The 53,600-nt window shown below is 62.9% G+C and carries 71 protein-coding genes and 1 riboswitch (1 of these 72 running past the window's edge); of the genes, 14 read left to right on the top strand and 57 right to left on the bottom strand.

All coding sequences use genetic code 11. From position 1 onward, the window contains the following. Nucleotides 1-170, top strand: partial view of a Cu(I)-responsive transcriptional regulator gene (gene cueR, locus N8H22_RS13840; protein WP_264591089.1) — the end only. 235 nt of this gene lie to the left of the window's left edge; only the last 170 of its 405 coding nucleotides appear in the window; the start codon falls outside the window, past its left edge; its stop codon occupies nt 168-170. Nucleotides 171-213: 43 nt separating this feature from the next. On the opposite strand, the gene bfr is transcribed toward cueR, so the two are convergent. Beyond that, nucleotides 214-678: a bacterioferritin gene (gene bfr, locus N8H22_RS13835; RefSeq protein WP_264591088.1), complete on the bottom strand. Its 465-nt coding sequence runs from the start codon at nt 676-678 to the stop codon at nt 214-216. A gap of 166 nt (nt 679-844) precedes the next feature. Between bfr and N8H22_RS13830 the strand changes: the two genes are divergently transcribed. Further along, on the top strand, nt 845-2,077 hold the full coding sequence (locus N8H22_RS13830) for a TIGR03862 family flavoprotein (protein WP_264591087.1): 1,233 nt from the start codon (nt 845-847) through the stop codon (nt 2,075-2,077). Between the two features lie 93 nt (nt 2,078-2,170). Beyond that, nucleotides 2,171-4,072, top strand: coding sequence for an ATP-binding protein (locus N8H22_RS13825; protein WP_264591086.1), 1,902 nt, complete (start codon nt 2,171-2,173; stop codon nt 4,070-4,072). A 66-nt stretch (nt 4,073-4,138) separates the two neighbouring features. On the opposite strand, the gene N8H22_RS13820 is transcribed toward N8H22_RS13825, so the two are convergent. Further along, complete coding sequence (locus N8H22_RS13820; protein ID WP_264591085.1) at nt 4,139-5,464, bottom strand: DEAD/DEAH box helicase; 1,326 nt, start codon at nt 5,462-5,464, stop codon at nt 4,139-4,141. 163 nt (nt 5,465-5,627) lie between these two features. After that, nucleotides 5,628-5,846, top strand: a riboswitch (cobalamin riboswitch). Nucleotides 5,847-5,944: 98 nt separating this feature from the next. On the opposite strand from N8H22_RS13820, the gene N8H22_RS13815 reads away from it, so the two are divergent. Beyond that, complete coding sequence (locus N8H22_RS13815; RefSeq protein ID WP_264591084.1) at nt 5,945-7,825, top strand: TonB-dependent receptor; 1,881 nt, start codon at nt 5,945-5,947, stop codon at nt 7,823-7,825. Between the two features lie 22 nt (nt 7,826-7,847). Here N8H22_RS13815 and N8H22_RS13810 read toward each other — a convergent pair whose 3' ends face one another. From N8H22_RS13810 to nrdR, 12 genes are all read right to left on the bottom strand, one after another. Beyond that, a complete protein-coding gene (locus N8H22_RS13810; RefSeq protein WP_264591083.1) occupies nt 7,848-8,645 on the bottom strand; it encodes a cobalamin-binding protein in 798 nt (265 codons plus the stop codon). After that, nucleotides 8,645-9,052, bottom strand: coding sequence for a hypothetical protein (locus N8H22_RS13805; RefSeq protein ID WP_264591082.1), 408 nt, complete (start codon nt 9,050-9,052; stop codon nt 8,645-8,647). The genes N8H22_RS13810 and N8H22_RS13805 overlap by 1 nt, the downstream gene beginning before the upstream one ends. Continuing rightward, on the bottom strand, nt 9,049-9,666 hold the full coding sequence (gene ribA, locus N8H22_RS13800; RefSeq protein ID WP_264591081.1) for a GTP cyclohydrolase II: 618 nt from the start codon (nt 9,664-9,666) through the stop codon (nt 9,049-9,051). Before ribA ends, N8H22_RS13805 begins: the two co-directional genes overlap by 4 nt. Before the next feature lie 121 nt (nt 9,667-9,787). Then, nucleotides 9,788-10,435, bottom strand: coding sequence for a TIGR02281 family clan AA aspartic protease (locus tag N8H22_RS13795; protein WP_264591080.1), 648 nt, complete (start codon nt 10,433-10,435; stop codon nt 9,788-9,790). 89 nt (nt 10,436-10,524) lie between these two features. Continuing rightward, entirely contained in the window at nt 10,525-11,022 is a 498-nt protein-coding gene (locus N8H22_RS13790; protein ID WP_264591079.1) for a phosphatidylglycerophosphatase A, read from the bottom strand. A 50-nt stretch (nt 11,023-11,072) separates the two neighbouring features. After that, a complete protein-coding gene (gene thiL / locus N8H22_RS13785) occupies nt 11,073-12,035 on the bottom strand; it encodes a thiamine-phosphate kinase (RefSeq protein ID WP_264591078.1) in 963 nt (320 codons plus the stop codon). A 12-nt stretch (nt 12,036-12,047) separates the two neighbouring features. Beyond that, entirely contained in the window at nt 12,048-12,533 is a 486-nt protein-coding gene (nusB, locus tag N8H22_RS13780; protein ID WP_264591077.1) for a transcription antitermination factor NusB, read from the bottom strand. Beyond that, the gene (gene ribE, locus N8H22_RS13775) at nt 12,530-13,006 is read right to left on the bottom strand and encodes a 6,7-dimethyl-8-ribityllumazine synthase (RefSeq protein ID WP_003289143.1); all 477 of its coding nucleotides are present in this window, start codon (nt 13,004-13,006) and stop codon (nt 12,530-12,532) included. The genes nusB and ribE overlap by 4 nt, the downstream gene beginning before the upstream one ends. A gap of 59 nt (nt 13,007-13,065) precedes the next feature. Then, nucleotides 13,066-14,145 carry a bifunctional 3,4-dihydroxy-2-butanone-4-phosphate synthase/GTP cyclohydrolase II gene (ribBA, locus tag N8H22_RS13770; protein WP_264591076.1) on the bottom strand — a complete coding sequence of 360 codons (1,080 nt, stop codon included), beginning with the start codon at nt 14,143-14,145 and terminating at the stop codon, nt 13,066-13,068. 12 nt (nt 14,146-14,157) lie between these two features. Then, nucleotides 14,158-14,820 (bottom strand): riboflavin synthase, encoded by a 663-nt coding sequence (locus tag N8H22_RS13765; protein WP_008570568.1) that lies wholly within the window; start codon nt 14,818-14,820, stop codon nt 14,158-14,160. A gap of 521 nt (nt 14,821-15,341) precedes the next feature. After that, complete coding sequence (gene ribD / locus N8H22_RS13760; protein WP_264591075.1) at nt 15,342-16,445, bottom strand: bifunctional diaminohydroxyphosphoribosylaminopyrimidine deaminase/5-amino-6-(5-phosphoribosylamino)uracil reductase RibD; 1,104 nt, start codon at nt 16,443-16,445, stop codon at nt 15,342-15,344. Continuing rightward, on the bottom strand, nt 16,442-16,909 hold the full coding sequence (nrdR, locus tag N8H22_RS13755; RefSeq protein WP_264591449.1) for a transcriptional regulator NrdR: 468 nt from the start codon (nt 16,907-16,909) through the stop codon (nt 16,442-16,444). The genes ribD and nrdR overlap by 4 nt, the downstream gene beginning before the upstream one ends. Nucleotides 16,910-17,022: 113 nt before the next feature. Between nrdR and N8H22_RS13750 the strand changes: the two genes are divergently transcribed. Genes N8H22_RS13750 through thpR form a run of 3 tightly spaced genes read left to right on the top strand, consistent with a single transcriptional unit; the run spans nt 17,023 to nt 18,666 of the window. Further along, complete coding sequence (locus tag N8H22_RS13750; protein WP_264591074.1) at nt 17,023-17,445, top strand: YbaY family lipoprotein; 423 nt, start codon at nt 17,023-17,025, stop codon at nt 17,443-17,445. Then, nucleotides 17,442-18,095, top strand: coding sequence for a 50S ribosomal protein L11 methyltransferase (locus N8H22_RS13745; RefSeq protein WP_264591073.1), 654 nt, complete (start codon nt 17,442-17,444; stop codon nt 18,093-18,095). Before N8H22_RS13750 ends, N8H22_RS13745 begins: the two co-directional genes overlap by 4 nt. A 16-nt stretch (nt 18,096-18,111) precedes the next feature. Continuing rightward, the gene (gene thpR / locus N8H22_RS13740) at nt 18,112-18,666 is read left to right on the top strand and encodes an RNA 2',3'-cyclic phosphodiesterase (protein WP_264591072.1); all 555 of its coding nucleotides are present in this window, start codon (nt 18,112-18,114) and stop codon (nt 18,664-18,666) included. A gap of 8 nt (nt 18,667-18,674) precedes the next feature. Here the strand turns inward: thpR and yedF are convergent, their stop codons facing one another. After that, nucleotides 18,675-18,914, bottom strand: coding sequence for a sulfurtransferase-like selenium metabolism protein YedF (gene yedF, locus N8H22_RS13735; protein WP_264591071.1), 240 nt, complete (start codon nt 18,912-18,914; stop codon nt 18,675-18,677). Continuing rightward, nucleotides 18,883-20,109, bottom strand: a complete 1,227-nt coding sequence (yedE, locus tag N8H22_RS13730; protein ID WP_264591070.1) for a selenium metabolism membrane protein YedE/FdhT — start codon at nt 20,107-20,109, stop codon at nt 18,883-18,885. Before yedE ends, yedF begins: the two co-directional genes overlap by 32 nt. Before the next feature lie 206 nt (nt 20,110-20,315). Between yedE and trxA the strand changes: the two genes are divergently transcribed. Next, nucleotides 20,316-21,185 (top strand): thioredoxin, encoded by an 870-nt coding sequence (trxA, locus tag N8H22_RS13725; RefSeq protein WP_264591069.1) that lies wholly within the window; start codon nt 20,316-20,318, stop codon nt 21,183-21,185. Nucleotides 21,186-21,201: 16 nt separating this feature from the next. Here trxA and N8H22_RS13720 read toward each other — a convergent pair whose 3' ends face one another. Beyond that, nucleotides 21,202-21,555: a hypothetical protein gene (locus N8H22_RS13720; RefSeq protein WP_264591068.1), complete on the bottom strand. Its 354-nt coding sequence runs from the start codon at nt 21,553-21,555 to the stop codon at nt 21,202-21,204. Nucleotides 21,556-21,665: 110 nt separating this feature from the next. On the opposite strand from N8H22_RS13720, the gene N8H22_RS13715 reads away from it, so the two are divergent. The 4 genes from N8H22_RS13715 to N8H22_RS13700 are packed head-to-tail and all read left to right on the top strand — an operon-like array spanning nt 21,666 to nt 24,797. Beyond that, nucleotides 21,666-22,277, top strand: a complete 612-nt coding sequence (locus N8H22_RS13715) for a DUF2796 domain-containing protein (RefSeq protein ID WP_264591067.1) — start codon at nt 21,666-21,668, stop codon at nt 22,275-22,277. Nucleotides 22,278-22,302: 25 nt separating this feature from the next. Continuing rightward, complete coding sequence (locus tag N8H22_RS13710; RefSeq protein WP_264591066.1) at nt 22,303-23,010, top strand: ABC transporter ATP-binding protein; 708 nt, start codon at nt 22,303-22,305, stop codon at nt 23,008-23,010. A 3-nt stretch (nt 23,011-23,013) separates the two neighbouring features. Continuing rightward, nucleotides 23,014-24,279 (top strand): ABC transporter permease, encoded by a 1,266-nt coding sequence (locus N8H22_RS13705; protein ID WP_264591065.1) that lies wholly within the window; start codon nt 23,014-23,016, stop codon nt 24,277-24,279. Nucleotides 24,280-24,287: 8 nt separating this feature from the next. After that, a complete protein-coding gene (locus N8H22_RS13700; protein WP_264591064.1) occupies nt 24,288-24,797 on the top strand; it encodes a DUF3299 domain-containing protein in 510 nt (169 codons plus the stop codon). Nucleotides 24,798-24,832: 35 nt separating this feature from the next. Here N8H22_RS13700 and N8H22_RS13695 read toward each other — a convergent pair whose 3' ends face one another. The 6 genes from N8H22_RS13695 to N8H22_RS13670 are packed head-to-tail and all read right to left on the bottom strand — an operon-like array spanning nt 24,833 to nt 29,720. Beyond that, nucleotides 24,833-25,924, bottom strand: coding sequence for a hypothetical protein (locus N8H22_RS13695; RefSeq protein WP_264591063.1), 1,092 nt, complete (start codon nt 25,922-25,924; stop codon nt 24,833-24,835). A 1-nt stretch (nt 25,925) separates the two neighbouring features. Then, nucleotides 25,926-26,636 (bottom strand): energy transducer TonB, encoded by a 711-nt coding sequence (locus tag N8H22_RS13690; protein ID WP_264591062.1) that lies wholly within the window; start codon nt 26,634-26,636, stop codon nt 25,926-25,928. Continuing rightward, nucleotides 26,636-27,049, bottom strand: coding sequence for a biopolymer transporter ExbD (locus N8H22_RS13685; protein ID WP_264591061.1), 414 nt, complete (start codon nt 27,047-27,049; stop codon nt 26,636-26,638). Before N8H22_RS13685 ends, N8H22_RS13690 begins: the two co-directional genes overlap by 1 nt. A gap of 10 nt (nt 27,050-27,059) precedes the next feature. Then, a complete protein-coding gene (locus tag N8H22_RS13680) occupies nt 27,060-27,605 on the bottom strand; it encodes a MotA/TolQ/ExbB proton channel family protein (RefSeq protein ID WP_264591060.1) in 546 nt (181 codons plus the stop codon). Further along, on the bottom strand, nt 27,598-28,944 hold the full coding sequence (locus N8H22_RS13675; RefSeq protein ID WP_264591059.1) for a MotA/TolQ/ExbB proton channel family protein: 1,347 nt from the start codon (nt 28,942-28,944) through the stop codon (nt 27,598-27,600). The genes N8H22_RS13680 and N8H22_RS13675 overlap by 8 nt, the downstream gene beginning before the upstream one ends. Beyond that, nucleotides 28,941-29,720, bottom strand: coding sequence for a DUF3450 domain-containing protein (locus N8H22_RS13670; protein WP_264591058.1), 780 nt, complete (start codon nt 29,718-29,720; stop codon nt 28,941-28,943). The genes N8H22_RS13675 and N8H22_RS13670 overlap by 4 nt, the downstream gene beginning before the upstream one ends. A 184-nt stretch (nt 29,721-29,904) precedes the next feature. On the opposite strand from N8H22_RS13670, the gene N8H22_RS13665 reads away from it, so the two are divergent. Beyond that, nucleotides 29,905-30,588, top strand: a complete 684-nt coding sequence (locus N8H22_RS13665; RefSeq protein ID WP_264591057.1) for an OmpW family outer membrane protein — start codon at nt 29,905-29,907, stop codon at nt 30,586-30,588. A gap of 73 nt (nt 30,589-30,661) precedes the next feature. Here N8H22_RS13665 and N8H22_RS13660 read toward each other — a convergent pair whose 3' ends face one another. The 4 genes from N8H22_RS13660 to N8H22_RS13645 all read right to left on the bottom strand — a co-directional run bounded on the left by N8H22_RS13660 (nt 30,662) and on the right by N8H22_RS13645 (nt 34,506). Then, nucleotides 30,662-31,591, bottom strand: coding sequence for an NAD-dependent epimerase/dehydratase family protein (locus N8H22_RS13660; RefSeq protein ID WP_264591056.1), 930 nt, complete (start codon nt 31,589-31,591; stop codon nt 30,662-30,664). Further along, entirely contained in the window at nt 31,584-32,468 is an 885-nt protein-coding gene (locus tag N8H22_RS13655; RefSeq protein ID WP_264591055.1) for an NAD(P)-dependent oxidoreductase, read from the bottom strand. The genes N8H22_RS13660 and N8H22_RS13655 overlap by 8 nt, the downstream gene beginning before the upstream one ends. Before the next feature lie 11 nt (nt 32,469-32,479). After that, entirely contained in the window at nt 32,480-32,965 is a 486-nt protein-coding gene (locus N8H22_RS13650) for a single-stranded DNA-binding protein (protein ID WP_264591054.1), read from the bottom strand. Between the two features lie 173 nt (nt 32,966-33,138). Beyond that, nucleotides 33,139-34,506 (bottom strand): MFS transporter, encoded by a 1,368-nt coding sequence (locus N8H22_RS13645; RefSeq protein WP_264591053.1) that lies wholly within the window; start codon nt 34,504-34,506, stop codon nt 33,139-33,141. Between the two features lie 131 nt (nt 34,507-34,637). Here N8H22_RS13645 and uvrA point away from each other — a divergent pair, with 131 nt between their 5' ends. Beyond that, nucleotides 34,638-37,472, top strand: coding sequence for an excinuclease ABC subunit UvrA (gene uvrA / locus N8H22_RS13640; RefSeq protein ID WP_264591052.1), 2,835 nt, complete (start codon nt 34,638-34,640; stop codon nt 37,470-37,472). A 201-nt stretch (nt 37,473-37,673) separates the two neighbouring features. Here the strand turns inward: uvrA and N8H22_RS13635 are convergent, their stop codons facing one another. From N8H22_RS13635 to N8H22_RS13490, 30 genes are all read right to left on the bottom strand, one after another. Then, entirely contained in the window at nt 37,674-39,134 is a 1,461-nt protein-coding gene (locus N8H22_RS13635; RefSeq protein ID WP_264591051.1) for a catalase, read from the bottom strand. A 185-nt stretch (nt 39,135-39,319) separates the two neighbouring features. Further along, nucleotides 39,320-39,706 (bottom strand): 50S ribosomal protein L17, encoded by a 387-nt coding sequence (gene rplQ, locus N8H22_RS13630; RefSeq protein ID WP_264591050.1) that lies wholly within the window; start codon nt 39,704-39,706, stop codon nt 39,320-39,322. A gap of 45 nt (nt 39,707-39,751) precedes the next feature. Further along, a complete protein-coding gene (gene rpoA / locus N8H22_RS13625) occupies nt 39,752-40,753 on the bottom strand; it encodes a DNA-directed RNA polymerase subunit alpha (RefSeq protein WP_003289187.1) in 1,002 nt (333 codons plus the stop codon). A 22-nt stretch (nt 40,754-40,775) separates the two neighbouring features. Beyond that, a complete protein-coding gene (gene rpsD, locus N8H22_RS13620) occupies nt 40,776-41,396 on the bottom strand; it encodes a 30S ribosomal protein S4 (protein WP_264591049.1) in 621 nt (206 codons plus the stop codon). A 17-nt stretch (nt 41,397-41,413) separates the two neighbouring features. Continuing rightward, entirely contained in the window at nt 41,414-41,803 is a 390-nt protein-coding gene (gene rpsK, locus N8H22_RS13615) for a 30S ribosomal protein S11 (protein ID WP_264591048.1), read from the bottom strand. Between the two features lie 30 nt (nt 41,804-41,833). Then, complete coding sequence (gene rpsM / locus N8H22_RS13610; protein ID WP_003289190.1) at nt 41,834-42,190, bottom strand: 30S ribosomal protein S13; 357 nt, start codon at nt 42,188-42,190, stop codon at nt 41,834-41,836. A gap of 129 nt (nt 42,191-42,319) precedes the next feature. After that, nucleotides 42,320-42,436 carry a 50S ribosomal protein L36 gene (rpmJ, locus tag N8H22_RS13605; RefSeq protein WP_003281814.1) on the bottom strand — a complete coding sequence of 39 codons (117 nt, stop codon included), beginning with the start codon at nt 42,434-42,436 and terminating at the stop codon, nt 42,320-42,322. Between the two features lie 29 nt (nt 42,437-42,465). Further along, entirely contained in the window at nt 42,466-43,794 is a 1,329-nt protein-coding gene (secY, locus tag N8H22_RS13600) for a preprotein translocase subunit SecY (protein WP_264591047.1), read from the bottom strand. Continuing rightward, nucleotides 43,795-44,229, bottom strand: coding sequence for a 50S ribosomal protein L15 (gene rplO / locus N8H22_RS13595; protein WP_019339965.1), 435 nt, complete (start codon nt 44,227-44,229; stop codon nt 43,795-43,797). 2 nt (nt 44,230-44,231) lie between these two features. Continuing rightward, complete coding sequence (gene rpmD, locus N8H22_RS13590) at nt 44,232-44,414, bottom strand: 50S ribosomal protein L30 (protein WP_003289195.1); 183 nt, start codon at nt 44,412-44,414, stop codon at nt 44,232-44,234. A 2-nt stretch (nt 44,415-44,416) separates the two neighbouring features. Next, nucleotides 44,417-44,917, bottom strand: coding sequence for a 30S ribosomal protein S5 (gene rpsE, locus N8H22_RS13585; protein WP_037043288.1), 501 nt, complete (start codon nt 44,915-44,917; stop codon nt 44,417-44,419). A 3-nt stretch (nt 44,918-44,920) separates the two neighbouring features. After that, complete coding sequence (gene rplR, locus N8H22_RS13580; protein WP_264591046.1) at nt 44,921-45,271, bottom strand: 50S ribosomal protein L18; 351 nt, start codon at nt 45,269-45,271, stop codon at nt 44,921-44,923. A gap of 10 nt (nt 45,272-45,281) precedes the next feature. Next, nucleotides 45,282-45,815: a 50S ribosomal protein L6 gene (gene rplF / locus N8H22_RS13575; protein ID WP_264591045.1), complete on the bottom strand. Its 534-nt coding sequence runs from the start codon at nt 45,813-45,815 to the stop codon at nt 45,282-45,284. A gap of 13 nt (nt 45,816-45,828) precedes the next feature. Next, on the bottom strand, nt 45,829-46,221 hold the full coding sequence (rpsH, locus tag N8H22_RS13570; RefSeq protein ID WP_003293036.1) for a 30S ribosomal protein S8: 393 nt from the start codon (nt 46,219-46,221) through the stop codon (nt 45,829-45,831). Between the two features lie 180 nt (nt 46,222-46,401). Next, nucleotides 46,402-46,707 carry a 30S ribosomal protein S14 gene (gene rpsN / locus N8H22_RS13565; protein ID WP_264591044.1) on the bottom strand — a complete coding sequence of 102 codons (306 nt, stop codon included), beginning with the start codon at nt 46,705-46,707 and terminating at the stop codon, nt 46,402-46,404. Between the two features lie 13 nt (nt 46,708-46,720). After that, nucleotides 46,721-47,260 carry a 50S ribosomal protein L5 gene (rplE, locus tag N8H22_RS13560; RefSeq protein ID WP_264591043.1) on the bottom strand — a complete coding sequence of 180 codons (540 nt, stop codon included), beginning with the start codon at nt 47,258-47,260 and terminating at the stop codon, nt 46,721-46,723. 19 nt (nt 47,261-47,279) lie between these two features. Next, nucleotides 47,280-47,594 carry a 50S ribosomal protein L24 gene (gene rplX / locus N8H22_RS13555; RefSeq protein ID WP_264591042.1) on the bottom strand — a complete coding sequence of 105 codons (315 nt, stop codon included), beginning with the start codon at nt 47,592-47,594 and terminating at the stop codon, nt 47,280-47,282. An 11-nt stretch (nt 47,595-47,605) separates the two neighbouring features. After that, nucleotides 47,606-47,974: a 50S ribosomal protein L14 gene (gene rplN, locus N8H22_RS13550; RefSeq protein WP_003289207.1), complete on the bottom strand. Its 369-nt coding sequence runs from the start codon at nt 47,972-47,974 to the stop codon at nt 47,606-47,608. A gap of 23 nt (nt 47,975-47,997) precedes the next feature. Further along, nucleotides 47,998-48,264: a 30S ribosomal protein S17 gene (rpsQ, locus tag N8H22_RS13545; protein WP_003281832.1), complete on the bottom strand. Its 267-nt coding sequence runs from the start codon at nt 48,262-48,264 to the stop codon at nt 47,998-48,000. Between the two features lie 2 nt (nt 48,265-48,266). Continuing rightward, nucleotides 48,267-48,458 carry a 50S ribosomal protein L29 gene (rpmC, locus tag N8H22_RS13540; protein WP_003289209.1) on the bottom strand — a complete coding sequence of 64 codons (192 nt, stop codon included), beginning with the start codon at nt 48,456-48,458 and terminating at the stop codon, nt 48,267-48,269. Continuing rightward, nucleotides 48,458-48,871, bottom strand: coding sequence for a 50S ribosomal protein L16 (gene rplP, locus N8H22_RS13535; protein ID WP_003281836.1), 414 nt, complete (start codon nt 48,869-48,871; stop codon nt 48,458-48,460). The genes rpmC and rplP overlap by 1 nt, the downstream gene beginning before the upstream one ends. 12 nt (nt 48,872-48,883) lie before the next feature. After that, nucleotides 48,884-49,570 (bottom strand): 30S ribosomal protein S3, encoded by a 687-nt coding sequence (gene rpsC, locus N8H22_RS13530; protein ID WP_003289210.1) that lies wholly within the window; start codon nt 49,568-49,570, stop codon nt 48,884-48,886. A gap of 13 nt (nt 49,571-49,583) precedes the next feature. Continuing rightward, nucleotides 49,584-49,916, bottom strand: a complete 333-nt coding sequence (rplV, locus tag N8H22_RS13525) for a 50S ribosomal protein L22 (RefSeq protein WP_003103908.1) — start codon at nt 49,914-49,916, stop codon at nt 49,584-49,586. 13 nt (nt 49,917-49,929) lie between these two features. Then, the gene (gene rpsS / locus N8H22_RS13520) at nt 49,930-50,205 is read right to left on the bottom strand and encodes a 30S ribosomal protein S19 (RefSeq protein ID WP_264591041.1); all 276 of its coding nucleotides are present in this window, start codon (nt 50,203-50,205) and stop codon (nt 49,930-49,932) included. A 16-nt stretch (nt 50,206-50,221) separates the two neighbouring features. Next, nucleotides 50,222-51,043, bottom strand: a complete 822-nt coding sequence (rplB, locus tag N8H22_RS13515; protein WP_264591040.1) for a 50S ribosomal protein L2 — start codon at nt 51,041-51,043, stop codon at nt 50,222-50,224. A gap of 14 nt (nt 51,044-51,057) precedes the next feature. Then, nucleotides 51,058-51,357, bottom strand: a complete 300-nt coding sequence (gene rplW / locus N8H22_RS13510; RefSeq protein ID WP_003289212.1) for a 50S ribosomal protein L23 — start codon at nt 51,355-51,357, stop codon at nt 51,058-51,060. Then, nucleotides 51,354-51,956, bottom strand: coding sequence for a 50S ribosomal protein L4 (gene rplD / locus N8H22_RS13505; protein WP_264591039.1), 603 nt, complete (start codon nt 51,954-51,956; stop codon nt 51,354-51,356). Before rplD ends, rplW begins: the two co-directional genes overlap by 4 nt. A gap of 12 nt (nt 51,957-51,968) precedes the next feature. Then, entirely contained in the window at nt 51,969-52,604 is a 636-nt protein-coding gene (gene rplC / locus N8H22_RS13500) for a 50S ribosomal protein L3 (RefSeq protein WP_264591038.1), read from the bottom strand. An 82-nt stretch (nt 52,605-52,686) separates the two neighbouring features. Continuing rightward, nucleotides 52,687-52,998, bottom strand: a complete 312-nt coding sequence (gene rpsJ, locus N8H22_RS13495) for a 30S ribosomal protein S10 (RefSeq protein WP_003186070.1) — start codon at nt 52,996-52,998, stop codon at nt 52,687-52,689. Nucleotides 52,999-53,147: 149 nt separating this feature from the next. Beyond that, nucleotides 53,148-53,600, bottom strand: a 453-nt coding sequence (locus N8H22_RS13490; protein WP_264591037.1) for an EF-Tu/IF-2/RF-3 family GTPase, incomplete at its 5' end; no start/stop codon positions are given.

Below are 53,600 nucleotides of genomic sequence, written 5' to 3'. Positions count from 1 at the left end.
ACGTGAAGGCGCTGGCGGCGGAGCATATCGTCGAGCTCAACCGCAAGATCGCCGAACTCGCCGGCCTGCGCGACACCCTGCAGGAGCTGGTCGAGCATTGCGCCGGTGACGAGCGGCCGGACTGCCCGATCCTGCGCGACCTGGAGTCCGGCGGCTGCTGCAAGCGCTGAGCGTGGACGGCCGTTCGCTCAGCCGGCCTCGATCATGCAGTCGTCAGGCCTGCGACTGCAGGTAGTTCTGCAGGCCGATGCGGTCGATCAGGCCGAGCTGCTGCTCCAGCCAGTAGGCGTGATCTTCCTCGGTGTCCTTGAGCTGGGCGGCCAGCACGTCGCGAGTCGGATAGTCGCCGTGCTGTTCAGCCAGCGCGATACCTTTGGCCAGAGCCGCGCGGACCTTGTATTCCAGCGCCAGATCACTACGCAGCATCTCCGGTACCGTGTGGCCCGGGTGGATGGCTTCCGGCGTCATGTCCGGCGTGCCTTCGAGGAACAGGATGCGTTGCAGCAGGGCGTCGGCGTGCTGGGTTTCCTCTTCCATCTCGTGATTGATGCGCTCGTAGAGCTTGCTGAAGCCCCAGTCGGCATACATGCGCGAATGCAGGAAGTACTGGTCGCGCGCTGCCAGCTCGCCACGCAGCAGCTCCTTCAGATACTCGACTACCGGTGTCTGGCCTTTCATGGGTCTCTCCGACTCGATGCCCTTGGATCCGCGCAAGGATCGACGCAGAACGGGTAACGGTCAAGCTCGCCGGCGCCGCCTGCGAAACGCCCGCCCGGCAGCCACGCGCCAGGGCCGGCCCGAGCCGCTACAATGCCAGCCCCGTGACGCCTGTCGGACCGACGCCATGATGCCTTCCGCTTCCTCCTCCCGTGTCGCCATCATCGGCGGCGGCCCCGCCGGCCTGATGGCGGCCGAAGTGCTGAGCCAGGCCGGCATCGCCGTCGATCTTTACGATGCGATGCCTTCGGTGGGACGCAAGTTCCTGCTGGCCGGAGTCGGCGGCATGAACATCACCCATGCCGAAGATTTCGAGCCCTTCGTCGGCCGCTATCGAGAGCGCGCCGACGCACTGCGCCCGCTGCTGCGGGCCTTCCCGCCGGCAGCCTTGCGCCAGTGGATTCACGGGCTGGGCATCGACACCTTCGTCGGCAGCTCCGGCCGCGTATTCCCCACCGATATGAAGGCCGCGCCGCTGCTGCGCGCCTGGCTCAGGCGCCTGCGCGACAGCGGCGTGCACATCCATACGCGCCATCGCTGGCTGGGCTGGAGCGAAAGCGGCCAGCTGCGCATCGCCGGCCCGGATGGCGAGCGCCTGCTCGACGCGGACGCTACCCTGCTCGCCCTTGGCGGCGGCAGCTGGGCACGGCTGGGCTCCGACGGCGCCTGGGTGCCGCTGCTGCAGGCCCGTGGCATCACTATCGCCGCGCTGCAACCGGCCAACTGCGGTTTCGAGGTGCCCGGCTGGAGTGATCATCTCAGGGAAAAGTTCGCCGGTGCGCCGCTGAAGACCGTCAGTCTCGCCCTGCCGGGCGCCCCGCCGCGCAAGGGCGAATTCGTCCTCACCGCCGGCGGCATCGAGGGCAGTCTGGTCTACGCGCTCTCCGCGGAAATTCGCGAACGGATCAATCGGCAGGGTGACGCCACCGTACTGCTCGACCTGCTGCCCGATCGCTCAGAGCAGCAGATCGCCGAGGCGCTCGCCAGGCCGCGCGGCTCGCAGTCGATGGCCAAGCATCTGCATCGCCAGCTGAAGCTCGATGGCGTCAAGGCGGCGCTATTGCGCGAGCTGACCGATGCCGCGACCTTTCAGGACGCGTCGGCGCTGGCCGCGGCCATCAAGGCCCTGCCCATTCGCCTCGTCCGCGCGCGCCCGCTGGACGAGGCCATCAGCAGCGCCGGCGGCGTGCCGTTCGAGGAACTGGATGCGCAGCTGATGCTGCGCCAGTTGCCCGGCGTGTTCTGCGCCGGCGAGATGCTCGACTGGGAAGCGCCCACTGGCGGCTACCTGTTGACGGCCTGCTTCGCCAGCGGGCGGGCGGCCGCCGACGGCATGCTGCGCTGGCTACGCGACCACTAGCCACCTCGCCTTGCCGGCGTTGCGCTGCTAGCTTCAAGTCAATGAGCGCACCGCATGCGGCGCGCCGGGACGAACTCAGATGAGAGAACCTCGATGGCCATCAATGCAATTCCAGTGGATCAACGCGTCATCGACATCGACTCCAGGCGCTTCGCCTCGATCGAGAAGGCACTGGTCGAGCTGATCACCAACAGCGATGACAGCTATGCCCGGCTGGAAGAGGCCGGCATTGCGGTTAGCGGGCAAATCCTCATCCAGTACGAACGCCACCGGCGCGGCGCCTTGCTGGCGGTCACCGACCAGGCTCAGGGCATGCCGTTCGCCACTGCCTGTTTCATTCTCAGCTACGGCGGCGCCCACAGCCCGCTGGCCAAGGGCACCGGCGGCGGGCGTGGTTACTTCGGCCGCGGCCTCAAGCAGGCGATCTTCGGCCTCGGTTATGGCTGGCTGGAAACCATCCATGACGGGCGTCTGTCGCGGATCGAACTGTTCCGCGCCGAGAATGGCGGCTACCTCTACGACGATGGCGGCCAGGACCGCGCCGTGACCGAGCGCGACCGCGAACGCCTCGGCATCGCCGGCAATGGCACCCGCGTGGCCATCATCATCGAAAGCAGCCAGGTCAGCATCTCCCAGTTCAACGCCCTGATCGACTCGCTGGCCAACAACATCTACCTGCGCGATGTGCTGAACCGTCGGCACGTGGAGCTTGCGCAACTGCGCGATGGCGTAGAGATCGAGCGCAGCGGGCGGATTCGTTTCGACGAGCCGCCCTCACTGCTGCTGCTCGGCCCCGACCAGCCGGGCGAGTTCCACTGCGACGGGCAGACCTTCCCCTTCAGCCTGACGCTCAAGCGTGCGCTGGACGCGCAACTGGTGCCGCGCGGCGACGAACGCACCAGCGGTCTGCTGGTGCTGTCGGGCACTGCGGTGCTGGATTGCCAGCTGTTCGACTACGAGAACCAGGTCGGCACCGAATACCTGTTCGGTACGCTGCGCTGTCCGGCATTGATCGAACAGCTCGGCCAGGGCGTAGCGGTGATCAGCGACGAACGCGCCGGTTTGAATCCGAAAACGCCGCTGGTAGCCGGCCTCTCCAGGGCCGTCAGCCAGCTGATCGCGCCCTTCGTGATGGCCGAGCAGGAAAAGCTCAAGCACCTGGAGCGCGCCACCACGTCGGGGCGCACCGCGCACATGATCGACCACCTGCTGCAGCGCATGAACCAGGCGGCGATCCATGACTTCGGCATCGTTCCGCCGGCAATCGCGGCAGTGGCTGCTTCGGCCAACGGTGACGAGTCCGCCGCGGCGCTGCGCTTCAGCACGCCGTTCTACCACCGCCCGCCGGATCATCCATTCCACATCCGCTTGCTGCTCGATCCTCAGCAACTCCCACCGGACACGATCTTGCAGGTGGACGCCTCGCTCAGCGAGGGGCTGAGCATCGACCCGCCACCGGCTGCCGTCGCGTTGCAGAGCGTGCGTGACGAGCCATATCTGCAATGGACGCTCAGTGGGCTGTCGGCTGCCGATCACGGCGAAATCGTCGTGCGCGCCGGCAGCTATCTGGCCTGGTGCGAGATCGTGATCGCCGAACACGCCTCGACACAGACCCATCATCGCCAGCACGACCGGCACCCTGCGAGCAGACACCGCCCCGCTCGCGATCATGGCGAAGCCATGTTCACCGGCTACGAGTTCCGCTATCTGGGCGAGGACATGGACCGGGCCGTGTACAGCCCGACGGAGCGCAAGATTCTGATCAACACTGCCGCGCCCACCGTGCAGCTATACGTCGACGGCCACGGCAACTTCCGCGACTCCGCCCGCTTGCTGCTGGCCGAGCTGTTCATGGACGTGATTGCCGAGGAACTGGCGCGCTGGAAACTCGGCAAGTCGGGCCAGGCGGATGACGTCGCCGCCTTCCATGCGGCCAAGGGCGAGATCATCCGTCGCTACGGAAGCGACATCCACCTGTCGTTCATGCGCGGCTGAGGTGCGTCGGCACGGACTGCGGCCCTGCGGTGGAAAAGGCTGCGCCGTTTTCCACCCTACGACCGATCAGCGCTTCTTCGCCGGCTTGCCGCCACCCAGGCTCGGCACCTTGCGAATCGGTTTGGCGTTGGGCTTTTCGTTCTCGTCGAACCAGTTGCCGAGATGGATCTTGCCCTTGCCGCCGCCGTCCTTGGGCTTTTTCGGCTTCTTCGGCTTCTTGATGATCTGCCCGCCCAGCGTGGTGGTCGGCACGCGATGGTCCGGCACGAAGCCCAGCTCGTCATGGCGCGGCAGCACCTGGTTGATCAAGGTTTCGATGGCCGCCAGCTGATCGACTTCATCGGCGCTGACCAGCGAGATCGCCTCGCCCGTGGCACCGGCGCGGCCGGTGCGGCCGATGCGGTGCACGTAATCTTCGGCGACGGTCGGCAGGTCGAAGTTGACCACCTGCGGCAGGTCGTGGATATCCAGCCCGCGCGCCGCCACGTCGGTGGCTACCAGAATGCGCACCTCGCCGGCCTTGAAACGTTCCAGCGCGCGCAGCCGTGAGGCCTGCGGTTTGTCGCCGTGAATCGCATCGCTGGCGATGCCCTGCGCCTGCAGCTCGTCGACCAGCTGGTCGACGCCCTTGCGCGTCTTGACGAACACCAGCACCTGGCCCCAGCGCCGTTCCGCCAGCAAGTGCAGGAACAGCTCGCTCTTGCGCTTCTTGTCCACCGGCACCAGCCACTGCTTGACCGTCTTCGCCGCGGCATTGCGCGGGCTGACCTCGACCGACAGCGGGTCGCGCAGCAGTTCGCGGGCCATCTGCCGGATCGCCTCGGAGAAGGTCGCGGAGAACAGCAGGGTCTGGCTCCTCTTCGGCAAGGCGCAGAACAGCTGATCCAGCTCGTCGGCGAAACCCAGGTCGAGCATGCGGTCGGCCTCGTCGAGCACCAGCGCCTGCAGCTGGGCGAAGCCCACGGCGTTCTGCCGGTAGAGATCGAGCAGGCGGCCGGGCGTCGCCACCAGCACGTCGATCCCCTTGCGCAGCGCCATCATCTGCGGGTTGATGCTGACCCCGCCGTACACCGCGTAGGTACGCAGCGGCAGATTCTGCCCGTAGACGCGAAAGCTCTCATGCACCTGCTCGGCCAGCTCGCGGGTCGGCACCAGCACCAGCGCGCGCACCGAATTGCTCGCCACCTTGGCGCCTTCCAGGGTCAGGCGCTGCAGCAACGGTAAGGCGAAACCGGCGGTCTTGCCGGTGCCGGTCTGCGCCGCCGCCATCAGGTCGCGGCCCTTGAGCACGGCGGGAATGGCCTCGGCCTGGACCGGCGTCGGCTTGCGGTAGTCGAGGGTTTCCAGGGTCCGCAGCAGCGGATCGATCAGGCCCAGGGAGGCGAAGGTCATGGCAGGCTCGCAGCGCCGGTTCGGCGGGGTGAAAAAGGGCGGATTCTAGCAGGCTTGAAGGCTGCCTCCGCACCGCTTGCACGCCCCACGACGCGGCCAGCAAACGGCAGACTACCTCCTTTGGCGAACTTGTGTTTCCTCGCGCCCGGCCGTAAGGTTCGCGCGTTTTCTTATCCGCCCAGGTGTGCACGACCGCAAGGTCCGCATTAAACGGGAAGCCGGTGCGCTCACAGGAGCAAGGCCGGCGCTGCCCCCGCAACGGTAATCGACCGCGATCCAGATCGGATCGCCGTCCGCTCGACAGCCACTGTGTTTCGACATGGGAAGGCGAGCGCGATGAGCGTCGAAAGCCCGGAGACCGGCCTGACGGATTCGACTGGTGTTGCGGAGGGCAGCACCGTCAAGCGCGGCCGTCTGCCATCCAGCCCTCGCTTGTTCCTGCCCTCCTCAAAAGCTCTGATCTTTTGAGGAATTCCAAGAATGAAACTGTCCCGACTTACCCTGGCCGTAGCGCTGCTGCCTGGCACGCAGGTATTTGCCGACACTACCGACGCGAGCAGCTACCAGCTGCCGACCATGCTGGTGACCTCCGCACGCCAGGCCGAACCCCGCGCCACCGCCACCGCCGCCAACACCGTGTTCACCCGCGCCGATATCGAACGTCTGCAGGCACGCAGCGTGCCCGAGCTGCTGCGCCGTGTGCCAGGCGTACAGGTGAGCAGCCCTGGCGGTGTGGCGTCGCTGTCGCTGCGCGGCACCGGCACCGCACAAACACTGGTGCTGGTCGATGGCCAGCGCATTGCCTCGGCCACCAGCGGCTTCGCCCGTCTCGACTATCTGGCCATCGACAACATCGAGCGTGTCGAAGTGATCCGCGGCCCGCGCTCGTCGCTCTATGGCGCGGATGCGATTGGCGGCGTCATCCAGATCTTTACCCGCAGCGGCAAGCCGGGAATTAATCCAGAAGTCCGCTTGGCCGCCGGCAGTGACCAGACCTTTCAGCGCAGCCTGAGCCTGGCGGCCGGTACCGAGCAGACTCGCGTCCACCTCGGCGCCAGCCTCGACGAGCGCGACGGCTTCGACATCACCCGCGACAATCGTGGCGCTGACATAGACAACGACGGGCAGCGCAACAAGGCCCTGCACCTGAAGCTGGATCACCAGTTCGATGCGAACTGGAAAGCAGGTTTGAGCTTCAATGACCAGCGCGGCAAAAACGAATATGACGATGCATACGAGTTCGCCCCGGGCACACCGCAGGACAAATTCCGCGTCAGCAGTTACAGCGGCTATCTGGACGGCCAGCTGACCGGCATCTGGAACAGTCGCTTGGAACTGGGCCGCAGTTTCGATCGTAACCACGCAGTCGGTGCCAGCAGCGCTTGGAACAACACCCTGTTGAAAACCACGCGTTATTCGGCGGCCTGGATCAATCAGCTGCGATTGAGCGAGCGCCAGCAACTGAGCGTCGGCGGCGACTGGTATGAAGACCAACTCGATTCCACGACTGCCTTTCAGGAAGACAGCCGCGACAACGTGGCTTTCTTTGCCCAACACAGTTTCCAAGGCGAGCGCTTCGACACGGAGCTCGGTTTACGCCACGATGATAACCAGCAGTTCGGCAGCCACAACAGCTGGAACGCGGCGTTCAGCCTGCCAACGGGAGAGTCGCAGCGCTGGATTCTGAGCTACGGCGAAGGCTTCCGCGCTCCAACATTCTCCGACCTTTACGGACCGCCGTTATGGGGACCGAATCCGGACCTCCAGCCGGAGATCTCGAAGACCTATGAGTTGCAATGGCGTGCTGATCTTGACGCCACTCAGCTGGAAGCCTCGATCTACCGCACCGATGTGGAGGACATGATCGCCTGGGGCGAAAACCAGATGGAAAACGTCAGCCAGGCACGGATCAACGGTTTCGAAGCCAGTGCGGCACGTGAACTGCTGGGTTGGCAGGCGAACATTGGTGTGAGCATCATCGATCCTCGCGATCGGGACAGCGGCCGCGTACTACAACGCCGCGCCAAGCGCTCGCTAAGCCTGGATGTAGACCGTCAGTTCGGCGCATTCGGAGTCGGTGCGACCTGGCAGGCCTTCAGCCAGCGCTTCGATGACAGCGCAGTCAACGCAAGTTTCGATTCCGAGCGCACCACGATCCCGGGTTATGCCGTGCTGAACCTTCGTACGAGCTGGCAGGCAACACCCGAGCTTCGCTGGGAGGCCAAGTTGGATAACGTGCTGAACAAGGACTATCACCTTGCCCTGTACCAGCGCGAATTCGCCAACATGGACAGCGCCTACGGCTACAAGGAGCAGGGACGCACCGCGCTATTCGCCGTCACCTGGACTCCCTCGCTCTAATCACGCTTACCGGCGCGCCCGCTCAGGGCGCTGCCGCCATCGCTTCGCAGAGCTTCCCGATCGCCCCCAACATCTGGAAGCTCGGTCGCTCCAGGCCCTTGTCGGGCACCGTCAGCAAGCGCCCGCTGCGCACGGCACTGAGCTGAGGCCAGGCTTTCCAGCTCTCCAGTTCGGCACCGCTGCCACCGAGGATCACCTCGGGGTCGCGCGCCAGCACGGCCTCGACACTCACCTGCGGCGCCGGCAGCTGAAGGTCTGCGAAAACATTCACGCCACCGCAGACCTCGATCGCCTCGCTGATGATCTGCGAACCGCCGAGCGTATACAGCGGGCGATGCCAGACCTGATAGAACACTCGCAGCGGGGTCTCGCGCCTGTACTGCAGGCGTAGCTGCGCCAGCCCAGTACGAAATCGCTCGGCCAGCCGTGCGCCCTGCTCAGCCCGGCCAACGGCGCCGCCAACGATGACGAACTGCTCGGCCAGTTGCTCAAGCCGTGACGGCTCCGCTACCAGCACGGGAATGCCGAGCTGCTGCAGCTGCTGGCGCTGGCTACGAGGAATGCTGTCCGGCCAGAGCAATACCAGATCGGGACGCAGACTGAGCAGGGTTTCCATCTCTACCTGGCCGTAGCGCCCCACCGATTGCACGTCTGTCAGCGCCGCCGGACGCTCGCCGCCGTCGAGCATGCCGACCAACAGTTCGCCGGCGTCGAGTTCAAGCATGATCTCGGTGAGTGAAGGCGCCAGGCTCACCACTCGCTGCGCAGCTGGCACGGAGAGCGGCACCAGCAGCAGCGCGGCGAACAGTAGGCGATGCATCAATGCAGCTGCCGCGGGATGCGGTAGAGCACCAGCAGCGCAAGACTGCCGAATACCAGCAGCAAACGGGCAACCGGCTCCATGCCCAGCAGTGCTCCGGCTGCGGCCAGCCAGGCCGGCAATGAGGCGATCAGCAGCGCACGGCGCCTGACACGCCGTAGATGAGTCCAGGCATCGGACTCGGTCGCACGGCCGAGCGCTTGTTCGGTGGCGATCAGCGCGTGCTTGAAGGCGGTGAATGCGGGCAGGCTGAAGAACAGCGAGACGAGCCCGGCGGCGAACAATGGCAGCCCCCAGCCACCCAGCTGAACCGATGCCCGACCGAGCAGCAGTACCGGCAGCACCATCGCCAGGCTATGCAGCCAGCCATCGCGCGCAAGCTGGCGGCGAGCGGCGGCCCGGCTCACGACTGCTCGGCTTCGCCCTGATGAATTTCGCCAAGCATGTGGCCCAGCTTGCCGGCCTTGGTGGCGAGGTACTTGCGGTTGTGCGGGTTGTGCGCAATCTGCAGCGGCTTGCGCTCGGCTACGCGGATGCCGAAGCCCTGCAATGCCTTCACCTTGCGCGGATTGTTGGTCATCAGCTTGATTTCGGCGATGCCTAGGTGCTCGAGCATCGGCAGGCAGATGGCGTAATCGCGCATGTCCGGAGCAAAACCCAGTCGCTCGTTGGCTTCGACGGTGTCGGCGCCGCCGTCCTGCAGTTCATAGGCGCGAATCTTGTTCAGCAGACCGATGCCGCGGCCCTCCTGGCGCAGGTATAGCAGTACGCCGCGGCCTTCCTCCGCGATCGCCCGCATCGCCGCTTCCAGCTGGAAACCGCAATCACAGCGCAGACTGAACAGCGCATCGCCGGTCAGACACTCGGAATGCAGCCGGCCAAGCACCGGCTTGCCGTCGGCCACATCGCCCAGGGTTAGCGCGACGTGTTCCTTGCCAGTGTCCTGGTCGAGAAAACCATGCATGGTGAACACACCGAACGGCGTCGGCAGTTTGGAAGCGGCGACGAACACGACAGACACGGGAGAAACCCCAGCAGGCAGAAAAGCGGACATTGTAACACTACCCACCGGAGCGGGGTCAGCAGGGTTTACGCTTCGATGCGAGCGACATCGAACGGAAACCTCGCCGCTGCCAACCCTTTCAGATCTTGGACTCCAGCCGCAGCACGCCCTGCTCTTCGCGCCAGCTCACCCGACCAAGAAAGCTCATGCCGAGCAGCGCCTCGGTAGGCGCGCCGCCTTCCAGCACTACAGCCTCGACGCCCAGCACGTCGATGGCCCCGACCTTGACGCTGTTCAGGTGCACGCGCCAGGCCTTGGCGGTACCACTGGCGGTGTTCACCATCATCGGCTGGCCGCTGACGCGGTAATCGATGCCCAGGCGCTTGGCTTGGTGCTCGTTGATCGCTACCGAGGTCGCTCCGGTATCGACGAGAAACTGCACCGGCTGGCCATTGATCGATCCGGCGATCCAATAGTGTCCGCCACTGCCCTTGGCGACGCTCAACTGCGTCTTGTCTGGCGCGGCGTAACCGGCACCACTGTACTCGCGGCTCAGGCTGTAGTTACGTTCAACACCCGCTACCCGCAGTACCGCCCCGCGGGAATCGGCGCTTACCACTTCGACGCCGCCGGGGCCGGTCTGGCCGACCTTGACCAGCTTGCGCTGGCCGTCGACGTTCAGCACCGCCGCCCCCGGGAACAATCCGACTACTTGCACCATCGGCGCGGAGTCAGCCGCGGACGGCATGAGCAACAGGGAGGCGAGAAGCAGTTCTAAGGGACGCATGGGGATTCCTCGCGGACCGGCAATCGACTGGAGAAGGCGCGATCTTCCGTCAGCTGTCGTGATGATTCAGCGACCCGCCGCACAATCAGCTACGCCAGCAGTGCGACCAGTCCCTGCATGACCGCCCAGGCGGCGACGCCGGCGAGAATATCGTCGAGCATGATGCCCAGCCCACCGTGGATGTGCCGGTCGACCCAACCGATCGGCCAGGGCTTGGCGATATCCATCACGCGAAACACCATGAAGCCGAGCAGCAGCCAGTACCAGCCCTCCGGCACCAGCCAGAAGGTGATCCAGATGCCGACGAATTCGTCCCAGACGATGCCTTCATGGTCGTGCACACCCAACTCGCGGGCCACCTTGCCGCACAGCCAGACGCCAAACAGCATGCTCAGCACGAGCATCAACCCATAGCCCCAGCCCGGCAGCAACTGCCACAGTGGCACGAACGGTAATGCCACCAGCGAGCCCCAGGTGCCAGGCGCCTTGGGCATCAGCCCGGAGCCGAAGCCGAATGCCAGGTTGTGCCAGGGATTGGACCAGACCAGAGTGTGAGGCTTAGCCGCAATTGGCGAGGATTCAGTCAAGACGGCATTCCTTTTCGGTTCAGTTGGATGCGCCGCAGATCGCCAGCGACTCAGACCTTGAAATGGTTGAAGCCACGTTCGCGCACGGCCACTTCCTTGCCGGCTTCATCGAGCAGCTGCACGCCGAGCCCCTGGGCAACGCGACCGATGACATGCACAGGCCACCCAGCGTCCTGCAGCGCGGCAAGCTCAGCGGGCGGCAAGGTGAAGGCCAGTACATAGTCATCCCCCCCGGCCAGTGCACAGCGCAGCGCTTCGGCGTCGCCGGCGAAACGGCGCAGCGATTCCGACAACGGCACGCGATCGCGCTCGATGTGCAATGCGACGCCCGAGGCCTTGGCAATGTGGCCGCAATCGGCGAGCAGCCCGTCGGAAATATCCAGCGCCGCCGTCGCCCTGCTGCGCAGCGCCTCACCCAGCGCGAGCTGTGGTTGCGGCGACCAGTAGCGCGCCAGTAGATGCTCGGCGACGTCCGCACCAGCCTTGGCCTGCCCCAGCACCAGCGGCAAGGCGCCGGCGGCTTCTCCGAGCACGCCGCCGACGCAGAGCAGATCGCCGATCTGCGCGCCGGCACGCGTCAGAGCCTGCCCGGACGGTACCCGGCCGAACACGGTGACGGTCAGGCACAACGGCCCGCGGGTGGTGTCGCCGCCGATCAGACGCAGGCTGCAGTCGAGCGCCATCGCATCCAGGCCACGGGCGAACTCGCCTAGCCAGAGCGGATCGGCGTCTGGCAGGGTCAGGGCAAGGGTGAAACCGATGGGCGTCGCGCCCATACCGGCAAGATCGCTGGCGGCGACGGCCAGTGCGCGCTGGCCGAGCAGGAAAGGATCGCAGGGATCGGGAAAATGGACCCCGGCGACCAAGGTGTCGGAGGACACGGCCAGCTGTTCGCCGGCGGGAATCTGCAGCAGGGCGCAATCATCGCCGATACCGAGAACGACTTCGCCGCCGGCCCTGGCGCAAGCGGCGGCGGCGAAGTAGTGACGGATCAGCTCGAACTCACCCAGCAAGGCGGGTAACCCTCAGCGCTTGTGGTTGCGCACTTCGGCGCTGCGCAGCGAGGGTGCCAGCTTGTCCAGCACGCCGTTGACGAACTTGTGCCCGTCGGTGGCGCCATAGACCTTGGCCAGCTCGATACCTTCGTTGATGACCACGCGGTAGGGCACATCGATCCGCTGCATCAGCTCGTAGGTGGACAGGCGCAGGATCGCCAGTTCAACCGGATCGAGCTCCTCCAGCGGACGGTCGAGGTTCGGCGCGATGGCCTGATCGACTTCGGTCTTCTGGCGCGCGACACCATTGAGCAGCTCGTGGAAGTAGGCGCCGTCGACACCGCTGAAGTCGTTGTCGACGCGAAACTGCGCTTCGATCTCATTGAGGCTCTGGCCGGCCATGTGCCACTGATACAGCGCCTGCATCGCCAGGCTGCGCGCCACCCGGCGGGTAGCGATCTTGCCCTTGGCCTTGGGCTGCGGAGCGTCCTGGCTATCGTCGTGATTCAGGCTCACTTGGCCTCCAGCTGCGACAGCAGGCTCACCATTTCCAGTGCGGAGAGTGCGGCTTCGGCGCCCTTGTTGCCGGCCTTGGTGCCGGAGCGCTCGATAGCCTGTTCGATGGAGTCGACGGTCAGCACGCCGAAGGCGACCGGTACACCGAACTCCATGGAAACCTGGGCCAGGCCCTTGGTGCATTCGCCGGCGACGTATTCGAAGTGCGGGGTGCCGCCACGAATGACTGCGCCGAGGGCGACGATGGCGTCGTATTCGCCCTGCTGGGCGACCTTCTGCGCGACCAGCGGAATCTCGAAGGCACCCGGTGCGCGGATGATGGTGATGTCGTTCTCGCTGACGCCGTGGCGAACCAGCGCGTCGACCGCGCCGCTGACCAGGCTCTCGACGACGAAGCTGTTGAAGCGGCCTACGACCAGGGCGTATTTGCCCTGCGGGGCGATGAAGGTTCCTTCGATGGTCTTCAGGGGCATGGGTGCTTTCTCATCTCTTTAAAGAACGAAGGCGCCGCGGACTGCGCGGCGCCTCTGATTTATTCGGCCGGGAGGTATTCTACAACTTCCAGGTCAAAGCCGGATATCGCGTTGAACTTCATCGGCGCGCTCATCAGGCGCATCTTGCGTACGCCCAGATCACGCAGAATCTGCGAACCGGCGCCGACGGTGCTATAGGTGGCTGGGGTCGGCGGCTGCTCACGGGTCAGCTGCGCCAACAACTGCGGGCCGGTCAGCGGGTTGCCGAGCAGCAGCACCACGCCCTTGCCGGCTTTCGCCACTTCGCTCATCGCCGCGCGCAGGCTCCAACGGCCCGGCACGGTAACCAGCAGCAGGTCGCGCAGCGGCTCCATGTTGTGCACGCGCACCAGCGTCGGCTCCTCGGGGGAAATCTCGCCGCGGGTCAGTGCCATGTGCACGGTGTCCTCGACGCCGTCGCGGTAGGTGACCAGGTTGAACTGGCCCAGCTCGGTCTCCAGCGGCTGCTCGGAAACCCGCTGCACGGTGCGCTCGTGGATCATGCGGTAGTGGATCAGGTCGGCGATGGTGCCGATCTTCAGCCCGTGCTGTTCGGCGAACAGCTCCAGCTCCGGGCGCCGCGCCATGGTGCCGTCGTCATTCATGATCTCGCAGATCACGCCGGAAGGTTCCAGGCCCGCCATGCGCGCCAGGTCGCAAGCCGCCTCGGTGTGACCGGCACGCGCCAGCACGCCGCCCGGTTGCGCCATCAACGGGAAGATATGGCCGGGACTGACGATGTCTTCGGCCACGGCGCTCTTCGCTACCGCTGCCTGCACGGTGCGCGCGCGGTCGGCGGCGGAAATGCCGGTGGTCACGCCCTCGGCGGCCTCGATGGATACGGTGAACTTGGTGCCGAAACCGGAACCATTGCGCGGCGCCATCAGCGGCAACTTGAGCAGCTCGCAGCGCTCGCGGGTCATCGGCATGCAGATCAGGCCGCGGGCGAAGCGCGCCATGAAGTTGATGTGCTCGGCGGTCACGCATTCGGAAGCGACGATGATGTCGCCCTCGTTCTCGCGGTCCTCGTCATCCATGAGGATGACCATCTTGCCGGCGCGGATGTCTTCGATCAGTTCTTCAGCGGTGTTGAGCGCCATCTGGGCGTCTCCTCAATTCTTCAGGTAGCCGTGCTCGGCGAGAAAACCTTCGGTGAGTCCCGAGGCCTTGGGTTCGGCGGCCTGGTCGCCCATCATCAGGCGCTCCAGGTAACGCGCCAGCAGATCGACTTCCAGGTTCACCTGCCGCCCGGGGCGGTAGTCGGCCATGATGGTTTCGCCGAGGGTGTGCGGCACGATGGTCAGCTCGAATTCGGCGCCGTTGACCGCGTTGACCGTCAGGCTGGTGCCATCGACGGTGATCGAGCCCTTGAGCGCGATGTACTTGGCCAGCTCGCGCGGCGCACGGATGCGGAACTGCACGGCGCGGGCGTTATCCTCGCGCGCCACGACCTCGCCGACGCCGTCGACATGGCCGCTGACCAGATGGCCGCCGAGACGGCTGGTGGGGGTCAGCGCCTTTTCCAGGTTGACCCGGCTGCCGGCCTTGAGATCGATAAAGGCGGTGCGCGCCAGGGTCTCGCGGCTGACGTCGGCCCAGAAGCCGTTGCCCGGCAGCTCGACCGCGGTCAGGCAGACGCCGTTGACCGCGATGCTGTCGCCCAGCTTGACGTCGCCCAGATCGAGCTTGCCGGTGTCGACCAGCACGCGAACGTCGCCGCCCTTCGGCGTGAGCGCACGAATGGTGCCGATGGCTTCGATTATTCCAGTGAACATGTAGCCTCCCGCGGAAGGCTGGTGAAACGCTGCATACGACGAACTCCTGTTTTGAAAAACAGGGCGCTACAGATCGATAGGGATGCATGACGGGCACGCGGACGGCGCCCATCGGAATATCCCGCTCTCTCTCATCCGGACTATACCGTCGGCCCCGGAATCACACCGGGTCTGCTGACCTTGCCTAGGCAAGCGCTCGCGGGCTAGACGCGATTGAAAGCTGCTGCGCGCAGAGCATGCTGCGTTGTGGTTCTCCTCGAAGTGCTCATTTACCGCAGTAAACTCCGCCTTCTCGTCGAATCACGCCTTGCCTGCTCAGCGCTCGCTACGCTTTCATGCTTGTAACTGCGCCATTACCGCCGGTGGGGAATCGCACCCCGCCCTGAGAACGTTGGGCCACTCGCGGCCCGGCAGCGTTTTTAACACAAATAGCGACGCGGGGCAGCCCGTTATCGCCCGGTAGCAGCTATCTGAATGCAAGACGCAGGCTATCGGCGGACACAGCCGACAAGGGTTGCCGATCAGTTGGCCGCGCGCGCCACGATCTTCCAGTCGTCACCGACCGCACGGATGTCGACGATCTTCAGCTCGCGCGCCTCACTCATGCGCTCGAGCGGCAACTCCAGCAACGGCCGCGCCGAGGAACCGAGGAACTTGGCCGCCATGAAGATCTGGTACTCGTCGATCAGCCCGAGGCCGGCGAACGCACCGACCAGACGCGGCCCGGCCTCGACCAGCACCTCGTTGGCACCACGGGCAGCCAGCTCGCGCAGCAGCGCGGTCAGGTCGACCCGCTCCTGACCCAGCACTAGCGCCTCGTGGCCGGCGCGACGATAGGTCTCCTCGCAGCCGGCGACCGCCGTGACGACCAGCGCCGGGCCGGCCTGAAAGAACGGCACATCCAGCGGCACACGCAGCCGGCCATCGACCAGCACTCGCAACGGCGGGCGCTCAAGCGCCAGCGCAGTCGTTTCCGCATCCAGCCCCAGCTCGGTGCCGCGTACGGTCAGCCGCGCGGCATCCATCAGCACGGTGTCGGCGCCGGTCAGCACCACGCTGGAGCGGGCGCGCAAGCGCTGCACCTCGGTGCGGGCCGCCGGGCCGGTGATCCACTGGCTCTCGCCGCTGGCCATCGCCGTGCGTCCGTCCAGGCTCATCGCCAGCTTGGCGCGCACGAACGGCAGACCGCTTTCCATGCGTTTGATGAAGCCGCCGTTGAGCTCGCGCGCCTCGGCTTCCAGCACGCCGCTGGCGACTTCGATGCCCGCGCTGCGCAGCAATTGCAGGCCGCGCCCGGCGACCTGCGGGTTCGGGTCCTGCATAGCTGCTATCACGCGGCCGACGCCAGCCTTGACCAGCGCTTCGGCACAGGGCGGCGTGCGCCCGTAGTGACTGCAGGGTTCGAGGGTGACGTAGGCGGTGGCGCCGCGGGCCCGTTCGCCGGCCTGACGCAGCGCGTGGACCTCGGCATGCGGCTCGCCGGCGCGCACATGCCAGCCCTCGCCGACCCGCTCGCCATCCGCGACGATGACGCAACCGACCCGCGGGTTCGGGTGGGTCGAATACAGGCCCTTGCGCGCCAGTTGCAGCGCGTGGGCCATCCAGGCGTGATCGGCGGCGTTCATTCGGGCTTCGCGGGCTCGCGGGACAGCCGTTCGATCTCCTCGCGAAACTCGTTGAGGTCCTGGAAGCGGCGATACACCGAGGCGAAGCGGATGTAGGCAACCTCATCGAGCTTCTGCAGCTCGGCCATCACCAGTTCGCCGAGCACGCGCGACTTGATCTCACGTTCGCCGGTGGCACGCAGCTGATGCTTGATATGGGCAATGGCCGCCTCGAGGCGCTCGACACTGACCGGACGCTTTTCCAGCGCACGCTGCATGCCGGCGCGCAGTTTCTGCTCGTCGAACGGCTGGCGGCTGCCATCGGACTTGATCAGCCGCGGCATCACCAGCTCGGCGGTTTCGAAGGTCGTGAAGCGCTCGCCGCAGGCCAGGCATTCGCGGCGGCGGCGTACCTGATCGCCCTCTGCGACCAGGCGGGAATCGATGACCTTGGTGTCATGGGCACTGCAGAACGGACAATGCATGGGATGGATTCGGTCGAACGTCGGGGCGGCCATGGTAGCGCATCCGACCGGCAAGACAAGGCAGCGGTTTTGCTGCTATACAAGGCCGATTCGCCGTAGTTCTGGAGCCGTCCGTGCGCTTACGCCCCGCCCTTCTACCGTTGCTGCTGGCCCTGCTGGCCGGCTGCGGCAGCCAGCCACCCGAGTCGCCCACCCCCGTCAAACTCAGCAGCGCACCGCACTCGAAACTGCTCAACGAACTGAGCGGCAGCCTGATCGGCGCACCTGCCGGCAGCGACGTCGAGCTGGCGCTGCTGGAGGTCGACCGCCGCGACCAGCCGGATCGTCTGCTGAGCAACGTGCAGCTCAAGGGTCGCGGCTCGGAGCTACCGTTCATCCTGCAATTCAACCCGGACGCCTTCCCGCACGACCAGCGTGTCGAACTACGCGGGCGGGTGACACGTGCCGGGCAGTTGATCATGCGGCTGCCGGCGCTGCAGATTCGCAATGCCAGCAGCCAGGCACTCGGCCCGCTGCAGCTGGTTCCCGCGCCGTGACGGCACCGGCACCGCTACAGGCGGCACTGAACGAACTGCTCGGCGACGCCCGGCTGGTCGCCGAGCCGCTGCCGAATACCGATCTGCGCCTGTGGCTGATCGATGCGGGCAACATGGATCGCGCCTTCAGTCCCGAGGAAACCCGGCGGATTCTCGAAGAGCCTCCGTACTGGTGCTTCTGCTGGGCCAGCGGCCTGGTGCTGGCGCGCTGGCTGGCCGAGCGGCCGGAATGGGTACGGGGCAAGCGCGTGCTGGACTTCGGTGCCGGTTCGGGTGTCGCCGCGATCGCCGCGGCCAAAGCGGGTGCCGCCGACGTGGTGGCCTGCGATCTGGATCCGCTGGCACTCGCCGCCTGCCAGGCCAACGCGGAGCTGAATAACGTGACACTGCGCTACTCGGACGACTTCTTCGCCGAGGCGGATCGCTACGATCTGATCATCGTCGCCGATGTGCTCTACGACCGCGCCAACCTGCCGCTGCTGGACCACTTCCTCAGTCGCGGCCGCGAAGCGCTGGTGGCCGACTCGCGGGTGCGTGATTTCGCCCATCCACTGTACCGGCGGCTGGATGTGCTGGATGCCTGTACCTGGCCGGATCTGGCCGAACCGGCCGAGTTCCGTCGGGTCAGCCTCTACCACGCCGTTCGGTAGCAGCCGGGAGTATGCCGTGAGCGAACACACGTTGCGTCTGTTCTTCGCCCTGCCCTGCCCCGCCGAGCAGGCCCGCGCCATCTGCAAGTGGCGCGACGAACAGGCGCTGGATGGACTCCCCGTAACCCGCGCCAACCTGCACCTGACGCTGGCCTTTCTCGGTGCGCAACCCGCGGAAAGCATCGAAAGCTTAAAGCGGCTCGCCGCCGATCTGGATTGCCCGCCGTTCGCGCTGACGCTGGACCGGCTGACCACTATCGGCAAAGGCTTCATCTGCCTGCAGCCAAGCGCGCCGCCGACAGCGCTGGACTACCTCGCCGCCGCGCTGCGTGCGCAACTCGCCGCGCAAGGGCTCGCGCTCGACAGCCGACCGTTCCTGCCGCATCTGACGCTGACACGACATGCTCACGAGCGTGCGCGCGGACATGCCCCAGCGTTCACTTGGACAGTGGAGCATTTCGTGCTCTACGCATCGGAAAACGTGCCGGGTGGCGTGCGCTATCGGGAACTTGGCAGCTGGCCGCTGCACGCGCCCGGCACGGCCGACGAGGCCGCCACGGACGCGGACTGAGCGGCAACTCAGGCGGGAACTTCGATCAGGAAGCGGAACAGCGAGCCGTGCTGCTCCACGCTCAGGCAGTTGTAGCCCTTGGCGCGGGTGTCTTCCGGAATGCCGTTGACCGACTGCGAACAGTCGGTGACCACTTCCAGCAACTGCCCCGGCTGCATGGTCGCCAAGGTTTCCAGCGTGGCGATGGCGTTGTACGGGCAATGCTCGCCGCGCAGATCAAGCGAGAGATTCGGTTTGGCCTGGCTCACGGGCAGGACTCCTCTTGGTTTGGAAACGTTTGGCGTTCAGATGCACCAGCAGCATGGCCACGGCCAAGCCGGCGAAGGTCAGCATCAGGCCGCTGGTAGGGCCGAAGCTTTCCAGCAGGTTGACCTTCGGATAGGGCAGAGCCAGCGTCGAGCCCAGCTCGTCCCAGTACACCGCGACCAGGGTGCCGCCGATGACGTTGCCGATGCCGACCACCCAGAAGTGCACCTGCCCTTCCATCGCGCGGTACATCCAGCCGGTCTCGCAGCCACCGGCCAGCACGATGCCGATGCCGAACAGCACACCGCCGATGATCGCGTTCGGCCCCATCCAGAAGATCTTCGGGCTCGCACCGAGCGCAATGGCGCCAAAGGTGCCGACGCAGGCCACGGCCATGCCCAGCAGGATGCCGTAAGCGGCGCGAGTGCGCCCGGTGGTCCACAGATCACGCGCGGCGCTGGTGAAACAGATCTGCGCCCGCTCGATCAGCCCGCCGAACAGCAGGCCGAACAGCACTGCCATACCGAGCACCAGCGAAGTATCGAAGCGCCAGGCGGCGAAGCCGATGGCGAGCACGGCAACGGCCACGCCGACACGCGCCTGCAGCGTGGCGCGGCGCCGCGTACCTTCGACGTCGCCGAACAGCGAACTGGCCTGGCTGCCCACTTTCAGCGGCGTGCGCAGCCAGGGCAGCAGGCAGATCTTCACGCCGACCCAGGCGCCGCCGACGGTCGCCAGCATGAAGGCCCAGGCGTGCAGCGAGAACATCGGGATCCCGGTGAAGAACGCCGCCAGGTTGCAGCCCATTGCCAGCCGCGCACCGAAGCCGGCGATGACGCCGCCGATCAAGCCCTGCAGCAGACGCCGCTTGCTGGTCGGCCAGCGCAGGCTGACGTTGTTCGCCCACAGCGCCGCGCACAGTGCGCCGAGCAGCATGCCGATGATCATCACGCCATCGACGCGATCGAGCGGCGTGCCGGCCAGGCCGATCAGCTTGAAGTAGCTCCACTGCTCGGGCGTATAGCCGAACCAGGACAGGACGTGGCCACCCCAGCGGGTGAACTCGCCAGTGACGGCCCAGAAGGTTCCGGTGATGGCGAAGTAGTAAGCGGAGGCGACACCCAGTGCGCCGAGCGCGGGCAGCGGCGACCAGAAGCGCACGAGGTAGCGCTCCCGGAAATCGGAGAGAAGGGACATGTGAAGCTCCTTATGACGCGCGACTGCAAACGCCGCACCGGTCTAGGAAAAGGTTGTGCCTGGGCGAAGCGGCGCAGTGCCACTCCCGTCGGGCGGGCGCAACCATAGACCAATCGCAAGCATCAGGCGAGCCCTTGCTTCCCGCCTCGCGCGTCCCCACATACCATGCTCAGCTTTCCTGCCCTTCGTCGCCCACGAGAATCCCGATGAGCCAGACGCCCTATATCTTCGATGTCACCACCACCAGCTTCGAACAGCTGGTGCTCGAAAATTCGTTCCACAAGCCGGTACTGGTGGATTTCTGGGCCGAGTGGTGCGCCCCGTGCAAGGCCCTGATGCCGCTGCTGGCGAAGATCGCCGAGGAGTACCAGGGCGAGTTGCTGCTGGCCAAGGTCAACTGCGATATCGAGCAGGAAGTGGTCGCCCGCTTCGGCATTCGCAGCCTGCCCACCGTGGTGCTGTTCAAGGACGGTCAGCCGGTGGACGGCTTCGCCGGCGCGCAGCCGGAATCGGCCATCCGCGCCATGCTCGAACCCCACGTGCAGGCACCCGCCACCCCACAGGGCGATTTGCTGAAAAGCGCTGAGGCGCTGTTCGCCGAGGGGCGCTTTGCTGACGCCGAGGCGCAACTGCAACAGCTGCTCGGAGAAGACAACGAGAACGGCGCGGCGCTGATTCTGTATGCCCGCTGCCTGGCCGAACGCGGCGAACTGGGCGAAGCGGAGACCGTGCTCAATGCCGTGAAGGGCGACGAGCACAAGCAGGCGCTGGCCGGCGCACGCGCGCAACTGACCTTCCTGCGTCAGGCCAACGATTTGCCTGAAGTCGCCACGCTGAAGAGCCGCCTGGCGCAAAATGCCGAGGACGACGAGGCCGCCTACCAGCTGGCCATCCAGCAGCTGGCGCGCCAGCAGTACGAAGCTGCACTTGATGCCCTGCTCAAGCTGTTCGTGCGCAACCGCAGCTATGCCGATGGCCTGCCGCACAAGACGCTGCTGCAGGTCTTCGATCTGCTGGGCAACGACCACCCACTGGTCACGCTGTACCGGCGCAAGCTGTACCAGGCGATCTATTGAACCCGGCGGTTGCCTGTCAGGAGGTCGGGCAACCTTCACCGATCCAGTGGTAGCTGGCGGCATTCGATCCGCTCTCGACCCGGACCTGATCGCAGTGGCGCAGACGCACCAGCAGACGCTTGGCCATCGACGCACTGCCGGTCAACGCCTCCAGTTCGGCGAAAAGCTCCGGACCGTCCAACCGGCCAGCTCGCCGCAGGCGCTCACGAGCGGTGTGCCACAGACTGTCGTCGACAGGCGTAGCCGTGCCGGCGGCAGGCTCGCCTGGCGCCACCGACAGTTGTCGGGTCAGATGCGCCCAATCCTGCTCGTCCAGTTCGATTTTCAGGTCGACCGGCCACTCGCCAATATGCCCACGGATTCGAATCATGTTCCTCTCCTTGCGTATCAGGGCCTCATGCTCACACGGTTGCGGCGGACTGGCCAGCCAGCCAGCAAAGTTGTTATAACGTAACCATCAATCACCACCCGGAACCGACCATGCGCCTGCTGCTCGCCCTGCCTTTCGTTCTGCTGCCCCTTAGTTACAGCCAAGCACAGGATGATCATCACCACCATGATCATGACGTTCATCACGACACCACCAGTCTGAGCGCCCACGAACATGGCGCCGCGCGCCTCGACGTGGTGCTGGATGGCCGCACGCTGGAGCTGCAGTTCCACAGCCCGGCGATGAACTTGCTGGGGTTCGAACATGCGCCCGCCAGCCCAGCCGACGAGGCACAGGTCGCCCGCACACGCGTGCAGCTGGAACAGCCGCTGACGCTGTTCGGCCTGTCTACCGCCGCCGCTTGCGAGGTCAGCGAGCAGGAGCTGCATGGCGAATTGCTCGGCAGCACACATGCCGGCTACCAGCGCCCGGATAACGCCCCGTCACCCAGCGAGTCCGCCGCGCCGCAGCAGCGTGGGCATAGCGACATCGAAGCGCGCTATCGCCTCGCCTGCCGCCATCCGGAGGCGCTGCACGCGCTGGAGCTGCGCAACCTGTTCGAAAGCTTTCCCGCAACCGAACGGATTGCGGTACAACTGATCGGCCCGCGCGGCCAGCAGGGTGCACAACTCACTCCGAGCCGTTCGCAGCTACCGTTCTGACCCACCCTGGCACCGACCGCACCCGATGACGTCTCCTCTGCTCGCCCTCGACAATCTTGGCTTCGCCTGGCCCGGCCAGGCAGAGCTGCTGGACATCTCCAGTTTCCAGCTGGCCCGCGGCGAAAGCCTGTTTCTCAAGGGGCCGTCCGGTAGCGGCAAGACCACCCTGCTCGGCCTGATCGGCGGCGTGCAGCGGGCCGGGCGCGGCAGTGTGCGCCTGCTCGGCGAAGATCTCGGCCGGCTGTCCGCAGGCGCGCGCGACCGTTTTCGTGTCGACCACACCGGGTATATCTTCCAGCAGTTCAACCTGTTGCCGTTTCTCGCGGTACGCGAGAACGTCTGCCTGCCCTGTCGCTTCTCCCGACTACGCGCGAGCCGGGCGATCCAACGGCATGGCGGGCTGCCCCAGGCGGCGGCCGCATTGCTCGAGCAGCTCGGCCTGCCTACCGCACTGCTGGAGCGCCGCGCCGATAGCCTCTCCATCGGCCAGCAGCAACGGGTCGCCGCTGCGCGCGCGCTGATCGGCCAGCCGGAACTGGTGATCGCCGACGAGCCGACCTCGGCACTCGACGCCGACAGCCGCGAGGCTTTCCTTCAGCTGCTGTTCGCCGAATGCCGCGCGGCCGGCGCCAGCCTGCTGTTCGTGAGCCACGACCAGAGTCTGGCGCCGCTGTTCGACCGTAGCCTGGCACTGGCCGACCTCAATCGTGCCAGGCCTGCCGTGGAGATCTGAGGCATGTATCTGTTGCGCCTGGCTCTGGCGAGCCTGAACAACCGCCGCTTCACCGCCCTGCTCACGGTATCCGCCATCGCCCTGTCGGTCTGCCTGCTGCTCGCCGTCGAGCGGGTGCGCACCGAGGCGCGCGCCAGCTTCACCAGCACCATCAGCGGCACCGACCTGATCGTCGGCGCGCGCTCGGGCTCGGTGAACCTGCTGCTGTATTCGGTATTCCGCATCGGCAACGCCACCAACAACATCCGCTGGGACAGCTACCAACAGCTGGCCGGCCATCCACAGGTCAAGTGGGCGATCCCGCTCTCGCTGGGTGATTCGCACCGCGGCTACCGAGTGCTGGGCACCAACTCGGGCTATTTCGAGCATTACCGCTACGGCCGCCAGCAGCCCCTGTTGCTGGCCGAAGGCCGCGCGTTTGCCGACGATCCATTCGAGGTGGTGCTCGGTGCCGAGGTCGCGCAGAGCCTCGGCTATCGGCTGGACGAGCAGATCGTGCTCGCCCATGGCGTGGCCAAGGTCAGCCTGGTGCAGCACGACGACAAGCCATTCCGCGTGGTCGGCATCCTTCGGCGCACCGGTACGCCGGTGGACCGTACGCTGCACATCAATCTGGCGGGCATGGAGGCGTTGCATGTCGACTGGCACGGCGGCGTACCAGCCCGCGGTGCCGCTCGGGTGAGTCCGGAGCAGGCGCGCCAGCTGGATCTGCAGCCGCAGCAGATCACCGCCGTGCTACTCGGCCTGAACAGCAGGATCGCCACCTTCGCCCTGCAGCGCGAGATCAACCAGTATCGCGCCGAGCCACTGCTGGCGATCCTGCCCGGCGTGGCGCTGCAGGAGCTCTGGAGCCTGATGAGCACGGCTGAGCAGGCGCTATTCGTGGTCTCACTGTTCGTCGTGCTGACCGGCCTGATAGGCATGCTCACCGCGATTCTCACCAGTCTCAACGAGCGCCGCCGGGAAATGGCGATCCTGCGCTCGGTCGGCGCGCGCCCCTGGCATATCGCCGGCCTGTTGATCATCGAGGCGTTTGCTCTGGCGCTGGCCGGAGCCGTACTCGGACTGGTGCTGCTGTATGTCGGCATCGCTGGCGCGCAGGCGCCGCTGCAGCATCTCTACGGACTGTATCTGCCGTTCGGCTGGCCGAGCGGCTACGAATGGCGGCTGCTGGGCGCGATCTTGCTGGCGGCGCTGCTGATGGGCGCTGTGCCCGCCTGGCGCGCCTATCGACAATCGCTGGCCGATGGCCTGTCGATCAGAGTATGAGGAAGCCCATGTCGCGTTTGCTGCTCGCCCTGCTGCTGGTCCTGCCTGCCGCCTTCGCTGGCGAGGCGCGCCTGCTGCAATGGTCGGAACTGATCCCCGAGGGCGCGCCGCCAGCGCCACCGCCGACGCCGCTGCACGATCTGTCGCAGCTGGCCGATGCGCTGGCCGCCGAGAGCGGTCCTGCGGCACAGCAACAGTCGCCAGCCGCACCGGTGGTGCAGGAACTGGACGGCATCATCGCCAGGCTCCCCGGTTACATCGTGCCGCTGGACATGGATAGCGACGGGCGGGTCATCGAGTTCCTGCTGGTGCCCTACTTCGGCGCCTGCATCCACGTGCCGCCGCCACCGTCGAACCAGATCGTGCACGCTACCAGCGAGCTGGGCGTCAAGGTCGACGAGCTGTATCAGCCGTACTGGATCGAAGGGCCGCTCGCTGTCGAGCCGGCCAGCAGCGAGCTAGCCGAAGCAGGTTATCGGATGGTGGCGCAGAAGATCGAGCTGTACGAATTGGAATAAGGTGTCGCGCCGCGCTCGTCGGTCAGCGTTGCCGCTCAGCCAGCGCGGGCGATCTGCCGTTCGCGCTCGAAGCTCAGCTCGCCCTCGGCCCATTGGCGCCAGGCACGCACCTTGCGTCGCTCGGCCCCGGCCCGCTCGGCCTGCTTCAGCGCATCCAGTCCGGCCTGCCAATGCGCCTGTTCGAGTTCCAGCTGCGCGACATTCATCCAGAACTTGGCGGCGCCGGACTGACTGGCCAGCTCGCGATAGATCTTCGCCGCCGCGCCACGCTCGCGCGCCTGCCACCAGAGCATGCCGAGCCGCTCGCGGCGGGTGCCATTGCTCGCCAGCAGGCCGGATTCAAGCATGCCCTCCAGCAGCTTGGCCCCCTGCCACGGCTGGTTGGCGGCACTGGCCAGCAGCACCAGGTTGTCCAGCTCCGCCTCGCTGAAGCGCAGGCCCTTGGCATGTGCGGTACGCAGCGTCGCGAGCGCCTTGTCCTCGGCACCGGCGAGTTGCTGTAGACCGGCAAGCTGCCGCCAGGTCTTGACCTGTTCGGGGTGGCGCAGCAGCAACTCACGCTGCCAACGCTCGGCGGCCTGATAGCGCTTGAGTTCGGCATTGCCGGCAACCAGGAACTGCAACCAGGTGTCACCGGCGCGCGGGTTGGCCTGAACGTAGCGCTCGGCAAGTGGCAACGCCTTGGCATGCTGGCCGAGCCCCTGATAGGCCTGCACCAGCATCTGCAGCACTTCCTCGTCTGCCTGCGGGGCCGATGACAGCAGACTGATCACCTTGGCATACCGTCGCTCGCCGAGATTCAACCGGGCCAGGTTGAGTCGCTCGCCAGCCAGCAGTGCCTCGTCCAGCTTGCCGCTGGCGACAGCCTTCTCCAGCCACTCCAGTGCCTGTCGATTGTTACCCTCGGCCCAGGCCAGGTAGCCACGGCTGCGCCACAGCAGGGCCTCTTCGACGCTGCCGGCTTTTGCCTCGATGCCGGCCAGTGCCTTGCCGGCAGCCGCAAAGTCACCTTTGCCCTGCGCCGCCTGTGCCCGCTCGAGCGCCATGAAGATCGCCGGATCAATACTCTGCGCGGCATGCACCGTGACGCTGAGGCAAAGCAACAACAGGATCAGCAGACGAGACATCTCAGCGTCCTCCTTGCAAACGGAAGTGCAGGGTTTTCACCGCTTCGCGGGACACTGCCACGCCGTTCTCGGTACGCGGTGCGAAACGCCAGCGCGCCGCGGCACGACGCGCCTCGCGGTCGAAGACGTTGCGCGGCGAAGCCTCCAGTACGCGAATATTCTCCACCCGCCCCTGCGGATTGATGGTGAAGGCCAACTTGATATGTCCTTCGATGCCCTGCTGGCGTGCGCGATAGGGATACTCGGGGCGTACATCATTGAGCGGCATCACTTCCTGCTCCGGCCCGCCAGGCTGTCCGGCGACTTCGGAGGCAGCGCTCGCCGGGGCCGGCGCGGCTGCCGGCGCAGTCGCCGCGGCGGTGAGTCCGGACAGACTCGGTGTCGGTGCGGCGGCCACCGATACGCTGGCATCGATGTTCGGCAGGTCGAGATCGAGTTTCGGCAGGTTGGCCTGCGGCGTCGCCATAGTCGGCGTCGGCGGCGTCGGGGGTTGCGGCGTCTTCGGCTGCGGCGGTTGTGGCGCCTGCTGCCGTGAACGGGTCGCGGCTGCCTCGTTGCGTCCATCCATGCGGACGAAATTGGCGATCGCCACCGGATCCTCTACCACCTTGCCGCGCGGCGGATTGACCATGCTCAGCATCAGTGCGAACAGCAGCAGCGCCACCACGCAGGCGGCCAGGAAGGACAATGCCAGCCGCACCGTTGCGCTCATCACTGCGCGCCCGTGCTGGCTGCCAAGGCCACATCATGCACGCCGGCCTGGCGCGCCTGGTCCATGACCCGGACCACCAGCCCGGTGCGCGCATCCTGATCGGCCTGCACCACCACGGCACCGTCCGGCTGATCGACGCGCAGTCGCTCGACATGAGCGCGCACGCTGCGCACATCCACGGCCTGCTTGTCGATCCACACCTGACCGTCGGCGGTGACGGCGATAAGAATGTTGCCTTTGTCCTGGGCGCTGGCAGTGTCGGCCTGCGGCCGTTTTACTTCGACACCGGACTCCTTGATGAAGGAGCTGGTGACGATGAAGAAGATCAGCATGATGAACACCACGTCGAGCATCGGCGTCAGGTCGATGCCGGTGTCTTCATCCTGCTGGTAATGGTGGCGACGCATACGCATCCGCAAATCCTCAGTCGTGACGCAGCTGGTCGGCCAGCCGGTCGAGAGACTGGCGCGCGATTCGCTCGAGGCGCGCCAGGCTGAACAGTCCAGTGATGGCCAGCACCATGCCGGCCATGGTCGGCAGGGTCGCCTGCCAGACGCCCGCGGCCATGCCGCGAGGATTGCCGGTGCCGTTCAGCGCCAGCACGTCGAATACCGCAATCATGCCGCTGACGGTGCCGAGCAGGCCAAGCAGCGGGTACATCGCCACCAGCGTCTTGCTCAGCCGTAACGGACCGGTGAGCTGCTGCTGCGCCTGCGCCAACCAGGCCGCACGCACCGCGCGCTGCCAGCTGCCGGGGTCGCCATCCAGCTGCGCCCAGGCCTGCCGACGCGCCTCGACCCAATGCGGGAAGATTCGCCGCATGAACCACAGGCGCTCGAACACCAGCGTCCAGTAGAGCACGCACAGCGCCGCCAAAGCCCACATCACCGCGCCGCCAGCCGCCATGAAGTCGAGCAGCGCGTAGCTGCCATCGACCAGGCTCAACCAGCGGGCGTACAGATCAGTCACGGCGCGGCGCCCCCGACAGGTGCAGGGCGATCAGACCGGCACTCTGCTGCTCCAGCAACTGGATCAATGCCTTGCTGCGACTGGCCAACAGGCTGTGCAGAAACAGCAGCGGAATCGCCACCACCAGGCCCAGTACCGTAGTCACCAGCGCCTGGGAAATACCTTCGGCCATCAGCCGCGAATCGCCACCCCCGCTCTGAGTGATCGCCTGGAAGGTAATGATCATGCCGGTCACGGTGCCGAGCAGGCCAAGCAGTGGCGCCACCGCGGCGAGCAGCTTGAGCAGCGGCTGGCCACGCTCGAGCGGGGGCGTTTCCTGAAGGATCGCTTCGTCGAGCTTGAGTTCAAGCGTTTCCAGGTCCGACAACTGCGGTTTGGGTCCGAGCACACCGATGATCCGCCCCAGCGGATTGTCGGTGCGCGGTTGATTGAGTTCGCGCATCTGGCTGCCGACCTTGCGGCCAACACCGCCGAGATAGACCATCCGCCAGATCGCCAACAGCAGTCCGATGGCGCCGAGCACCAGAATCACCCAGCCAACCAGGCCGCCCTGCTGGATCCGGTCCCACAGCTGCGGCTGGCGCTGCAGTTGCGCGAGCAGCGTTCCGCGACTGGGATCCACCGGCAGGGTCGCCAGCGGTGCATCGCTGGCGAGGTAGTCATCGATCATGCTTCGCTCGGAAGGCTGCCGCGCCGGCTCTAGCAACTGGCCGGCGTCGGCGTCGTAACGCAGCAAGGCGTCCTGGCTGAATGCCGAGAAGCTGCCAACGCGAAGTACCGGCTGCTCACTGCGACGACCGTCGGCGCCGACAACCGGCAACTCGACTTGCTCGACTCGGCCGCTAGCGGCCAGATCCTCAAGCAACGCCATCCAGAAGCCGTCGAGGTCCTCGGCGGATGGCAAGGCACGGCTCTCGGCGAGACTGCGCAGGCGCTGCAGGCGTTCGGGGTATTGCACATTGAGCAGGCTGTCCTGCCACTGGCCGGCGATATCTCCGGCGCTCTGGCGAACCACGCCGAACAGCTCGCCCAAGTGCCCGACACGCTGTGCCAGCAGTTTCTCCTGCTCGGCCAGTTGCGCCTCCTGGCGGTCGAACTCGCCCTTCAGGCGCTCCGCCTCGGCCTGCTGCTGATCCAGCGCCGCCTTGGCACGCGCGAGCAATTGCGCCTGCTCGCCGCGGTCGCGGATGAATGCCTGCTCCCGTGCCTGCATGGCGCTGACCTCGGCGGCACGCTCGCTGCGGATGCGCTCCAGCAACTGATCCGGGCTCAGCGGCTCGGCAGCCTGCACCAGCGCTGGTAGCAGAGCGAGCGCGAATAACGACAGCAGACGATTCATTGCGCGACCTCCTTGGCCAGGGTCTTCACGGGTAGCTCCAGATAAGTCGGCGCCTGCTGCTGGCGCGCCACGGCAATGGCCTGAGTAATCGGCCGCCGCGCGTCACCGTCGAGCACTTCCCAACTGCGGCTCTGCGGATTCCACCAGCCGCTCTCGTGTGCATCCAGCGTCTGGTAATAAAGCATCACCCGCCCCAGGCGCAGGAACTCGACGCTAAGCGCGCCGCCGTCCACCGGCAGCTCGCCGCGCCAAGCTTCCAGGGTGCGGCCATAATCGCTCTCGATCTGATAGGCCTCGAGGATGCGGCGGTACTTCTCAGCCAGACTCACATCGGCACGTGGCAGCATGTCCTGCAGGCTCGCCAGGCGATCGGCGCGCTCCTCCGGCAAGAACGGCAGGTCCGCCGCGATGAACTCACCAAGCACTTCGACCATGCGCCCCATCTGCGGAGTGACCGCCTCCTGCGTACGCTCGATGCCATCCAGCTGACGCTGGAAACCTTCCAACTCCTTGCGTTGCGCGGCGGTGAGCTCGACCAGCTGCTTGTTGTACGCCTTCAGCGCTTCGGTCTGCTGCAGCGCGCTGCGGTATTCGTTAAGCATCTGCCGGGTCGCATCGTCGAGCTGCTCGATACGCTGCTGGGAAGCCGCTGCCTCGGCCGCCAGGCGCTCGCTCTCGTTCAGCGCGGCGTCCAGTGGGGCCGCCACCGACGGGGCCGTGCCCAGGTAGCACGACAACACGACAACCGCCGTCAGGCGGGGAATAAAGGAAGACATGAAGGATCCTTGCTGGAGGACTTAACTCAAAAGAGAAACATTATCATCTTCCCATTGACGCAAAGCAACCCGGGCAATACGTCGCAGGGCAGTCCTCGCGTTTCATTGAGCTGAGTCAAAATTGCCAGTAACCCACTCTCTACCATGGGCTCCAACACAGCTAACACACGATGGAGCAAGCATTATGCGCAAGACCCTGTTCACCGCCTCCGCGCTGGCCCTGGCGCTGGCCGCCCCTTTCGCCCAGGCCTTCGAGGCCGGGGACATCATCGTCCGCGCTGGTGCGGTTACCGTTGATCCGCATGAAGACAGCAGCGACATCAATCACGCGCTCCTTGGCGATATCGCCGGGACCAAGGCCACGCTGGACAGCGATACCCAGCTAGGTCTGAACTTCGCCTACATGCTGACCGACAAAGTTGGTATCGAGCTACTGGCGGCCACTCCGTTCAGCCATGATGTTGGCGTGAAAGGCATGCCGGCAGGATTTGACCAACTGAACGGCAAACTGGGCAGCCTCAAGCACCTGCCGCCGACCCTGAGCGTGATTTACTACCCGCTCGACAGCAAATCGGCCTTCCAGCCTTATGTCGGCGCAGGCATCAACTACACCTGGTTCTTCGACACCGAACTGAGCAGCAGCGCCGAAGACAAAGGCTTCAACGGCCTCGATCTGAAAGACTCCTGGGGCTTGGCAGCGCAGGTAGGCATGGATTACATGCTGACTGAGAACGTCATGCTCAACGCCCAGGTTCGCTACATCGATATCGACACCGAAGGTACGACCCATCTGGCTGGCAACAAAGTCAAAGTTGACGTCGATGTAGACCCCTTCGTCTACATGGTCGGCCTCGGCTACAAGTTCTGACGCAACCGGCATTCGCCGAATCGCAGACAAACAAAAGGCGCCAATCGGCGCCTTTTGTATTTTCCGGATTCGCTTACCTACCCAGCAACTTGGCCAGCCCGGCGCGCATGCTGGTCGGCGGCTCCGGCAACCGGTAGCGTTGCAGCAGCCGCGCGTTGTTCGCCCGCGAGTGGCGGATATCGCCCGAACGAGGCGCCTGATAGCTCACTGCAGGCAACCCACCCAGCACATCACCGATCGCCGCGAGCAGCTGCTTCAACGACGTAGCCTGATTCAGCCCAACATTCACTACACCCTGCTCCACTACTGGCGCTTCCAACGCCTGCACCAGCACCTCCACCAGATCACCGACATAGATGAAATCACGCGTCTGCTCACCATCACCGAACACGCTGATCGGCATGCCTTTCTGCGCGCGCCCGGTGAAGATGCTGATTACTCCCGAGTACGGCGAGGCGGGATCCTGGCGCGGACCATAGATATTGAAGAAGCGGAAGATTGCGGGCTCCAGTCCGTGCTGGCGACGATAGAAATCCAGATAGTGCTCGCTGGCGAGCTTGTCCGCTGCATAAGGCGTCAGCGGCGCCGTCGGCGTGCTTTCGTCGATGGCCTCCCCTTCGCCATTGTTGCCATACACCGCTGCACTGGAGGCGAACAGTACCCGCGTCACGCCCTCGGCGCGCATGGCCTCGCAGACATTCAGCGTGCCGATCAGATTGCTCTGGTGAGTCCCGATCGGATCTTCCACCGATGCCTGCACCGAGGCCACAGCAGCCAGATGGACCACCGCCTGACAACCGCTCATCGCCCGACGAACACAAGCGGCATCGGCGACGTCGCCCACCGCCAGCTCGACGCGCTCATCGTCCGGCAGGTTGGCGCGCTTGCCGGTCGACAGGTTGTCCAGCACCCGCACCGAATAGCCGCGCGCCAGCAACGCGTCGACGAGGTTGGAGCCGATGAAACCGGCGCCGCCGGTGACAAGGATGGGACGGTCAGCCATGACGGTAATAACGCTCCAGCAGGGAAGGCAATCCGGCACGCCAGGCGCGCGGCTTGATTCCGAAGGTATTGAAGATTTTCTTGCAAGCCAGCACGCCATGCTGCGGCTCGTCATCGGCATCCGAGCAATCCGCGTGCGCGGTCGGCTGCAGAATCTCGGCACTCAGCTGGCGATGCTTGGCAGCCTCGGCGAGGATCGCCTGTCCAACCAGCAGCGGCGTCGACGCCTCATGGCCGCCATAGTGATAGGTACCCCAGAGTGGCGCCTGACAATCGAGCTGCTTGATCACCGCCAGCAACACCCGCGCGGCATCGTCCGCCGGCGTCGGATTACCACGTCGGTCATCGGCGAGATCAATCGACTCACCTTGCTCGAGACGTTGCAGGAATCGCCCGAGGATGCCATCTGCGCTTTCGTCGAGCAGCCAGCCGAAGCGCAGCAGCACATGCCGCGGACAAAGCGCTCGGACGCTCTGCTCGAAACGGCACAGAGCCTGGCTACGCGTGTCGAGTGGTGCGACTTCGTCCTTTTCGCTGTAGGCGGTGGTCCGCGCGCCATCGAATACGCGGTAGCTCGATGGTTGCAACAGGATGAAATCGTGGTGCTGACATAGCTCCGCGAGCCTTTCGACGGCGCGTTCCTGGCTACCCAGGGCAGCTTCGTCGACCTGGCTGCTCTGGAACCAGTCGAAGTAGTAGGCCAGATTGATCACGACATCCGGACGGTTGTCATCGAGCAACTGGGTGAGGCTGGCCGCGTCCCAGCCCTGAGCGGGCGGCCGCGGTGCGAGGAAGCCAATGTCCTCCTCCGCACCGAGGCGGATGAGCGCCTGCCCCAGGGCATTGCCGCCGCCCAACAGCATCAGGCGCATTCGCATTCAGTGAAACTCTAGAAAGGGATATCGTCGTCGAAGCTGTCGTAGTCCGGTGCCGGCTGCTGCGCGGCCGGACGCTGCGACTGAGCCTGCGGGCGCGGTGCCTGCTGCGGCTCGCGCTGCGGACGCGGCTGACGTGGCGAATCGTCGGAACCGCCGCGACCACCCAGCAGCTGCATGCTGCCGTTCATATCGACCACCACCTCGGTGGTGTAGCGCTTGACGCCGTCCTTCTCCCATTCGCGGGTCTGCAAGCGACCTTCGATATAACACTGCGAACCCTTGCGCAGGTATTCACCGGCAATCTCGGCCACCTTGCCGAAAAGCACCACTCGATGCCATTCGGTACGCTCCTGAAGCTGGCCAGTCTGCTTGTCCTTCCAGCTGTCGGTGGTCGCCAGGGTAATGTTGGTTACCGCATTGCCGTTGGGCAGGTAGCGGGTTTCCGGATCACCGCCGACGTTGCCGATCAAGATGACTTTATTCACCCCTCTGGCCATGGGTAACTCCTTTCTGGAACATTGATTTGGATGGGCTCACTGAGGACACTCCAGCTGCGAGGAGCAAGCCCAATGACCGCGAATCTTACCTTACCCACCCTAGGGGGCCAACCGGCGCGAGCGGCGGCAGTCGAATCCTCGGCAAAAAGCGCGGCTACTGCACAGACAACCCGCTAGGCGAGCAGCCGGTCGAGCGCCGCACGATCCAGATGAAGGGTATCCACCTTGACGTAGGCAGCCGCCTCGTCCACAACGATCAACGCATCCGTCACACCTGGCACATCCAGCAGGCGGGCCGCCAGCCCACTGTCGGCGAGGGCGTTCGCCGACAGTGGCAGACGCAGACTGGTGACGTACGGCGGTTCACGCATGCCGAGGGCAACGCTCAGCCAAAGCGCGCAGAGCAGCGCGCAACCGAGGAATACCAGCGCCAGGCCGCCGTACTGATACAACCAACCGCCGAGGATGCCGCCCACACCGGCGCCGAGAAACTGGCTGGTGGAATACACCCCCATCGCCGTGCCCTTACCGCCGGCCGGCGCCACCTTGCTGATCAGCGAGGGCAGCGAGGCTTCGAGCAGATTGAAGGCAGTGAAGAACGCCACCATACCGACCACCAGCAGCCACAGACCGCTACCGAACTGCCAGAAGAACAGCTCGCAGGCCAACAGCGCAGCCACTGCACCGAGCAGCACCCGACGCATCTGGCGCTTCTTCTCGCCGTAGATGATGAAGGGAATCATGCCAACAAAACCGATCAGCAGGGCGGTCAAATACACCCACCAATGCTCGTCCTTGGGCAGAGCACCCTGCTCAACTAGCGCCAGCGGCAAGGCGACGAAGCTGGCCATGAGGATTGCGTGCAGCGCCAGGATGCCGAAGTCCAGACGCAGCAGTTCCGGGTGGCGCAGCGTCAGCCCGAGCGCCTGACGGGCGACCCCGGACTCGCGGTGTTTCAGATGCCCGGGCGCCCGCGGCAGCATGGCGACGATCACCCCACCTAGCAAGGCCATGCCCGCTGTGACCCAGAACAACCCGGAGAGGCCGAAGGCGCGGGTCAGTAGCGGCCCGACGACCATCGCCACAGCGAAGGACAAGCCGATGCTCATGCCGATCATCGCCATTGCCTTGGTCCGATGCTGCTCGCGGGTCAGGTCCGACAGTAGCGCCATCACCGCGGCGGAAATGGCGCCGGCGCCCTGTAATACCCGCCCTGCAATGACACCGCCGATGGAATCGGCACTCGCCGCCAGCGCCGCACCGGCGGCGAATAGCAACAGACCGACATAGATCACCGGCAAACGGCCGATGCGATCAGAAAGCATGCCGAACGGAATTTGCAGCACCGCCTGGGTCAAACCATAGGCACCGATGGCGAGGCCGATCAGCGCGGGTGTGGCGCCCTCCAGCTCCATACCGTAAGTCGCCAGCACCGGCAGGACCATGAACATGCCGAGCATGCGAAACGCAAAAACCAAAGCCAGCCCGGATGCTGCACGGGTTTCGCTGGCGTTCATGCGCTCGCTGTAAGGATCCTGCATGGAGGGTCTCGCTTGAATTAACCGGGCGGCGATTCTAACAGTCATCCCCTGCCTGGCACAGGCGCGCGCTTTTGCCGCGACTACATGCCAGCCGTATACTTCCGGGTTTTCGCCCGCCACGCGAGGCTGCTTTGGACAAGATTCTGATTCGTGGGGCTCGCACCCACAACTTGAAGAACATCGACCTGACCTTGCCGCGCGACAAGCTGATCGTGATCACTGGCCTGTCCGGCTCCGGCAAGTCCTCGCTGGCCTTCGACACGCTCTATGCAGAGGGCCAGCGTCGTTACGTCGAATCGCTGTCCGCCTACGCCCGGCAGTTCCTGTCGATGATGGAAAAGCCGGACGTCGATACCATCGAAGGTCTGTCGCCGGCCATCTCCATCGAACAAAAATCGACCTCGCATAACCCGCGCTCCACCGTCGGCACCATTACCGAGATCTACGATTACCTGCGCCTGCTCTATGCTCGGGCCGGCACGCCACGCTGCCCGGATCATGACGCGCCACTCGAGGCCCAGACCGTCAGTCAGATGGTCGACCAGGTGCTGGCGCTGCCGGAAGGGCGCAAGCTGATGCTGCTGGCCCCGGTGATCCGTGAACGCAAAGGCGAGCATCTCGCAGTATTCGACGAATTACGCGCTCAGGGTTTCGTGCGCGCGCGCATCAACGGCCGGCTGCACGAGCTGGATGAACTACCCAAGCTGGACAAGCAGAAGAAGCATTCGATTGACGTGGTAGTCGACCGCTTCAAAGTGCGCGGCGACCTGCACCAGCGCCTGGCAGAATCATTCGAGACGGCATTGAAGCTGGCCGATGGCATCGCCCTGGTCGCATCGATGGAAGAAGATGATGGCAGTGAGGACCTGATCTTCTCCGCCCGCTTCGCCTGCCCCATCTGCGGCCACTCGATCAGCGAGCTGGAACCCAAGCTGTTCTCCTTCAACAACCCGGCCGGCGCCTGCCCGACCTGCGACGGCCTGGGCGTGAAGCAGTTCTTCGATGCCAAGCGCCTGGTCAACGGCGGCCTGACGCTCGCCGAAGGTGCTATCCGCGGCTGGGATCGACGCAACGTCTACTACTTCCAGATGCTCGGCTCACTGGCCACACATTACGGTTTCAGCCTTGACGAGCCCTTCGATGCGTTGCCGGCCGAGCAGCAGAAGGTGGTGCTCTACGGTAGCGGCAAGCAAAGCGTGGAGTTTCGCTATCTGAATGATCGCGGCGATATCGTCAAGCGCTCGCACCCGTTCGAAGGCATCATCCCCAACCTCGAACGGCGCTATCGGGAAACCGAATCCAATTCGGTACGCGAGGAGCTCGCCAAATACCTCAGCACCCAGCACTGCCCGGACTGCCTAGGCACGCGCCTGCGTCGCGAGGCTCGACACGTGTGGGTCGGCGACAAGACGTTGCCGGCAGTCACCAGCCTGCCGATTGGTGACGCCACCGACTACTTCGGTGCATTGTCGTTGCCGGGGCGACGGGGCGAGATCGCCGACAAGATCCTCAAGGAGATTCGCGAACGCCTGCAGTTCCTGGTCAACGTCGGCCTCGACTACCTGACCCTCGACCGCAGTGCCGACACGCTGTCCGGCGGAGAAGCCCAGCGCATCCGCCTTGCCAGCCAGATTGGCGCCGGGCTGGTCGGCGTGATGTACATCCTCGACGAACCCTCTATCGGCCTGCATCAGCGCGACAATGAACGTCTGCTCGGTACCCTTCGCCATCTGCGCGACATCGGCAACACCGTGATCGTAGTGGAGCATGACGAGGATGCCATCCGCCTCGCCGATTACGTGGTGGATATCGGGCCTGGTGCCGGCGTGCACGGTGGCCGCATCGTCGCCGAAGGCACCCCCGACGAGGTCATGGCGCACCCGGATTCGCTCACCGGCAAATACCTGTCCGGCCGGGTGAAGATCGAATACCCGCGGCAGCGCACCCCGCGCGACCCGAAGAAACTGCTCCAGCTCAAGGGCGCGCGCGGTAACAACCTGCGCAACGTCGATCTGGAGATTCCGGTCGGCCTGCTGACCTGCATCACCGGCGTATCCGGTTCGGGCAAATCGACGCTTATCAACAACACGCTGTTCCCCATCACCGCTACCGCACTCAACGGCGCTACAACCCTCGAGGTATCGCCGCACGATTCGTTCGACGGCCTGCAGCACCTGGACAAGGTAGTGGACATCGACCAGAGCCCGATCGGCCGCACGCCGCGCTCCAATCCTGCCACCTATACCGGGTTGTTCACCCCGATACGCGAACTATTCGCCGGCGTGCCGGAAGCGCGCTCACGCGGTTATGGCCCGGGACGCTTCTCCTTCAACGTCAAGGGAGGACGCTGTGAGGCCTGCCAAGGCGATGGCGTGATCAAGGTGGAGATGCACTTCCTGCCAGACATCTATGTGCCGTGCGACGTCTGCAAGGGCAAGCGCTACAACCGCGAAACCCTGGAGGTCAAATACAAGGGCAAGAGCATTACCGAAGTGCTCGACATGACCATCGAGGAAGCGCGGGAGTTCTTCGATCCGGTGCCGGCGGTTGCGCGCAAGCTACAGACACTGATCGACGTCGGCCTGTCATACATCAAGCTTGGCCAATCGGCGACCACTCTATCCGGTGGCGAAGCGCAGCGGGTAAAACTGTCCCGCGAGCTGTCCAAGCGTGATACCGGCAAGACCCTCTACATCCTCGACGAGCCAACCACCGGCCTGCACTTCGCCGACATCCAGCAACTGCTCGATGTGTTGCATCGATTACGCGATCACGGCAACACCGTGGTAGTCATCGAACACAATCTGGACGTGATCAAGACCGCGGACTGGCTGGTTGACCTTGGCCCCGAGGGTGGCTCCAAGGGCGGCATGATCATCGCCACCGGCACTCCAGAAGAGGTGGCGGACAACCCAGTGTCACACACCGGGCATTTCCTCAAGCCACTGCTGGAGCGCGACCGCTAGCCGGCTGATCAATCCTCGGGCATTGAAGTCAGCGCCCAGCGGATACCCGCATGGACTCCGCTGCACGGCCAAACCCCGCTGGAAACACGCCCAGAGTAGGTTGCTGACCACCGCTCGACGCCTCAAAGCCACGAGCAGCCCCAAAAACAAAGAGCCCGTAGCGACCACTACGGGCTCTTTGACATCTACGCCTTGACGCAGTTATGCGGGTACTTCTGACAGCGGGATATCGAGCGCAGCCGCAATTCCTGCGCCGTACGCCGGGTCCGCCTTCAAACAGTGGCTGATGTGACGAATCTTGATGTGCCGGTCGACTCCCTGCATCGAGCGCGCCGTATTCTCGAACAGACGTTGTTGCTCATCGGCCTTCATCAGACGGAACAGATTTCCCGGCTGGGTGAAGTAGTCGGCGTCGTCGGCACGGTAGTCGTAGCGATCTGCCGCCCCCACCAATGCCAATGGCGGCTCGCTGAAGTCGGGCTGCTCCTGCCATTCACCATAGGTGTTCGGCTCGTAGTGCAGGCGCCCGCCCTGATTGCCATCGACCCGCATGGCGCCGTCGCGATGATAGCTGTGAACCGGGCAACGCGGAGCGTTCACCGGAATCTGGTGATGGTTCACGCCCAGCCGATAGCGTTGCGCATCACCGTAGGAAAACAGCCGTCCCTGCAACATCCGATCCGGCGAAAAGCTGATCCCCGGCACAACGTTTGCTGGCGTGAACGCCGCCTGCTCCACGTCCTGGAAGTAATTGTCCGGGTTGCGGTTGAGCTCGTAGTAGCCGACCTCAATCAGCGGATAGTCGGCATGCGGCCAGACCTTGGTCAGGTCGAAGGGATGGTAAGCGACCTTGGCCGCATCGGCCTCCGGCATGACCTGCACGTACATGGTCCAGCGGGGGTAATCTCCACGCTCAATCGCCTCATACAGGTCGCGCTGAGAGCTTTCACGATCATTTGCTACGATCGCTGCCGCCTCTGCATCAGTCAGATTCCGGATGCCCTGCTGAGTCCGGAAATGAAACTTCACCCAAAAGCGCTCATTGTTCGGACTGATGAAACTGTAGGTGTGCGAACCAAACCCATGCATATGGCGATAGGACGCTGGAATACCCCGATCGCCCATCACATACGTGATTTGGTGCAGAGCTTCTGGCAGACCGGTCCAGAAGTCCCAGTTGTTGTTGGCGCTGCGCATGTTGGTTCGCGGATCCCGCTTCACCGCATGATTGAGATCAGGAAACTTGAGCGGGTCACGGAAGAAGAACACCGGCGTGTTGTTGCCGACCATGTCCCAGTTGCCCTGCTCGGTGTAGAACTTCAACGCATAACCACGAATATCGCGCTCGGCATCGGCTGCGCCGCGTTCACCGGCGACGGTGGAGAAACGCGCGAACAGCGGGGTGCGCTTACCGATTTCGGAAAACAGCTTGGCCTTGGTGTAGCGCGTGATGTCATGGGTAACGACGAACTCGCCGAATGCACCCGACCCCTTGGCGTGCATGCGCCGCTCCGGAATCACCTCCCGGTCGAAGTGCGCGAGCTTCTCCAAGAACCAAACGTCCTGCAGCAACATCGGCCCCCGGCGGCCGGCGGTCATCGAGTTCTGGTTCTCCCATACCGGCGCACCGGCGACGGTCGTCAACTTGGGCTTGTCAGTCATGGCTGCTTCTCCTAGACGAATCGAATATTCCAAACCGGCAGCGAGCACCGGCTGGTTGAGCGCCATCATAGGCAGCGCACGAAATGCCGACTAATGATCAAGGTCAACGCACCTGATAGAGCAAATCTCTCAGGAATAAAAAAACCGAGCCCTGAGGCTCGGTTTCTTCTGCACCGCCGAACGTGTTACTCGGCAGCTTCCACTTCACCAGCGACCGGACGGTCAACCAGCTCGACGTAAGCCATCGGTGCATTGTCCCCAGCACGGAAACCGCACTTCAGGATGCGCAGATAGCCGCCCTGACGAGTGGCATAGCGCTTGCCCAAATCGTTGAACAGCTTGCCCACTGCCGCTTTCGAGCGAGTACGGTCGAAAGCCAGGCGACGGTTGGCAACGTTGTCTTCCTTGGCCAAAGTGATCAGCGGCTCGGCAACGCGACGCAGCTCCTTGGCCTTGGGCAGGGTAGTCTTGATCAGTTCGTGCTCGAACAGCGACACCGCCATGTTCTGGAACATGGCCTTGCGGTGGGCGCTGGTGCGGCTCAGATGACGGCCACTTTTACGATGACGCATGATTGAAATTCCTTACCAAACGTTCAGTTCGGTTACTGGGGGCGATCAGGCAGTGGCCTTATCGTCCTTCTTGAGACTTGCCGGCGGCCAGTTATCTAGGCGCATACCGAGGGACAAACCACGCGAAGCCAGAACGTCCTTGATTTCAGTCAGGGACTTCTTGCCCAGGTTCGGCGTTTTCAACAGCTCTACTTCGGTGCGCTGGATCAGATCACCGATGTAGTAGATGTTCTCTGCCTTGAGGCAGTTGGCCGAACGTACGGTCAGTTCCAAGTCATCAACCGGACGCAACAGGATCGGATCGATCTCGTCTTCCTGCTCGACAACCACCGGCTCGCTGTCGCCTTTCAGGTCGACGAACGCAGCCAGCTGCTGCTGCAGGATGGTCGCTGCACGACGGATCGCCTCTTCGGGATCCAGGGTGCCGTTGGTTTCCAGGTCAATGACCAGCTTGTCCAGGTTGGTGCGCTGCTCAACACGAGCATTCTCGACCACATAAGCCACGCGACGAACCGGGCTGAAGGTAGCGTCGAGCTGAAGACGACCGATGCTACGGCTTTCGTCTTCGTCGCTCTGACGCGCATCAGCAGGCTCGTAACCACGGCCGCGAGCGACCTTGAGCTTCATGTTGATCGAGCCGTTGGCCGCCAGATTGGCGATCAGGTGATCGCCATTGACGATTTCAACATCGTGATCCAGCTGGATATCGGCAGCGGTCACAGCGCCCGCGCCCTTCTTCACCAGGCTCAAGGTCACTTCATCACGGCCGTGCAGCTTGATGGCGATACCTTTGAGGTTGAGCAGGATTTCGATTACATCTTCCTGCACGCCCTCGATGGCGCTGTACTCGTGGAGCACACCGTCGATCTCAGCCTCGACCACAGCGCAGCCGGGCATGGAGGACAACAGAATACGACGCAGCGCGTTGCCCAGGGTGTGGCCAAAACCACGCTCGAGGGGCTCGAGAGTGATCTTGGCACGGGTCGGACTGACCACCTGCACATCGATATGGCGGGGGGTCAGGAACTCATTTACCGAACTCTGCATGGATACACCTATTTTCTAGCCCTTACTTGGAGTAGAGCTCGACAATCAGGTTTTCGTTGATGTCGGCGGACAGATCGCTGCGAGCCGGAACATTCTTGAAAACACCGGTTTTCTTGTCGGCGTCTACTTCGACCCATTCAACGCGACCGCGCTGTGCGCACAGTTCGAGGGCCTGGGCGATACGCAGCTGGTTACGGCACTTCTCGCGAACCGCAACCACGTCACCGGCCTTGACCTGGTAAGACGGGATGTTCACGGTCTGACCGTTGACGGTGATCGACTTGTGCGAGACCAGCTGGCGCGATTCGGCACGAGTGGAGCCGAAGCCCATGCGATACACGACGTTGTCCAGACGGCACTCGAGCAGCTGCAGCAGGTTCTCGCCGGTAGCACCCTTGCGGCTGGCAGCTTCCTTGTAGTAACCGCTGAACTGACGCTCCAGCACACCGTAGATGCGGCGCACCTTCTGCTTCTCGCGCAGCTGGGTGCCGTAGTCGGACAGTCGGCCACGACGCTGGCCATGCACACCCGGCGGAGTTTCAATGTTGCACTTGGATTCGAGCGCGCGCGCACCACTCTTCAGGAAGAGATCAGTGCCTTCACGACGAGACAGTTTGCACTTGGGACCAATATAACGAGCCATTCTTTACTGTCTCCTGATTACACGCGGCGCTTCTTCGGCGGACGGCACCCGTTGTGCGGGATCGGCGTCACGTCGGTGATGCTGGCGATTTTATAGCCGCAGGCGTTCAGAGCACGCACAGCGGATTCGCGACCTGGACCTGGACCCTTGACGTTAACGTCGAGGTTCTTCAGACCATACTCCAGAGCGGCCTGACCAGCACGCTCAGCGGCGATCTGGGCGGCGAACGGAGTGGACTTACGCGAGCCGCGGAAGCCCGAACCACCGGAGGTAGCCCAGGACAGCGCATTGCCCTGACGATCCGTGATGGTCACGATGGTGTTGTTGAAAGACGCGTGGATATGGGCGATGCCATCAACCACTGTCTTTTTGATTTTCTTACGAGGACGAGCAGCAGGTTTTGCCATGACTAAATTCCTGTCGATTCGCTAACGCGATTACTTGCGGATCGGCTTGCGCGGGCCCTTACGGGTACGTGCGTTGGTCTTGGTACGCTGACCGCGAACCGGCAGACCACGACGATGGCGCAGGCCGCGATAGCAACCCAGGTCCATCAAGCGCTTGATTTTCATGTTGACTTCGCGACGCAGGTCGCCCTCAACGATGAACTTGCCGACTTCGCCACGCAGCAGTTCGACCTGCTCGTCGGAAAGATCCTTGATCTTTGCTGCCGGATTTACGCCGGTAGCGGCACAGATTTCCTGCGCACGGGTGCGACCAACACCGTAGATGTAGGTCAGCGAGATAACAGTGTGCTTGTTATCCGGAATGTTGACGCCTGCAATACGGGCCATTCAGTGAAACTCCAATTGACAGCTACCTACGCCCCGGAAGCCAAGAAAAGGGCGCGAGATATTAACGCTGTAGAAACAAATATTCAACCCGGCAGCGCACTAGCTGCCGGGTTCTTACGCTTTACACAATCAGCCCTGGCGCTGCTTGTGACGCGGCTCCGCGCTGCAGATCACGCGCACGACACCGTCGCGACGGATGATCTTGCAGTTACGGCACAGCTTCTTAACCGACGCACGAACTTTCATCACCAACTCCTCGAACCTTACGAACCACTTTAGCGGAGCATGCCGCTGCCGTAGCTCTTCAGGTTGGCTTTCTTCATCAGGGAATCGTACTGGTGCGACATGAGGTGGGATTGCACTTGAGACATGAAATCCATGACTACCACCACCACGATCAGCAACGAGGTCCCGCCAAGATAGAACGGCACATTGGCTGCGACCACAAGGAACTGCGGAAGCAGGCAGACAGCCGTCATGTACAGAGCGCCGAACATGGTCAAACGAGTCAACACACCATCGATATAGCGCGCCGACTGCTCACCAGGACGAATCCCTGGGATAAACGCACCGGACTTCTTAAGATTCTCCGCAACATCCTTAGGGTTGAACATCAAGGCTGTGTAGAAGAAGCAGAAGAAAATGATACCGGCACTGAACAGCAAGATATTCAGAGGCTGGCCGGGAGCGATCGCCTGGGAAATATCAGCCAGCCAACCCATACTCTCGGACTGACCGAACCACTGACCCAACGACGCGGGGAAGAGCAGGATGCTGCTAGCAAAAATTGCCGGGATAACACCCGCCATATTCACCTTCAACGGCAGATGACTGGTCTGCGCAGCGAAAACCTTGCGGCCCTGCTGACGCTTGGCATAGTGAACAGCGATACGCCGCTGGCCACGCTCAATGAAGACCACAAAGCCGATGATCGCAACCGCCAGCAAGCCCACTGCAAGCAAGGCGATAATATTAATATCTCCCTGCCGCGCAGACTCGAAGGACTGACCTAAGGCGCCCGGCAACCCGGCGACGATCCCAGCGAAGATCAGCATGGAGATCCCATTGCCAACCCCTCGCTCAGTAATCTGCTCACCGAGCCACATCATGAACATCGCACCCGCCACGAAGGTGGTGATGGCCACGAAATAGAAGCCGAAGTCATTGTTGAATGCAACGCCTTGGCCCGCCAACCCGACCGACATACCGATAGCCTGCACGATCGCCAGCAACAACGTACCGTAACGCGTGTACTGACTGATCTTGCGACGCCCGGCCTCCCCCTCTTTCTTCAACTGCTCCAGCTGCGGGCTGACAGCGGTCATGAGCTGCATGATGATCGACGCCGAAATGTACGGCATGATTCCCAATGCAAAAATGCTCATGCGCTCCAGCGCGCCGCCGGAAAACATGTTGAACAGGCTAAGGATGGTCCCTTCGTTCTGACGGAACAGCTCGGCCAACCTGTCGGGATTGATCCCTGGCACCGGGATGTGTGCGCCAATCCGATAGACGATGATCGCCATGAACAGAAAGCGCAGACGAGCCCAGAGTTCGGACAGCCCGCCATTACTCAGCGCGGAGAGAGCACCTTGCTTAGCCATTTATTCCTCGAACTTGCCGCCAGCTGCTTCGATAGCCGCACGCGCACCCTTGGTGGCTGCGATACCCTTGAGAGTGACCGCACGACCAACCTCACCGGACAGCATAACTTTTACGCGCTGTACGTTCTGGTTGATGATGTTGGCATCTTTCAGGCTCTGCACGGAAACGACATCGCCTTCCACCTTAGCCAGTTCGGACGTACGCACCTCAGCGCGATCCATAGCCTTGAGGGAAACGAAGCCGAACTTCGGCAGGCGACGATGCAACGGCTGCTGACCACCCTCGAAACCCGGAGCAATCTTGCCACCGGAACGGGAGGTCTGACCCTTATGGCCACGGCCACCGGTCTTGCCGAGTCCGCTGCCGATACCACGACCGGGACGCAGCTTTTCGCGACGGGCACCCGGCGCAGAACGCAGATCGTTCAATTGCATGATTAGCCCTCCACACGGAGAAGGTAGTAGGCCTTGTTGATCATCCCGCGGTTTTCAGGAGTGTCCTGAACCTCAACGGTATGACCAATGCGACGCAGGCCCAAGCCCTTGACGCATGCCTTGTGATTGGCCAGACGGCCGTTCACGCTTTTGACCAGCGTGACTTTGACAGTAGCGTTAGCCATGGTTAGAGAATCTCCTCGACGCTCTTGCCACGCTTAGCAGCGACAGACTCAGGCGACTGCATAGCCTTCAGACCCTTGAACGTAGCGTGAACAACGTTAACAGGATTGGTCGAGCCATAGCACTTAGCCAGAACGTTCTGCACGCCAGCAACTTCCAAAATGGCGCGCATAGCACCACCGGCGATAACCCCGGTACCTTCGGACGCAGGTTGCATGTAGATCTTGGAAGCGCCATGCGCAGCCTTGGTTGGATACTGCAGGGTAGTGCCATTCAGGTCGACCTGGATCATGTTGCGGCGAGCCGCCTCCATGGCCTTCTGGATGGCAGCCGGCACTTCGCGGGACTTGCCACGACCGAAGCCTACACGACCCTTTCCGTCACCAACGACAGTCAGGGCGGTGAAGGTGAAGATACGGCCACCCTTTACGGTTTTTGCGACGCGGTTAACTTGAACCAGCTTCTCGATGTAGCCTTCGTCGCGCTTTTGCTCGTTATTTGCCATAACTTAGAACTCCAGCCCGCCTTCACGAGCAGCATCGGCCAGTGCCTTGACACGACCGTGGTACTTGAAGCCAGAACGGTCGAATGCAACCTGCGTTACACCAGCGGCTTTTGCACGCTCGGCAACCAGCTCGCCAACTTTCTTGGCCGCGTCGACATTGCCAGTGGCGCCATCACGCAGTGCTTTGTCCAAGGTAGAGGCGCTGGCCAGAACCTTGCCGCCATCGGCCGAAATGACCTGGGCGTAGATGTGCTGCGAAGAGCGATACACGCACAAACGCACGGCTTCGAGCTCGTGCATTTTCAGGCGTGCTTTGCGAGCGCGACGCAGTCGAGTAACTTTTTTGTCGGTCATTTGCTATGCCCTACTTCTTCTTGGCTTCTTTACGACGGACGACTTCATCCGCGTAACGAACACCCTTGCCCTTATAAGGTTCAGGGCGACGGAAATCGCGAATCTCCGCAGCGACCTGACCAACCAGTTGCTTGTCGACACCCTTGATCAGGATCTCGGTCTGGTTCGGGGTTTCGGCAACCACACCTTCCGGCAACGCGTAGTCGATCGGATGGGAGAAACCGAGCGCGAGGTTCAGCACCTGACCTTTGGCTTGCGCCTTGTAACCAACACCAACCAGCTGAAGCTTGCGCTCGAAGCCCTGGCTAACGCCGATCACCATATTGTTGACCAGCGCACGAGTGGTACCAGCCATGGCGCGAGTCTGCTGATCACCATTACGACCAGCAAAGCGCAGTTCGCCGGCTTCTTGGATCACTTCCACAGACGGGTGAACATTCAGTTCGAGAGCGCCTTTTGCGCCCTTCACCGAAAGCTGCTGACCAGACATCTTGATTTCAACGCCAGCGGGCAGCTTGACGGGGTTCTTAGCAACGCGAGACATGCTTATCCCCCCCTTAGAACACAGTGCAAAGCACTTCGCCGCCAACACCAGCAGCGCGAGCAGCACGATCAGTCATCACACCCTTGTTGGTGGAAACGATCGACACACCCAGGCCACCGCGTACTTTCGGCAACTGGTCAACGGACTTGTACTGGCGCAGGCCAGGACGACTTACGCGCTTGAGTTCTTCGATGACCGGACGGCCTTCGAAGTACTTCAGCTCGATGGACAGCTGCGGCTTGGCATCACCACTGACCTGGTATCCCGCGATATAGCCTTCGCCCTGAAGAACATTGGCTACCGCCACCTTCAGCGTGGAAGACGGCATGCTTACGACGGACTTTTCGGCCATCTGGGCATTACGGATACGAGTTAGCATGTCCGCTAACGGGTCCTGCATACTCATGGGCTCTTAGCTCCTAAAACAAAAAAATAAGCCTTGACGGCTCGTGTCGCCAATGGACAAACCCGGCAAAGTGCGAGGCTCAGGCGAGCCGGACATTCTAGAGAGTCGCCATAAGCGAATCAAGCCCCGCAAGGGGCTTGATCGAAAAACAAACAGGACCCGAAGGTCCTGTTTGTCTTGTTACCAGCTGGCCTTGACCAGACCGGGAACGTCACCGCGCATTGCAGCCTGGCGCAGCATGTTGCGCGCCAAACCAAACTTGCGGTAAACGCCATGCGGACGTCCAGTCAGACGGCAGCGGTTGCGCAGGCGCGACGCGCTTGCGTCGCGGGGTTGCTTCTGTAGAGCCACCTGAGCTTCCCAGCGCGCTTCCGGACTGGATTCCGGATTGGCAATGACTGCTTTCAGTGCTGCGCGCTTCTGGGCGAACTTGGCAACCGTTTGCTGACGCTTCAGCTCACGGTTCTTCATGCTTTGCTTAGCCATGTGCCTACTCCAATCAGTTACGGAACGGGAAGTTGAAGGCACGCAGCAGCGCGCGACCCTCTTCATCCGTCCGAGCAGTAGTGGTCAGAGTGATATCCAGACCACGCAGGGCATCGATCTTGTCGTAATCGATTTCCGGGAAGATGATCTGCTCTTTGACGCCCATGCTGTAATTGCCACGACCATCAAAGGACTTGGCATTCAGGCCACGGAAGTCGCGAACCCGCGGAAGCGAAATGGACAGCAGACGATCAAGAAACTCGTACATACGCTCGCGACGCAGAGTTACTTTGACGCCGATCGGCCAACCTTCGCGAACCTTGAAGCCCGCAATGGACTTGCGAGCATGGGTCACAACGACCTTCTGGCCAGTGATCTTCTCCAGATCAGCAACTGCGTTGTCGATGATCTTCTTGTCACCGATCGCTTCGCCGATACCCATATTGAGGGTGATCTTGGTAATGCGCGGAACTTCCATCACGTTACTGAGCTGAAGTTCTTCCTTCAGCTTGGGCGCGATTTCCTTCCGATAAACTTCTTTTAGTCGTGCCATGGTTATCTACCTAGCAGTCTCAAGCGCCAACCGGCTTCTGGGTCGACTTGAAGACACGGATTTTCTTGCCGTCTTCAACCTTGAAGCCAACGCGGTCTGCCTTGTTGGTTTCGCCGTTGAAAATGGCGACGTTGGAGACGTGCAGAGGCGCCTCCTTCTCGACGATACCGCCCTGAACGCCGGACATCGGGTTCGGCTTGGTATGGCGCTTGACCAGGTTGACTCCACCGACGACCACACGGCCGTCAGCGAGAACCTTGAGCACCTTTCCGCGCTTGCCCTTGTCTTTGCCGGCGATGACGACGATCTCGTCGTCGCGACGAATCTTTTGCATGCGGCTACTCCTTACAGCACTTCAGGGGCGAGCGAGACGATCTTCATGAACTTCTCGGAACGAAGCTCACGAGTCACCGGCCCAAAGATACGGGTGCCGATAGGCTCCTGCTTATTGTTCAGCAGAACAGCAGCATTGCCATCGAAGCGGATGATGGAACCATCGGGACGGCGCACACCGTGACGGGTGCGGACTACCACAGCAGTCATCACCTGGCCTTTCTTGACCTTGCCACGCGGAATCGCTTCCTTGACGGTAACTTTAATAATGTCGCCGATGCCGGCGTAACGGCGGTGCGAACCGCCGAGCACCTTGATACACATGACGCGACGAGCGCCACTGTTATCAGCCACATCGAGCATGGATTGAGTCTGAATCATATAATTTCTCCGACCCCTAGCCCTTAAACTTCAACAGCGCGTTCAACGACATCAACCAGCATCCAGGTCTTGGTCTTAGCCAGCGGACGAGTCTCGCGGATAGTGACCTTGTCGCCGATGCGGCACTGGTTGGTTTCGTCGTGAGCGTGCAGCTTGGTCGAACGCTTAACGTATTTACCGTAGATCGGGTGCTTGACGCGACGCTCGATCAGAACGGTGATGGTCTTGTCCATCTTGTCGCTGACGACGCGGCCGGTCAGCGTGCGGACGGTTTTCTGAGCTTCAGCCATGATCACTTACCTGCCTGCTGGTTGAGCACAGTCTTGACACGAGCGATGTCGCGCTTGACTTGCGAGAGCAGGTGAGACTGCCCCAACTGGCCAGTCGCTTTCTGCATACGCAGATTGAACTGGTCGCGCAGCAGCTCGAGCAGTTGCTCGTTCAGCTGCTGAGCGGATTTTTCACGAAGTTCATTCGCTTTCATCACATCACCGTCCGCTTAACAAAGGAGGTGGCGAGCGGCAGCTTCGCAGCTGCCAAGGCAAATGCCTCACGCGCCAGCTCTTCGGAAACACCCTCGATCTCGTAGAGCACCTTGCCCGGCTGAATCTGGGCTACCCAGTACTCGACGCTACCCTTACCTTTACCCATACGAACTTCGAGGGGCTTCTTGGTAACCGGCTTATCGGGGAACACGCGGATCCAGATCTTGCCGCCACGCTTAACGTGACGGGTGAGGGCACGACGTGCAGCCTCGATCTGACGCGCGGTCAAACGACCACGGGAAACAGACTTCAGTGCGAACTCGCCGAAGCTGACCTTGCTACCGCGCTGAGCCAGACCACGGTTGTGGCCAGTCATCTGCTTACGGAATTTTGTACGCTTGGGTTGCAACATTTGGCGTACCCCTTACTTAGCAGCTTTTTTACGAGGCGCAGGCGCTTGCGGCTTGAGCTCTTCATGGCGACCACCAATCACTTCGCCTTTGAAGATCCATACCTTGACGCCAATCACACCGTAAGTGGTGTGCGCTTCGTAAGTGTTGTAATCGATATCGGCACGCAGGGTGTGCAGCGGCACACGCCCTTCGCGATACCACTCGGTACGGGCAATTTCAGCCCCACCCAGACGACCACTGACCTGGATCTTGATGCCTTTGGCACCAATGCGCATGGCATTCTGTACGGCGCGCTTCATGGCGCGACGGAACATCACGCGACGCTCCAGCTGCTGAGCAACGCTCTGTGCAACCAGCATTGCGTCGAGCTCCGGCTTGCGGATCTCTTCGATATTGATGTGCACAGGCACACCCATTTGCTTGGTCAGGTCCTGACGCAGCTTCTCAACATCTTCACCCTTCTTGCCGATCACGATGCCGGGACGAGCGGTGTGGATGGTGATGCGTGCGGTTTGAGCCGGGCGATGGATATCGATACGGCTTACGGACGCGCTTTTTAGTTTGTCTTGGAGGTACTCACGCACGTTCAGATCTGCAAGCAGATAGTCTGCATACGTACGGCCGTCTGCGTACCAGACGGAGGTGTGCTCCTTGACGATTCCCAGGCGAATGCCAGTGGGATGTACTTTCTGACCCATCTGATCGACTCCGTTACTTGTCCGCAACCTTGACAGTGATATGGCAAGACCGCTTGACGATGCGATCAGCGCGGCCTTTGGCACGCGGCATGATGCGCTTAAGCGAACGCCCCTCGTTGACGAAGACGGTGGAGACCTTGAGGTCATCCACATCAGCGCCTTCGTTGTGCTCGGCGTTGGCAACGGCCGACTCCAGCACCTTCTTCATGATCTCGGCGGCTTTCTTGCTGCTGAAAGCCAGGAGGTTGAGCGCTTCGCCCACCTTCTTCCCGCGGATCTGGTCGGCGACCAGGCGGGCTTTCTGGGCGGAGATGCGAGCGCCCGACAACTTAGCGGCTACTTCCATCTTTCCTTACCCCTTAGCGCTTGCCTTTCTTGTCCGCTACGTGCCCACGATAGGTACGGGTAGCAGCGAACTCGCCGAGTTTATGGCCGACCATGTCTTCGTTCACGAGAACCGGGACATGCTGACGACCGTTATGTACAGCGATGGTCAGACCGACCATTTGCGGCAGGATCATCGAACGACGCGACCAGGTTTTAACCGGCTTGCGATCATTCTTTTCCACCGCCGCTTCGACCTTCTTCAGTAGGTGAAGATCGATAAAAGGACCTTTTTTCAGAGAACGCGGCACTGTCGTATCCCTCTAGTTACTTGCGACGACGGACGATCATGTTATCGGTGCGCTTGTTAGTGCGGGTCTTCGCGCCCTTAGTCGGGAAGCCCCATGGCGACACCGGATGACGACCACCGGAGGTACGACCTTCACCACCACCGTGCGGGTGATCGACCGGGTTCATCGCGACACCACGGACGGTAGGACGAATGCCCTTCCAGCGTTTGGCACCGGCCTTACCCAGCGAGCGCAGACTGTGCTCGGAGTTCGAGACTTCGCCCAGGGTCGCACGGCACTCGGCCAGCACCTTGCGCATCTCACCGGAACGCAGACGCAGGGTCACGTAGGCGCCTTCACGCGCTACCAGCTGAGCCGAAGCACCCGCCGAACGCGCAATCTGAGCACCCTTACCCGGCTTCAGCTCGATACCGTGAACGGTGGAACCCAGCGGAATGTTGCGTAGCGGCAGGCTGTTGCCGGCCTTGATCGGCGCATTAACACCCGAAAGCAGTTGATCGCCGGCACTCACACCCTTCGGCGCGATGATGTAGCGACGCTCGCCGTCGGCATACTTGAGCAGCGCGATATGCGCAGTACGGTTTGGATCATATTCGACGCGCTCGACGATGGCAGGAATGCCATCCTTGTTGCGACGAAAATCGACCAGACGGTAATGCTGCTTGTGACCACCGCCAATGTGGCGAGTGGTGATACGGCCGTTATTGTTACGACCACCGGACTTCGACTTCTTCTCGAGCAGCGGAGCATAAGGAGCGCCTTTGTGCAGCTCCTGACCCACCACCTTGACCACAAAGCGGCGGCCCGCGGAAGTCGGTTTGCATTTAACGATTGCCATGATGCACCCCTTCCTTACTCAGCACTGCCGGAGAAATCGAGATCCTGGCCCGGCTGAAGCGCGATGTACGCTTTCTTCCAGTCGTTGCGCTTGCCCAGGCCGCGAGCGGTACGCTTGGTCTTGCCCTGGACATTAAGGGTATTGACGGTAGCGACCTTCACGTTGAACAGGCTTTCGACGGCCTTCTTGATTTCCAGCTTGGTTGCATCAGTTGCAACCTTGAAAACAAACTGGCTCTTGCTGTCAGCCAGCACGGTTGCCTTCTCGGAGACGTGCGGACCAAGCAGGACTTTGAATACGCGTTCCTGGTTCATCCCAGCAGCTCCTCGAATTTCTTCACAGCCGACACGGTGATCAACACCTTGTCATAGGCGATCAGGCTAACCGGATCCGAACCCTGCACGTCACGCACATCCACATGCGGCAGATTGCGAGCGGCGAGGTACAGATTCTGATCGACAGCCTCGGAAACGATCAGCACGTCGTTCAGACCCATGCCATTCAGCTTGCTGGCAAGCACCTTGGTCTTCGGCGCATCGACGGCGAAGTCCTCGACAACAACCAGCCGCTCCGAACGAACGAGCTCAGCAAGGATGGAACGCAGCGCTGCGCGATACATCTTCTTGTTCAGCTTCTGATCGTGATTCTGCGGACGCGCAGCGAAGGTCACACCACCACCACGCCAGATCGGCCCACGGCTGGTACCGGCACGAGCACGACCGGTGCCCTTCTGACGCCACGGGCGCTTACCGCCACCGGAAACGTCCGAACGGGTCTTCTGCTGCTTGCTGCCCTGACGACCGCCAGCCATGTAGGCGACTACAGCCTGATGCACCAGCGTCTCGTTGAACTCGCCACCAAAGGCGCGATCGGAGACTTCGATGGCCTGTGCGCCATTTACATTCAATTGCATGTGAACTCCCCCTTAACCGCGAGCCTTGGCGGCCGGACGCACGAGCACGTCACCACCAGTGGCGCCGGGCACTGCACCCTTCACCAAAAGCAGGTTCCGCTCAGCATCGACACGCACGATTTCCAGAGACTGCACGGTTACGCGCTCGGCGCCCATGTGCCCGGACATCTTCTTGCCCTTGAATACACGACCTGGAGTCTGGCACTGACCGATAGAGCCCGGGACGCGGTGGGATACGGAGTTACCGTGGGTATTGTCCTGACCACGGAAGTTCCAGCGCTTGATGGTACCGGCAAAGCCTTTACCCTTGGACTGCCCGGTGACATCCACCAGCTGCCCTGCCTGGAAAATCTCGGCATTGATCTGATCACCAACCTGGAACTCCTCACCATCGAGGCGGAATTCCCAGACGCCACGACCTGCAGCAACATTCGCCTTGGCGAAGTGACCGGCCTGAGCCTTGGTGACACGGGACGCGCGACGCTCGCCGACAGTGACCTGCACTGCACGGTAGCCATCGCTCTCTTCATTCTTGAACTGAGTGACGCGATTCGGCTCGATCTCGATGACCGTAACCGGAATAGAGACACCATCCTCGGTGAAAACGCGGGTCATGCCGCATTTACGACCGACTACACCAATAGTCATTTTGAAACCTCTTGAGTGTACGGGGCTTTCACCCGCTATGGCCGCCCATTTCAGAGCGTTACACGACTAAAACTCCAAGGTTTTAGCCGAGGCTGATCTGCACTTCCACACCAGCCGCAAGATCGAGCTTCATCAGCGCATCGACGGTTTTGTCGGTTGGCTGAACGATGTCCAGCACGCGCTTATGGGTTCGAATTTCATACTGATCGCGCGCGTCCTTATTGACGTGCGGAGAAACCAGCACAGTGAACCGCTCTTTGCGGGTTGGCAGCGGAATCGGACCACGCACCTGAGCACCAGTACGTTTCGCGGTTTCCACGATTTCCTGGGTTGATTGATCGATCAGGCGATGGTCAAAAGCCTTCAACCGAATACGGATTTGTTGGTTTTGCATTTTGACCTCAGACTCCAAGTAGCCACCCTACCAGGCGCAATACCCCCGGTAAAAGGAGGCGCAATTGTACGGATGCGCCCATAGGGTGTCAATAAATGATCAACAATAGAAAAAGGCCCCGAAGGGGCCTTTTTCATCATCGACAAATATTACTCGACGATCTTGGCAACCACACCGGCGCCAACGGTACGACCGCCTTCGCGAATTGCGAAGCGCAGGCCGTCTTCCATAGCGATCGGCTTGATCAGGGTGACAACCATTTTCACGTTGTCGCCCGGCATCACCATCTCAACGCCCTCCGGCAGCTCGCACGAACCGGTCACGTCAGTGGTACGGAAGTAGAACTGCGGACGATAGCCCTTGAAGAACGGGGTGTGACGACCACCTTCTTCCTTGGACAGTACGTACACTTCAGCTTCGAACTTGGTGTGCGGCTTGATGGTGCCCGGCTTGGCCAGAACCTGGCCACGCTCGACGTCATCACGCTTGGTACCGCGCAGCAGGACGCCGCAGTTCTCACCGGCCCGACCTTCGTCCAGCAGCTTGCGGAACATTTCCACGCCGGTGCAGGTGGTCTTGGTGGTCGGACGCAGACCGACGAT

It is taken from the genome of Stutzerimonas sp. S1 (genome assembly GCF_025966695.1).
Classification (GTDB): domain Bacteria; phylum Pseudomonadota; class Gammaproteobacteria; order Pseudomonadales; family Pseudomonadaceae; genus Stutzerimonas.
This window is presented reverse-complemented; position numbering and strand designations above follow the sequence as displayed.

Coding starts and splice junctions, on each gene's coding strand:
- N8H22_RS13820 (WP_264591085.1), bottom strand. CDS start 5,464: ATGACCTTCGCCTCCCTGGGCCTGATCGATCCGCTGCTGCGGACCCTG.
- rpsC (WP_003289210.1), bottom strand. CDS start 49,570: ATGGGTCAGAAAGTACATCCCACTGGCATTCGCCTGGGAATCGTCAAG.
- ribE (WP_003289143.1), bottom strand. CDS start 13,006: ATGCCCCTGAAGACCATCGAAGGAACCTTCATCGCCCCGCAGGGCAAA.
- N8H22_RS13825 (WP_264591086.1), top strand. CDS start 2,171: ATGGCCATCAATGCAATTCCAGTGGATCAACGCGTCATCGACATCGAC.
- N8H22_RS13715 (WP_264591067.1), top strand. CDS start 21,666: ATGCGCCTGCTGCTCGCCCTGCCTTTCGTTCTGCTGCCCCTTAGTTAC.
- bfr (WP_264591088.1), bottom strand. CDS start 678: ATGAAAGGCCAGACACCGGTAGTCGAGTATCTGAAGGAGCTGCTGCGT.
- rpsK (WP_264591048.1), bottom strand. CDS start 41,803: ATGGCAAAACCTGCTGCTCGTCCTCGTAAGAAAATCAAAAAGACAGTG.
- rpsN (WP_264591044.1), bottom strand. CDS start 46,707: ATGGCTAAGCAAAGCATGAAGAACCGTGAGCTGAAGCGTCAGCAAACG.
- N8H22_RS13695 (WP_264591063.1), bottom strand. CDS start 25,924: ATGTCTCGTCTGCTGATCCTGTTGTTGCTTTGCCTCAGCGTCACGGTG.
- rpsH (WP_003293036.1), bottom strand. CDS start 46,221: ATGAGTATGCAGGACCCGTTAGCGGACATGCTAACTCGTATCCGTAAT.
- N8H22_RS13795 (WP_264591080.1), bottom strand. CDS start 10,435: ATGCGTCCCTTAGAACTGCTTCTCGCCTCCCTGTTGCTCATGCCGTCC.
- N8H22_RS13700 (WP_264591064.1), top strand. CDS start 24,288: ATGTCGCGTTTGCTGCTCGCCCTGCTGCTGGTCCTGCCTGCCGCCTTC.
- rplD (WP_264591039.1), bottom strand. CDS start 51,956: ATGCAATTGAATGTAAATGGCGCACAGGCCATCGAAGTCTCCGATCGC.
- rpoA (WP_003289187.1), bottom strand. CDS start 40,753: ATGCAGAGTTCGGTAAATGAGTTCCTGACCCCCCGCCATATCGATGTG.
- rpsD (WP_264591049.1), bottom strand. CDS start 41,396: ATGGCTCGTTATATTGGTCCCAAGTGCAAACTGTCTCGTCGTGAAGGC.
- secY (WP_264591047.1), bottom strand. CDS start 43,794: ATGGCTAAGCAAGGTGCTCTCTCCGCGCTGAGTAATGGCGGGCTGTCC.
- N8H22_RS13765 (WP_008570568.1), bottom strand. CDS start 14,820: ATGTTCACTGGAATAATCGAAGCCATCGGCACCATTCGTGCGCTCACG.
- rplX (WP_264591042.1), bottom strand. CDS start 47,594: ATGCAAAAGATTCGTCGCGACGACGAGATCGTCGTCATCGCCGGCAAA.
- ribD (WP_264591075.1), bottom strand. CDS start 16,445: ATGAACGCCGCCGATCACGCCTGGATGGCCCACGCGCTGCAACTGGCG.
- N8H22_RS13635 (WP_264591051.1), bottom strand. CDS start 39,134: ATGACTGACAAGCCCAAGTTGACGACCGTCGCCGGTGCGCCGGTATGG.
- ribBA (WP_264591076.1), bottom strand. CDS start 14,145: ATGGCGCTCAACACCGCTGAAGAACTGATCGAAGACATCCGCGCCGGC.
- N8H22_RS13830 (WP_264591087.1), top strand. CDS start 845: ATGATGCCTTCCGCTTCCTCCTCCCGTGTCGCCATCATCGGCGGCGGC.
- rplC (WP_264591038.1), bottom strand. CDS start 52,604: ATGACTATTGGTGTAGTCGGTCGTAAATGCGGCATGACCCGCGTTTTC.
- N8H22_RS13645 (WP_264591053.1), bottom strand. CDS start 34,506: ATGCAGGATCCTTACAGCGAGCGCATGAACGCCAGCGAAACCCGTGCA.
- rpsJ (WP_003186070.1), bottom strand. CDS start 52,998: ATGCAAAACCAACAAATCCGTATTCGGTTGAAGGCTTTTGACCATCGC.
- trxA (WP_264591069.1), top strand. CDS start 20,316: ATGAGCCAGACGCCCTATATCTTCGATGTCACCACCACCAGCTTCGAA.
- rpsE (WP_037043288.1), bottom strand. CDS start 44,917: ATGGCAAATAACGAGCAAAAGCGCGACGAAGGCTACATCGAGAAGCTG.
- N8H22_RS13685 (WP_264591061.1), bottom strand. CDS start 27,049: ATGCGTATGCGTCGCCACCATTACCAGCAGGATGAAGACACCGGCATC.
- rplW (WP_003289212.1), bottom strand. CDS start 51,357: ATGAACCAGGAACGCGTATTCAAAGTCCTGCTTGGTCCGCACGTCTCC.
- rpmC (WP_003289209.1), bottom strand. CDS start 48,458: ATGAAAGCGAATGAACTTCGTGAAAAATCCGCTCAGCAGCTGAACGAG.
- rplV (WP_003103908.1), bottom strand. CDS start 49,916: ATGGAAGTAGCCGCTAAGTTGTCGGGCGCTCGCATCTCCGCCCAGAAA.
- N8H22_RS13655 (WP_264591055.1), bottom strand. CDS start 32,468: ATGCGAATGCGCCTGATGCTGTTGGGCGGCGGCAATGCCCTGGGGCAG.
- nrdR (WP_264591449.1), bottom strand. CDS start 16,909: ATGCATTGTCCGTTCTGCAGTGCCCATGACACCAAGGTCATCGATTCC.
- rplR (WP_264591046.1), bottom strand. CDS start 45,271: ATGACCGACAAAAAAGTTACTCGACTGCGTCGCGCTCGCAAAGCACGC.
- rplO (WP_019339965.1), bottom strand. CDS start 44,229: ATGCAATTGAACGATCTGCGTTCTGCGCCGGGTGCCCGTCGCGAAAAG.
- N8H22_RS13720 (WP_264591068.1), bottom strand. CDS start 21,555: ATGATTCGAATCCGTGGGCATATTGGCGAGTGGCCGGTCGACCTGAAA.
- N8H22_RS13690 (WP_264591062.1), bottom strand. CDS start 26,636: ATGAGCGCAACGGTGCGGCTGGCATTGTCCTTCCTGGCCGCCTGCGTG.
- N8H22_RS13810 (WP_264591083.1), bottom strand. CDS start 8,645: ATGCATCGCCTACTGTTCGCCGCGCTGCTGCTGGTGCCGCTCTCCGTG.
- rplE (WP_264591043.1), bottom strand. CDS start 47,260: ATGGCACGACTAAAAGAAGTTTATCGGAAGGAAATCGCGCCCAAGCTG.
- rplB (WP_264591040.1), bottom strand. CDS start 51,043: ATGGCAATCGTTAAATGCAAACCGACTTCCGCGGGCCGCCGCTTTGTG.
- N8H22_RS13650 (WP_264591054.1), bottom strand. CDS start 32,965: ATGGCCAGAGGGGTGAATAAAGTCATCTTGATCGGCAACGTCGGCGGT.
- rpmJ (WP_003281814.1), bottom strand. CDS start 42,436: ATGAAAGTTCGTGCGTCGGTTAAGAAGCTGTGCCGTAACTGCAAGATC.
- rplQ (WP_264591050.1), bottom strand. CDS start 39,706: ATGCGTCATCGTAAAAGTGGCCGTCATCTGAGCCGCACCAGCGCCCAC.
- N8H22_RS13815 (WP_264591084.1), top strand. CDS start 5,945: ATGAAACTGTCCCGACTTACCCTGGCCGTAGCGCTGCTGCCTGGCACG.
- rplN (WP_003289207.1), bottom strand. CDS start 47,974: ATGATTCAGACTCAATCCATGCTCGATGTGGCTGATAACAGTGGCGCT.
- N8H22_RS13660 (WP_264591056.1), bottom strand. CDS start 31,591: ATGGCTGACCGTCCCATCCTTGTCACCGGCGGCGCCGGTTTCATCGGC.
- rpsQ (WP_003281832.1), bottom strand. CDS start 48,264: ATGGCTGAAGCTCAGAAAACCGTCCGCACGCTGACCGGCCGCGTCGTC.
- N8H22_RS13705 (WP_264591065.1), top strand. CDS start 23,014: ATGTATCTGTTGCGCCTGGCTCTGGCGAGCCTGAACAACCGCCGCTTC.
- rpsM (WP_003289190.1), bottom strand. CDS start 42,190: ATGGCCCGTATTGCAGGCGTCAACATTCCGGATAACAAGCACACTGTT.
- N8H22_RS13710 (WP_264591066.1), top strand. CDS start 22,303: ATGACGTCTCCTCTGCTCGCCCTCGACAATCTTGGCTTCGCCTGGCCC.
- rplF (WP_264591045.1), bottom strand. CDS start 45,815: ATGTCTCGCGTTGCTAAGAACCCCGTCAAGCTGCCCGCTGGCGTTGAA.
- rplP (WP_003281836.1), bottom strand. CDS start 48,871: ATGTTGCAACCCAAGCGTACAAAATTCCGTAAGCAGATGACTGGCCAC.
- N8H22_RS13670 (WP_264591058.1), bottom strand. CDS start 29,720: ATGTCTTCCTTTATTCCCCGCCTGACGGCGGTTGTCGTGTTGTCGTGC.
- N8H22_RS13675 (WP_264591059.1), bottom strand. CDS start 28,944: ATGAATCGTCTGCTGTCGTTATTCGCGCTCGCTCTGCTACCAGCGCTG.
- rpmD (WP_003289195.1), bottom strand. CDS start 44,414: ATGGCTAACGCTACTGTCAAAGTCACGCTGGTCAAAAGCGTGAACGGC.
- N8H22_RS13665 (WP_264591057.1), top strand. CDS start 29,905: ATGCGCAAGACCCTGTTCACCGCCTCCGCGCTGGCCCTGGCGCTGGCC.
- yedE (WP_264591070.1), bottom strand. CDS start 20,109: ATGTCCCTTCTCTCCGATTTCCGGGAGCGCTACCTCGTGCGCTTCTGG.